Genomic DNA, 57,671 nt, shown 5'->3' on the forward strand with positions numbered 1-57,671 from the left:
CGCGGAAGAAAAAAGCACTCCCTAGCCCCTGTCACAAAGCGGCCACACCGCACGTCATCCCCGAGCCACCACACCGTCATTCCCGAGTGGGGTGATCGGGAATCCACCTTGTCCTGCAGCAGCCCGAAACCCCAGCCCAACATGGATTCCTGCTAAGGGCCTGCGGGAATGACGAGGGCGGCGCGGAGAAGTGCATAGAACTTCCTTAAAGCAACCGTTTTAATAAATTAAATAACAAGGAGTTACTGGTCCGTGGTGGCGTAAGTGCTGCCTAGCAACTAGTATGAGCGAGTACCTATCATTCAAGCAGCATCTCAGGAGGAGAAGCGATATGAGTACCCCGTTGATGAAGAAGCTTGCAGTTGCGCTACTGATGGCCATGATGATGGGTGGCCTAGCTGCCTGTGATAATCAGGGGCCTGCTGAAGAAGCCGGTGAAAACATTGATGAGAGCATGGAAGATGCGGGCGAAAGCCTAGAAGAGATGGGCGAGAATATTGAAGAGTCTGCTGAGGAGTAAACGAGCGCCTCTTCACCGCGTATCGGTAGCGTATCGTTACGTTACCGATACAAAAACAGCCGCTAAAAAGCGGCTGTTTTGCGTTCTAAGGCAGTTATGCTACTGATCAGATGCGTACATACTGGCTGCCTTTAATGGCTATGAGCTTGGGTTTTGCTCAATACCTTGTAGGTACCAGGGCGCTTGGTCGCGCAGACTACGCGTTAGGTGCCATGTTTCGTTGAACTCAGTTTGCTCACTGTTCTCTTCCAAAATACCGTGGAAAATAACGCTGACTTCGGCATGGTCATCGTACTCTTTGATATCACCTAGTTCAGCAAACAGACGCACCATCTCGGTACGGTTGTTGGCAGGCTGCTCAGCACGCTCCTGGCGCAGTAGATTATAGAGTTCCGGCGTGACGTACTCTTGGATTTGGCTAAAGTCGTTATTATCCCAAGCGCGCTGGAGCTGCATGAAGTGCTCTTTGGCACTGCCCAAAAAACGCTCTTTATCGAACCAGGCCGGCGTGCTTTGTAAGCTGCTCGCCAAACTGCCAGGTGCTGCGGTAAAGCTGCTCGGTGTGTGCTGAGTCTCCTGGCGTTCACGTTGATAGCCTGACGCCGTGGCTGATGCTGGCCGTCGCTGTTGCATAAAGGCGCGGAAAGCGAAGATTGCTAAGGCAACAATTCCAGCCATTAGCAGTATGTCCATAAGGCGCAGCTCATCAAACGCGCCGCCGAAGAAGAGGGCGGCCAGCAAGCCACCGGCGAGTAAGCCTCCCATCATTCCGCCCATGCCGCCACGACGAGGAGTGGTCGCCGCGCCTGCGCTCTGTTGCTGGGTGCCCTGTGTCTGCTGTTGTGTTGGAGTGCTGGCGGGCTTATCCGCCGAGCGAGAAACACTACCCATACTGCTACCGCCGCCTAAGCGTCGCGCTTCGGCATAGTCAACGGCGGCACTTATGCCCATCACGCTGACCAGGAACATAGCAAACAACTGTCGTAACATTTTGATTCTCCATGAGAGATGCAGAAAGTAAGGTGATCCACCTCGGGAGAGGCGTATCGGGAATAAGCAGTGATAAGTTTACCGTGTAAGTGGGGAAACGGGTTAAGGTGTTGTTGTGTATAAAGACAAAAAGAGGTTAAGAAAGTGCGCTTACATCAAGCTCAAAGTTTGTTACTCATTGTCGACTTTCAAGCGGGGCTCTTGCCCGTGATTGATGGAGGTCAATCAGCGATTGAAGAAGCTGCTTGGTTGGCTAGTGTTGCTAATGCAGTAAACGTCCCTGTTTGGCTAACTGAGCAGTATCCAGAGAGGCTCGGTGGTACTGCTCCAGCGTTATTAAATGCACTCGGCGATCATCGCATTTGGCAAAAGCATCATTTCAGCGCAATGGAAGAGGCTGCGTTTGCTGAAGCACTTGCCGAACATGGGGCTAAACAAGTGATTCTTTGCGGCACGGAAGCTCATATCTGCGTTTTGCAAAGTGCGCTTGGCTTGTTAGAAGCGGGGTATCAAGTGTTTTGGCTGAGCGAAGCGACGGCGAGCCGTCGCAGTGATGAGGCCCGCCTTGCTCGGGAGCGCGCTTGTGCTAACGGAGCGGTGGCGGTGACAGCAGACATGGTGGCCTATGAATGGCTATATCGCTGTGATACGCCACTGTTCAAAGATGTCCATCAACGCTTTCTAAAGCCGCGCTCGGCGCGCGCTGTGACTTTCTTCTAATGAGTGCGTTTATTGACGAGCATTTTCGTTACGGGTGAACACTAAGGTGTCACCTTGAGAGGCCGTAGGATCAAACCGATACCCAGCCACGTCAAAAGCAGTGAGTTGCTCGGGATCGTTGATTTGTTGTTGGATAATCCATGCGCTCATCAAGCCGCGGGCTTTTTTTGCATAAAAACTAATGATTTTGAACGAGCCGTTTTTCTCGTCTTTGAAAACGGGGGTGATGATCCGAGCGGCTAGCTTTTTCGTATCGATCGCCTTGAAGTATTCGTTAGAGGCAAGGTTGACCAGTACGTTTGAGCCACTTTCTGCAATGGCGCTATTAAGCGCTTGCGTTAACGTTGGCTTCCAGTAAGCGTAAAGGTCCTTGCCAGCGTCGTTGGGCAGTTTGGTGCCCATCTCCAGCCGATAGGCCTGGATTAGGTCCAGTGGACGCAGCAAGCCGTATAGCCCCGATAGAATGCGTAGGTGTTGCTGAGCAAAAAGGTTGTCGTCATCGCTAAAGGTGTTGGCTTCTAACCCTGTGTAGACATCTCCTTGGAAAGCCTGAACCGCTGGCTTGGCATTATCCAAGGTGAACGGCGGTTGCCAGTCAGCGAAGCGTGCAGCGTTAAGGCCCGCCAATTTATCGCTGATGCCCATTAAATCGCTGAGTTGTTGTGGTGAATAATCGCGCAGAATCTCAATTAATGGTTGGCTATGGTCGAGAAAGTCGGGCTGGGTGACCTTATCGGTTGTTGAGGGTGTCTCAAAGTCTAGCGTTTTGGCGGGGGAAATAACGCTCAGCATGGCGTGCTCCTTATGCCGTGACAGAAAAGAGGAAGAAGTGACTGATACGATTATACCAAGCCTCGGCGATGGCCGAGGCTATCGGTTTGATAGTGAAAACGTGATTAGGGGCAGGGGTTAGGCATCCGACGATGGATGTCGTCGATCGCGGTGAGCACTTCTTCATCCAGCTTAAGGCTCTCGCTGTCGAGGTTGCTTTCAAGCTGATCCATCGTGGTGGCGCCAATAATATTGCTGGTCAGGAAATGGCGAGAGTTTACAAATGCCAGCGCCATTTGGGCAGGATCCAAGTCATGCGCCCTGGCCAGTTGAACGTAGGCCTGCGTTGCCGCTTCTGCTTCTGGCGAGGTATAGCGTTTAAACCGCTCATAAAGCGTCAAGCGCCCTTTCGGTGGCTGTGCACCATCAAGGTACTTACCCGACAGCACACCAAAGCCCAGCGGCGAGTAAGCGAGTAAGCCCACGTCTTCACGGTGAGCGATTTCAGCGAGACCGACTTCAAACGAACGGTTAAGTAAGTTATAGGGGTTTTGAATAGATGCGACCCGCGGCAGCCCCAACTGCTCAGATAACTGCAGCATGCGCATAACTCCCCATGGCGTTTCATTAGAAAGGCCAATGGCGCGGACTTTTCCGGCATCAACAAGTTCTTTTAGTGCTGACAGTGTTTCTTCTAGCGGCGTTGCGTCTTCTTGCTCTTCATGGGTATAACCCAGCTGGCCAAAAAAGTTGGTTTTTCGGTCTGGCCAGTGCAATTGATAGAGATCGATATAGTCAGTGTTGAGACGTGCAAGGCTGGTTTCAACAGCTTGATGTAGATGGTCGCGAGTCATTCTTGGACCACCACGAATATGGTCTAAGCCAGGGCCAGCGGCTTTGGTAGCAATAATGACATCGTCTCTGGCACTGCGGGCTTTCAGCCAACTGCCAATATAAGACTCTGTAAGCCCTTGCGTTTCAGCCTTTGGTGGAACCGGGTACATTTCAGCGGTATCAATAAAATTGATGCCAAAAGCGACTGCGCGATCAAGCTGCTCGTGGGCTTCTGATTCACTATTTTGTTCGCCGAAGGTCATGGTGCCTAAGCAAAGTCGGCTGACCTCCATCCCGGTTCTACCCAGTGGGCGCGTTTGCATTATCGTCTCCTCAATGAAGCGAAATTGCCTCAGGATATTCGGTGATAAACGCCGTAAATAACGGCGCGTGACAGGCATGTTAGCGAGGCGCTACAAAAGCAGCAAATCAATAGGGTTGAGTAAGCGCAAAGGCAGGCGTATGCTTGCCAGCCCATCGACCAGCCTAGCGCTGGTTAATCGTATGGTTAGCGGTCAGATCGTAGCAGTGATGGCTAGCCGAGGATCTCAACAGATAGGCAGGGTGGTTTGCCATGCCGCAGGCATCAACTTTGTTTACCCGGTTAGAGTTTCGCCTAGCCGAACAGCTGTTTCATACTCGCTGGTTATTGCCGCGTTCACCGCGCACCCAGCGGTTGACGATGCGCTTGTTTAAACGCTGTGCAGAAGCGGGGCATCCGGACGCACAGTCGATCTACGGCCACATGCTGTTTCATCGCAGCTTGTCGCCGCAGGATAAGGCGCGTGGCGCACGTTATGTGCTAGAAGCGGCTCAGGCTGGCGATATAAGATCACAGTATCAAGCAGCGCAAATTCATGAGCATGGGTGTGTTCAGTATCCGCGGCGCGAGGATTACGCGGTAACGTGGTATGCCCGAGCTGCTCAGTCAGGCCATTATTTGGCCGCAGAGCGATTAGCGCGCGCCTATCGGCTAGGTGAGCTAGGCTTGGCTGTAGACGGCGAGCAAGCGGCCTACTGGCAACGCTTGGCTGATCGTCAGTCAACGACGGAAATGGCGGCCGCCTAGAAGAAAGTCAGTGGTTTGGCCGCTGAGATCAGTGAATGAGGAAATCAGTGTCCGAGACGCTACCGACAGTGCTAGATATTGAAGCGTCCGGATTTGGGCGCGGCAGCTATCCTATTGAAGTTGGCATTGCGCGTGCCGACGGTAGCTGCTGCGCGTTTCTCATTCAGCCGTTGGCGGAGTGGACGCATTGGGACTCCAAAGCTGAACTTTTACACGGAATCTCCCGAGCTCGGTTACAGCGAGAAGGCTACCCTGTACGCCAAGTGGCGCAGTGGCTAAACGACGAACTGCGTGAGATAGGCAAGGCTTATAGTGATAGCTGGGGATACGATAACACCTGGTTGTCGCTGCTGTTTCACCATGCGGGAATGCTGCCGCGTTTCCGTTTAGAAGCATTGCGGATTTTGCTCAGCGAAGAGCAGCAAGCTCTGTGGAGTAACACAAAGGAAGCGGTTATCGCCGAGCGTGGTATACACCGTCACCGCGCGGGCGAGGATGCTCGTCTGTTACAGCTCACTTATCAGCGTACCTATCTACTAGCTGAAGGCACTAAACGCTGATACCGGGAGTGTTCTTAGGACGGAGCATCAGTGCTGGTTGTAAACGCTACTCTTAATGACTGCCCTTAATCACTCTATCTCTTTAACACTATCGGCTTACGCTGAGCCAAGCTGTGTTTCTAATGCAGCCAGTAGTTGGTTGGGCGTGGGCGCATCCATCAACATATCGCGTGTTGTTTGGGCTAAAAAACCGTGGCTGACGGTACTATCCAAAAAGGTAAGCAGTGGGGCATAAAAGCCATCGGTATCGAGTAGGCCCATGGGCTTTTCGTGAAGTCCTAAATAGCCCCAGGTCCAGATTTCAAACAGCTCTTCAAAGGTGCCTATGCCGCCAGGTAGGGCAATAAAGGCATCAGCATTGGCGGCCATGGTCGCTTTGCGCTCATGCATATTTGGCACGCGTATCAGCTCAGTCAAGCCAAAGTGTGCCTGCTCGCGATCAACAAGGTGATCGGGCATCACGCCGATCACTTTACCGCCTGCCTCTAGCGCCGCATTGGCGAGCGCCCCCATCAAACCAATACGGGCACCGCCATAAACAAGCGTGTGTCCGTGGTCGGCAATGGCGGTGCCAAGTGCGTTGGCGGCCTGGCGAAAAGCGGGGGTATTCCCTTCACGCGAGCCGAGATATACACAAATTCGTGCCATGGTAAGCGTCCTTATGACAGGTCAGCTGCTGATAAATGGGCGGTGAGTTATCAAGCCATGAATGTGCCCGTTAGCGTAGGCAGCGCTGAACGTTGTAGTGCTCATCCATCCATTGCCCGATCACGTTATTACCGCATAAATGGTGGGCATACTGAGTGTGCAAGCAGCGTACCTGTTGCCAGTTGCTAATGCCGCCCACACCTCGTTCGGTGAGAACATCGCTATAGCCAAGCTTAGCGACTTCATCGCGTTGGGCATCGCTCATATACGCCCAACGTGCCTTAACGTAATCGTGATGGCTTTGTTGGTAAGCATCCAGAAACTCAGGCTCTTCCTGAAGGCGCTGCTCCAGCGACTTAATGACACCTACGGCTTCAATTCGTGAGATCTCAATTTTGAGTAGGTCGGAGCATAGCCAGTAAAGGGTGGGAAACGGTTTGCCATCGACAATTGGCGCCATACGCAGCACCAGCGGAGTGCCGTGGGCATCGGTAGCCGCAACGGCTTCAATACCGCGAGGAGCACGCCCGAGCTGTTGCGTGATAATAGCTAGCTGGCGCTCATCGGGCGCTTGGTCGGTACGGATTACCATTGCGTTGATGTCTCACTTTCGGTCATCTTGAATAAACTTATTTGAGCGACCAACGGCGCGGAAGAAACAGCGATTAAGCTGTTCAGGTGTGGCGACATAGCACCACTTCTCTTCGCAATATTCTGCGGCTCGCGCCATTAATACATCGTAAAGTCGATTGAACGGGGCATCATAATCGTACGGGTCTGCGCCGAACAAGCGGATATGCGGGTAGTCAGCAAAGCGCTCCATAAAATAGCGCTCAAGGTCGGCTTCAACGGCGCGATGCTGCGCCGTATTATCCGGATCGATCCAGAGATTATAACGGATTGCCATGGGAATTTCCCTGGGCCCCACCGAGCGGAGGGGAGTGAGTTAAGCTGGCGTTGGCGCGCTGTGTAAGTGTGCGGATAGCGCATCACGCAAGTCACCTTCAATAGGTACCGCACGTTTTTCTTGATGGTCGTATTGCACCAGTACGGTATGCCCCACATTAGTCAGCGTGCCATCTTGGCGCGCCTCCTGAGTCACTGTAAACGAGCTGGTACCTAAACGTGTCAAATAGGTACGTAATTCGATGTCGTGGCCGTAGAACAGTTCAGCACGGTAATCAACTTCCATTCGCGCCATAATCAAACGCCACTGTTTAGGGTTGAGGTCTGGCGTAAACAGCCTGAATAAATCGTTACGTGCTAGCTCAAACCAAGCTGGCAGACGGGTATTATTAATATGGCCTAGTGCATCGGTATCGTAAAAAGCCGGCTCAATCATACGGGTGAACATCAGGAGATCCTTATTGGTTGTCAGCAATTCAGGCTAACCAGAATTACCCCTAGCGAGCGCTTGGTCAAGTGGCGCGACGTTGATACCAGGCGGTGAACTGCATCCAGCCAAGTAGCCACAGTGTGGCGGTTGCAAACCCCGCTAATGTTCCCCAGAAAAGGCCTAACGTGCTGTAAGTTAAAGAAACGCACAGCGTATAGCTCAGCAATGAGCCAAGCCCCATGGGGTAGTGTTTGATCACGGTTGCTGCTGGCGCGAACCCATAGTTTAAATGCAGGATGAGCAGAAAAGGCAGCATGGTGACTGGAAAAGCTGCTAGCGTACCCGCCCAGGCGGGGGGCAACCAATGAGCAAGCCAGGTAATCACAAAAACGATGGCGGTAGCCAAGCATGCTCGCGCGGCAAGTGCGGTAAGCGAAAAGGCACGACTGGCGGGGCTTTTTACATCAGGAATACTGCGAAATAATAGGCTAAATACAACGATAGCGCCGAGTGTGAGCAGCGTACCGCTAAGTCGCGTAAAATTGAACTGGGCAAGCACAGTGCTAACCGCGAACCATGCAATAAAGCCGCCTGCTAAGCCACCCGCGATGCCTTTGAATCCTGGCTGACGACCTGACACTACATAGCCTGCGACGAAAGCCATTGTGGCGGTGAAGCCTGCCAGTGTATGTACCGCGCTTTGAGTTGCAAAAAGCGGGGAGATTTCTAAGCCAATAAAAAACAGCGCTAACGCGGTGCCTAGTGGGTAACCCGCCAGTAGCCCCGCTATACGGGGGCTGGCACGCACCGCAACGGCGCCAAGCCCGAGCACCATGCCAATTGAGAGGCCTAGTTTTGCCAGTTGCCAAGTGAGAGGAACCTCTATCATGCGGTGTTTTCCTTGTTGTTATCAAATCACAAAGTCGCGGGTGCGCAAACGCCGTTAGTTACACACCTCGTTAGTAGAAATGTTCGCTAGCTATACCAGACGGAGGCCCTGTTGATCGCGCCAAGCGGCCTCTAAGGCATTTTCGAGCGGCACTTTTAAGTGGGGCGGCAATGCATCATGAGCGGCTTGCAGCGAATCAAATGAGCGGTTGCGCAGCCAGCAGTAAGCCCAGGCGCAGGCCTCCGCATCACTTTGTGGAGTGGGGCGGGCGGGCATTTGGTTGAGTAAAAATACCGCGGTGCGAGGGGCCCAGAGTGGTATTTCACCATGTTCTTCATGGCTCCACTGCTCAAGTGTGGCGCCACTTGGTGTCTCATCGGGTGTGCCCAGTTTTGCAACCCGCGCTGTTTCAGCCAAAATGAGTGCCAGTTGATCCGTATCGGCTTGGCCAAGTGAACGCCACTGCCGCAACAACGCCGATAGTCCCGCGCGCATCTTGGTATAAAAGTCATCTTGCGGCATGCTCAATAGTTACTCCCAAGAACATAAGTGAGATTAATTATGGCGTTTGATTTTGTCACGCCCGTCGAACGACGCTCTCCCGAAGGGGGGTACGCCTCACAAAAATGGCATCGCTATGATGCAAATGTACTGCCGTTGTGGGTGGCAGATATGGATTTTTGCTCACCGCCCGCCGTGATTGAGGCGCTACGTGCCCGGGTGGAGCACGGTGTCTATGGCTATGGCGAGGTGCCCGATACGTTAACCGAAGCCCTCTGCCAGTGGAGCGCCCATCATTACGATTGGTCGATTCAGCCTGATTGGCAGCAGTGGTTGCCTGGGGTTGTGCCCGCGTTGCATTTTGCGGCGATGGCGCTCACCAAGCCCGGTGACGGGGTGCTTACAATTGCCCCTATTTATCCACCTTTCCTGGCCGTTGCAGAGCGCACAGGACGGCTGGCCCAGCAGGCGATGTTAGCTGAGCCAGCGTCCCCTGGCGAGCCTTGGCAGTTGGATATTGACGCGCTAGAAGCCGCGATAACACCGCAAACCCGCCTACTGCTGTGGTGCCACCCGCACAATCCAACAGGGCGTGTATGGAGTGACCGGGAGCTTACCAAGTTGGCCGCCGTCGTTGAGCGGCATGATTTATGGGTGGTCTCTGATGAGTTGCACTGTGATCTACTGCTAGACGAGGGAGCGCAACATCGCCCCTTGGCTGCTATGATCCCGGCACTGGCTAAACGCACGATCACGCTATGGGCGCCGTCAAAAACGTTCAACCTTGCGGGGCTGACCAGTGCCTGTGCCATTATCCCTGATGCTGAGCTGCGAAAGCGTTTTGCTGAGGCCACAAAAGGCTTTTTACCTGATGGCAATGTGCTGGGGCTGGTTGCTGCTGAAGCGGCTTATCGCGAAGGTGAACCCTGGCGCCAAGCGCTGTTAGCGGTACTGCGTGATCACCGCGCTACGCTGCAGGCACGGGTAGCGTTATGGCCGGGAGTGACCATGAGCGAGCCGGAGTCCACTTATCTTGCGTGGCTGGATATGCGCGAGGCGGGGCTAGGCGATTCGCCCGCCAAGGCATTACTGGAAAGGGCGGGCGTAGCGCTGTCTGATGGGGCTGCGTTTGGCTGCCCTGGGTTTGTGCGGCTTAATTTTGGTACTACCGCTTCGCAATTGGAAGCGGCGTTAGCAAGAATGGATGAGTTGCTGAAAGCCTGATCAGAACTAATTAATACAACAGAGCAAATAGTTTGCGCCGATAGGTAACGGTTAGCGGGTGGTCGGCACCCAAAGCGTCGAATACTTGCAATAAGGTTTTGCGGGCCGCGTCGTCGTTATAGGCGCGGTCATCTTTCATTAAACCAAGCAGCCCCTCAAGGCCTGTTTCGTATTGGCCATCGGCAACATGGCGCAGTGCACGCTGGTAGCGCGCTTCACTGTCGTTGCGATCACCCAGCGCGGCGACGTCTTCGACAGAAAGAGCCTGCTCGCTAAATTCGATACTGGCTCGCACACCGCGGGCAGGTGAGGCATCGCGCTCTTCGGGGGGTAAGTTGTCGAGCACACTGCGAGCTTCATCTCCACGCTTTTCAGCCACCAGTGCCCTTGCAAGGCTGATTTGGTAGGCGTAGTGCTCTGGATACTGGCTAATCAGGGTTTGATAAATTTCGCGTGCGCCTGCTGCATCGCCCGCTGCTAATGCCTCTTCGGCTTGATCTTCTGGACTGGGCGGTGCATCGCCTGGGGCTGGGAAGTAGCGGTTTAGCCACTCGCGCACTTCCTTCTCAGGTAGTACGCCTTGGAAACTATCGACCAAGCCTCCTTGGCTAACGAGCTTAACATCGGGGGTCGAGCGAACACCTAACTGGCTAGCGATTTCCGGGTTAGCTTCAACATCCAGCTTGCCAAGCAGGAAGGCGCCCGCGTACTCAACGGCTAGCTTTTCCAATACCGATAGCAGAGCGTTGCCGCTGGCGTTGGAAGGTGAATGACAGCCCAGTAGCACTGGCACCTGCATCGATGCTTCAAGTACTTGCTGAATATTGCCAGCGTCAAGCTCAATAATAACTTCTTCAGCTGTCACGGAAGGACGAGCTGTGCCCGCTTCTTCGTTGTTGATATTAGCAGGTTCCGCGGTCAACGGATTGCCGGTACGGGGATCAATAATGGACATGGCTAGGCTCTGCATCGCTTGAAGTGGATTACGTTATGATATGCAGGCAATCGGGGAAGGATTCAAGGAAACAGCGGTAAATAAAGTACCTATCACAAAAAGGGCTGCTCAAGAATCGAAATCAGAGTGACTTGTCAGGCGTTTTAAGAACGACCTCTACTGTTGCATTTGCGACGTACCACTTGGTTTGTAAGAGGGTTTTGTCGCTATTCGGCGTATTCGTGCCAAAATGCGACTCATGAGTAATGCCACCCCGGCACGAGTGAGTGTTCACTGCAGTAATGGGAAACTAAGAAACGCCAGCGCCACCTATACTAATAAAAAGAAAAACTGATGATCTAAGGTGACGGAGGGTAAATCGATGACATCAGACAAATCAAAAGACCAGACAGCAAATCTCCATCGTGCGGGTGAACCGCAAACCCTTGGTTTTCTCCTGCTGGATAATTTCACGTTAATTTCCCTAGCTTCAGCCATTGAGCCTTTGCGGATGGCTAATCAATTATCTGGCCGCGAACTATACCGCTGGTACACCCTAACCCAAGACGGTTTGCCGGTGCGTGCCAGTGATGGGTTGCAGGTAACGCCGGATGCTTCTATGCACGCACCCTTATCGCTAGAGTGGGTCGTTGTGTGCGGAGGAGTGGGGCCTCAGCATAGTGTTACTCGTGAGCATGTGCGTTGGCTTCAGTCGCAGTCGCGTCAACTCAAACGTTTAGGTTCGGTATGTACGGGAAGCTGGGCGCTAGGCCAAGCAGGGCTGCTTGATCACTATGAGACCAGCATCCATTGGGAGTGTTTGGCTTCTATGCAGGAAGCTTTTCCGAATGTCATTCTGACGACCTTTCTGTTTTCGATTGACCGGGATCGATTCACCGCGTCTGGCGGCACAGCACCGCTCGATATGATGCTTAACCTGATTGCTCATGACCATGGACGTGAGCTGTCGGCAGGCATCTCCGAGATGTTTATCTATGAGCGTGTGCGTAACGAGCAGGACCAGCAGCGCGTGCCGCTTAAACATGTGCTGGGCACTACCCAGCCCAAGCTGTTGGAGATCGTCGCTTTGATGGAATCCAACCTTGAGGAGCCGATCGAGCTCGACGAGCTCGCTCGTTATGTCAATGTTTCGCGTCGCCAGTTAGAGCGCCTATTCCAACGCTATCTGCTCTGCTCGCCATCGCGTTATTATCTCAAGCTGCGCTTAGTGCGTGCTAGACAATTGCTTAAGCAAACGCCTTTATCGATTATCGAGATTGCTTCCGTTTGTGGCTTCGTTTCTACGCCCCATTTTTCTAAGTGCTACCGTGAATACTTTGGCGTACCGCCAAGAAATGAGCGCCTCGGGGTGCATGATCGGCAAGCAAATAATCACGCCAAGTCGCCACCGCTGATCAAACGGTGGGGGAGCGAGCCCAATGCCAATGAGCCTTTCTCAAGCGCTCAGCAGGCACTTGCATGTGCTCAGGGAGAGCCTACGTTTGCCAGCGTGACGCTGCTGAGCTGATATTGACTACGCAGCCAACGATGAGAACGTGCTACCCAGCGTCGGGTAGCACGTTTTTTTATATTGCTACCACGCTGCTGCAAATATCAAAAGATCCCAAGTAGCTGTCGTGTTCACGACACAATGACGTTTTTGGAATTTCCGTCGTCGTTTCCAAGAGCAGCCCAAGCCAACGTCAGCGCTATGCTCGCTACATAAATCAATGTTGGAGCTTAGCTATGACACCCTCAGAACTGCACGATGACGCTATCGTCATCGATGGCTTGATTATCGCCAAATGGAATCGTGAGCTGCTTGAGGACATGCGTCGCGGTGGTTTGACGGCGGCTAACTGCACTGTTTCGGTGTGGGAAGGGTTTCAGGCCACGGTCGATAATATCGTCAAGTCAAACCAACTGATGGCCGAGTGTAGTGACCTGGTACGCCCGGTACGCACCACCGCTGATATCACGCGTGCGAAAGAAGAGGGCAAAACTGGAATCATCTTTGGTTTCCAGAATGCGCATGCGTTTGAGGATCAGATTGGCTATGTAGAGATCTTCAAGCAGCTGGGCGTGGGCATTGTACAGATGTGCTACAACACCCAGAATCTAGTGGGAACCGGCTGCTACGAGCGTGACGGCGGCCTGTCTGGCTTTGGGCGTGAAATCGTCGCTGAAATGAACCGTGTCGGCATTATGTGTGACCTCTCTCATGTCGGTGCGAAAACCTCTGAAGAGGTGATTCTCGAATCCAAAAAGCCGGTTTGCTACTCCCACTGCCTGCCCTCCGGGCTCAAAGAGCACCCGCGCAACAAATCCGATCAAGAGCTCAAGTTCATTGCTGATCACGGAGGTTTCGTCGGTGTCACCATGTTCGCACCTTTCCTCAAAAAGGGCATCGACTCCACCATCGAAGACTACTGTGAAGCGATCGAGTACGTCATGAATATCGTTGGTGAAGATGCTATCGGCATCGGTACTGATTTCACCCAAGGACACGGTCAAGAGTTCTTCGAGTGGCTGACTCATGACAAGGGCTATGCCCGTCGTTTGACAGACTTTGGCAAGATCATTAATCCCAAAGGCATTCGCACCATCGGAGAGTTCCCTAATCTCACCGAGGCGCTCCTTAAGCGCGGCTTTAGTGAAACTCAGGTCAGGAAGGTCATGGGTGAGAACTGGGTACGCGTCCTCAAGGATGTCTGGGGCGCCTAAACGCTTGCTCCATAAGATTGATAGGAGCGATGGGATAAGCCTGCTCCTTAGCCAAGAATAATGATGTAGAGGATGATACCCGTGACCAAACTGGCCCCCGCACTGCCTATCGAAGTCGATAGTGAAACCGGCGTCTGGACGACTGATGCGCTGCCGATGCTCTATGTACCACGGCACTTTTTTATCAACAACCATGTGGCCGTTGAAGAGGCGCTAGGTGCTGAAAAGTACGCTGAAATCCTCTATCACGCTGGCTATAAGAGTGCCTGGCACTGGTGTGAGAAAGAAGCCGAGTGCCATGGCCTCGAAGGTGAGGCCGTTTTTGAGCACTACATGCTGCGTCTCTCTCAGCGTGGCTGGGGCCACTTCATCACTGAACAGATTGATCTTGACGCTGGCACGGCTCAGGTGCGGCTAGAACATAGCGCCTTCGTTTACCAACTGGGTAAGGTTGGGCGCAAGGTCGAGTACATGTTCACTGGCTGGTTTGCTGGGGCCATGAATCAAATTCTCGCTGCACGGGGTAGTTCGCTGCGCACCGTTGCTGAGCAGACGCAGAGCGCTGCCGAACCCGGCTGTGATGTCGGCGTCTTCGCTGTCAAACCGCTGCCCGATGCTGCCCACTAACCCTGGGTGTGAGGAGAGATAACCATGGCATTTGACGCAATCTTTGAGCCCATCGAGATCGGCAAGCTGACCATTCGCAACCGTGTGGTCAGTACCGCCCATGCCGAGGTGCATGCCACTGACGGTGGTATGACGACTGAGCGCTACGTCAGGTACTACGAAGAAAAATCCAAGGGTGGCTGTGGCCTGTGTATCTGCGGTGGCTCATCAGTGGTGTCCATTGATAGCCCTCAGGGCTGGTGGAGCTCGGTGAACCTTTCTACCGACCGCATCATTCCACACTTTCAGAACCTGGCGGACGCCGTGCACAAGCATGGTGGCAAGATCATGATCCAGATTACCCATATGGGTCGCCGCTCACGCTGGGATGGCTTCGATTGGTCGACGCTGGTATCCCCCTCTGGCATTCGCGAACCGGTACACCGCTCCACTTGCAAGACTATCGAGGTGGAAGAGATTTGGCGGATTATCGGTGACTTCGCCCAGGCCGCGCGACGGGCCAAAGAGGGCGGGCTCGACGGTGTCGAACTGTCCGCCGTGCACCAGCACCTGATCGACCAGTTCTGGAGCCCTAGGGTCAACAAGCGTACCGACGAGTGGGGCGGTAGTTTCGAAAATCGCATGCGCTTCGGCATGGAAGTACTCAAAGCGGTACGTGCCGAAGTGGGCGATGACTTTGTGGTAGGGATGCGCATTTGTGGTGACGAATTCCACCCGGATGGCCTTTCGCATGAAGACATGAAACAGATCGCCGCTTATTACGATGCCACTAAAATGGTCGACTTTTTCGGCGTCATTGGCTCTGGCTGCGACACCCACAACACACTGGCCAACGTTATTCCCAATATGTCTTTTCCACCGGAGCCTTTTCTACATCTGGCGGCGGGGATCAAGGAAGTGGTGAATGTGCCGGTAATCCACGCCCAGAATATTAAAGACCCCAATCAGGCCCAGCGTATTCTCGAAGGGGGCTACGTGGATCTGGTAGGCATGACCCGGGCGCATATTGCTGATCCTCACCTGATTGCCAAGATCAAGATGGGGCAGATCGATCAGATTAAGCAGTGCGTAGGGGCAAACTACTGCATCGACCGCCAATACCAGGGCCTTGACGTACTGTGTATTCAAAACGCTGCCACCTCGCGGGAATACATGGGGCTGCCGCATATCATTGAAAAGACCGAGGGCGCCAAGCGCAAAGTCGTGGTAGTAGGCGGTGGTCCCGGCGGTATGGAGGCGGCTCGGGTTGCCGCTGAGCGTGGTCATGATGTCACTCTGTTTGAGGCCGCTGATGCCCTGGGTGGACAGATCACTATCGCTGCTCAGGCGCCGCAGCGCGACCAAATCGCCGGTATCACTCGTTGGTATCAGTTGGAGCTGGCACGCCTAAAAGTCGATCTGCGACTAGCGACTCGTGCTGATGAGGCAACCTTGCTTGATCTGCGTCCCGATATCGTGGTGCTCGCCACCGGTGGCCAACCCTTCCTTAGCCAGCACCCGGAATGGGGCTATTCGGAGAATGCCGAGGAGAGTCTGGTGGTCAGCACTTGGGATATTCTCTCAGGCAAGGTGGCACCCGGTAAAAACGTGCTGATTTACGACGCCATCTGCGAATTCTCTGGCGTCTCGGCGGCCGACTATCTGGCGGATAAGGGCGCCAAGGTCGAGATCGTTACTGACGATATCAAACCTGGTGCAGCGGTGGGGGGCACCACCTTTCCCACTTATTACCGCAGCCTATACGAGAAAGAAGTGATCATGTCCTCTGACTTGATGCTGCATAAGGTCTACCGCGAGGGCGACGGCCTAGTGGCAGTGCTCGAAAATGAGTATACCGGTGCTTTGGAAGAGCGCGTGGTTGATCAGGTGGTCGTAGAAAACGGCGTGCGTCCTGACGAGGCACTTTATTACGCCCTTAAAGAGCAGTCCCGCAACAAAGGGCAGGTGGATCTTGAAGCGCTCTATGCGATTCAGCCGCAGCCCCGCCTGAGCGAAGAGGGAGATGGCTTCCTGCTATTCCGTCTGGGCGACTGTACAGCTCCGCGTAACACCCACGCGGCCATCTACGACGCCCTGCGAATCTGCAAGGACTTTTGACCTGAGCGAGAGCCGGGACGCCGGTGGAAGACCGTAGTGAGGGTCATTTGCCATGGCCGTAAAACAGCTCCATACGTTTACGGCATTTCCGCCATCCGTGGCGGCTAGATGGCAAAGGTAGCGCCCAGGAATGGGATTGCAGCGCCCTTGCAGCGGTCTGCCGCCGGAGCAGTCCCGCCGCGACAGATGAGGTGAGTACCATGCTCGATACGCTCTTGCCGATACTGATTTTTACTGCCCTGGCGCTGGCAGTCATCGGCGCTGTACGCCGCATACGCCTGTGGCGTCAGGGTCGCCCCTCACAGGTGAACCTGTTCAAGGGGTTAATGGCTCTGCCGCGCCGCTACTTGGTGGATCTGCACCATGTCGTGGGGCGCGACAAAATGATCTCCAATACCCACGTGGCCACCGCCGGGGGATTTGTGGCTGCCGCCGTGCTGATGATTGTGGTGCATGGTCTTGGTATCGCCAATCCATTGCTAGGCGGGTTGCTGTTACTGGCTAGTGCATCCATGTTCGTTGGTAGCCTGTTCGTAGCGCGTCGGCGGCTTAACCCACCTGCACGGCTCTCCAAAGGCCCTTGGATGCGCCTGCCAAAGAGCCTGATGGCGTTTTCGATAAGCGTCTTCCTGATCACACTGCCCACGGTGGGGCTATTGCCCGAAGGCGTAGTCGCAGGTAGCAGTAGCTGGCTTCTGGCGCTGGTATTAGCGGGCGTCGTGGTTTGGGGGCTGGGCGAAATGTTCTTTGGCATGACCTGGGGAGGCCCAATGAAGCACGCCTTCGCTGGCGCCTTACATCTCGCCTTTCACCGTCGTGCGGAGCGCTTTGGTGGTGGCCGGTCAACGGGGCTCAAAGCGCTGAACCTGGAGGATGAGGCAGCGTCTCTGGGCGTAGAAAAGCCTGCTGACTTTACCTGGAATCAACTGCTGGGCTTCGATGCTTGCGTGCAGTGCGGCCGCTGCGAGGCGGTTTGCCCTGCGTTTGCCGCCGGCCAACCGCTCAATCCTAAAAAGCTGATTCAAGACATGGTAGTGGGATTTGCCGGCGGTAGCGATGCTAGCTATGCAGGTTCTCCTTATCCTGGTAAGCCAGTGGGAGAACACCAGGGCGCTCCCCATGCGCCTATCGTCGCGCCGGTTGTCATGAAAGAGGGCAAGGCGTTGGTTGACGCTGAAACCCTCTGGTCGTGCACCACCTGCCGCGCTTGTGTCGAAGAGTGCCCAATGATGATTGAGCACGTGGATGCGATTGTCGATATGCGTCGCCACCTTACCTTGGAGCGGGGCAAGACGCCCAATAAAGGAGCTGAGGTACTCGACAACCTGATTGCCACCGACAATCCTGGCGGCTTCGACCCAGGCTCACGGCTTAACTGGGCGGCAGATCTAAACCTACCGTTAATGGCCGACCTACAGCAGGTTGATGTGCTGTTGTGGTTAGGGGATGGCGCCTTTGATATGCGTAACCAGCGAACCCTACGCGCCCTGGTGAAAGTGCTGCGTGCTGCTGAAGTAGACTTCGCCGTGTTGGGGACTGAAGAGCGCGACAGCGGCGACGTAGCACGGCGCCTGGGCGATGAAGCGACGTTCCAATCCTTGGCTAAGCGCAATATTGCCACCCTGGCCAAGTATCGCTTCCAGCAGATTGTCACCTGTGATCCGCATAGTTTTCATGTGCTGAGCAATGAGTACGGCGACTTTCTTCAAGAAGGGCAAAATGGCAGCGATTCAAAGGCCAACTACGAAGTGCGACACCACAGTACCTTTATTGCTGAATTGTATGACGCCGGGCGGTTGAACTTCGCTCCCTGGAAAGGTGGCAGCGTTACTTATCATGACCCATGTTACTTGGGGCGCTATAACGGTGAATACGAAGCCCCTCGGCGAGTGCTTAAAGCGCTGGGTATCCAAGTTGCCGAGATGGAGCGCTCAGGGTTCCGTTCGCGCTGCTGTGGCGGTGGTGGTGGGGCGCCAATCACGGATATCCCTGGTGAGCGCCGTATTCCTGATATGCGCATGAATGACGTTAAAGAGAGCGGCGCCGAGCTGGTGGCGGTGGGTTGCCCACAGTGCACTGCCATGTTGGAAGGCGTGGTGGATGCTAGCGCCGAAGTGCGTGATATCGCTGAGCTGGTAGCTGATGCTCTGGTAGAGCGTCCTGCTGGCGATGTGTCTGGTGTATCCCGTCGAAACACTGCAGTGACAACTGCTGAAGAGGTGGCCTTATGAGTGAGATTATTCGCCGCGATCCGCGCCGCGAGTGGATCGCCCGGAACCGTCTTCATCCAGACCACGCCAGTGTGCTCGCCGCTCTTGGTGTCAACAGTGAGGGCGGCGGTGCAGCTAGTGAGTGGCTGGGCCCCAACGGTGTGGTGCGTAAAAATCCTCGCGCCATTGGCTTTATCGGCCCCAATGGCGTCAAACGGATTGATCGTAGCGGCCTTCAGCAAGGAGGGCAGGCCTCCGCGACCACCACGGCGGCTCGTGATAGCCGCCGCAGGGTGACCATTGATCAGCCTGCCTTTATGGTCGCCGTGGTACCCGACCTGACCAGTGGGCGCCTTTCAAGCCACGACAAGGATCTGTTGGGGCTAGCCAGACGTGTGGCAGATGCTGATGCCGAACAGCCTGGCGCTGTGGTAGCGATCTTATTCGGCGAGCATAAGGAGGAGGCGCTTGGCGAAGCCGGAATCGATCGCATCGTGCATCTTGATGATGAGCTTTACGCTGGGTTTGCTCCTGAGGCACGGCTAGCGGTGCTAGGTGCCGTCGAACGTGAAATGGCACCGCGCTTCTGGCTGTTGCCGGACTCGCCTCTAGGTGGGGCTGATCTGGGGCGGCGGCTTGCCTTGCGGCTGGGGGAGCGGGCTGCCACGGGGGTATGGCAGGTGGAAGCTGATAATGAGGCCTCTTTGGGGTGGCGCTGTACTGCCCGTGGTGCCGCTGGGAGCCTGGATATCCAGCGTCCTCTGCCGCGAGTTGCCCTGGCACTGGCCGAGTGCGCCGAGCCGGTGGACGAAACGCGCCACGCGGCGGAGCCTGTGAGTCTGGCGGCGCCTATTCCCACCACCCTATCGCGCATTGAAGATCTGGGGCAGGTGGCAGTGGATCCCGCTGGCGTGGCGCTGGCCGAGGCTGAGTTCATCCTCTCGGGTGGCAACGGTGTTAAACAGTGGGACGCCTTCCATCATGCTGCGAAAGTGCTCGGTGCTACCGAAGGAGCCTCGCGTGTCGCGGTGGATGACGGCTTTATGGCGCGTGATCGCCAGGTAGGCGCGACCGGTACTTGGGTGACCGCCCGAGTCTATATGGCGGTGGGTATTTCCGGTGCTATCCAGCACCTACAGGGCATTCAGCGCTGCGATAAGGTGGTGGCAATCAATCTCGACCCGGGGTGCGACATGATCAAACGCGCTGACCTGGCAGTGATAGGCGACAGCACGCAAATTCTTGCTGCGTTAGTGGCGATGGTGGAACAGCAGCGAGGAGGGCAGCGCGATGCGGCCTGAGCAACAGCAAACACAACAAAAAGCAGGTATCAACGTAGCGGTGCTGGTCTCCATCGGTCGTCACCCCACCACCGGTCGTGCTAGGCGCGCCGAGCAGGATGCCCGCGGTCTGGAACTTGCGCTAGCCGTAGCAGCAGAGCTGCCGGGTAGCCAGATTGACCTGCTGCACGCGGGTTCTAAGGATGTCGACAGCGAGGCCGCTCTACGTGGTTACTTAGGGATGGCCACGGGCGTTGGCATGGGGCTTGAGTCCATGACCTTGCTGGAACAGCCTGAAGGCAGCGATGCTATTTTGCCTCTGGTGGAACATTTGGCCGCTACCTCACCTCAGCTAGTGATCACCGGTGCCCGAGCTGAGCGCGGGGAAGGCTCTGGGCTTTTGCCCTATGCATTGGCAGAACACCTCGGTTGGCCGTTAGTAAATAGCTTAGCGTCCATAGAGACGGTGGAAAATGGCGTGGTAACGCTGCTTCAAGCGTTGCCGCGGGGCCAGCGTCGTCGTCTCAAGGTGCGCCTACCCGCTATCATCAGCGTGGATGAAGCAGCGCCGGCGGCGCGTCAGAGCGCTTTCGGCCCAGCTCGTCGAGCCACCTTCTCGCTAGTACCCACTAGCTCTGAAGCCGACGGTGAGTTGGCCCAGTGGCACTTGGGACCCGCACGAAAACGGCCTAAGCGTCTGAAAATCATCAAAGCCGCCTCAGCAAGAGACCGCTTTAAAGCGGCGGCTTCCAAAGCCGAGGGCAAAGGCGGGCAAGTGCTTATCGATGTTAGCCCCGAGCAAGGTGCAGAGGCGATTTACAAGCTGCTCAAGGAAGAGGACGTGCTACGCTGAAGCCTTTTGATCACGGCATGTTTGTAATCTTAAAGCCCGCCCTTTGTGGCGGGTTTCTTATTAGCTATTTTTAATCGCTGAGTCTTTGTTTTATAAATCGTCTTGGTGTTATAAATCTTGATCTGCTAAGGCTTTACGTTCTCTGTCGTTATCTTCTGCAATGCTGTTATGACCTATTTGTCAGCAAAGCCAGGATAAAGCCGCAGGCGCTGCCTTTCTCGCTGTAATCCCATCCAAGCGTGTAGCACTAGCACCGTGATGACGATGGCCCCGCCCAGTAGTGTTGATGCCGTTGGCGTCTCGCCTAATAGCCACCAAACCCATAGTGTGCCCAGTGCGGTTTCCACTAGGTAAAACAGTGCCACCTCGGTAGACGGCAGGTAGCGGGTGGCGCTATTGATCAGTACCGTGGCCAGGGGCATCTGCACTAGTCCCATTAGTGCCAGCACACTATAACGCTCGACATCTAGCGCCAGCGGCGAGGCCATGGGCAGCGCAATTGCTGCTGAGAGCAGCCCGCCACCAGCAATCACCGTCATAGGGTCAATGGCTGGATAGCGGCGTAGTAAGGTCAGGTTACCGCCGATGGCTGCCGCGGCCGTTAAGGCATACAAGTTACCCAATAGCATTCCCATGGCGCCTTCGCCCAAGAACACCAACCCCATCCCCAGCATGCAGACGGCAATGGCTACCAAGGTTCTTAGCGGTACCCGTTCATGTAGGAAAACCCGTGAAAACAGTGCGGCAAACAGTGGTGCTGTGCTTAGTATGACGACCACGTTGGCTACATTGGCGTTCATTACGGCGAGCACGAATAGGCTCGACATTAGACCCAGCAGCAGTGCTGAGGCGAGCGAAGAAAATGGATGGCTTCTCAGTGCCGCTAAGCGATTCCCCGCACAGCACAGGACTCCCAGTACGCAGAACATTAACAAACCGCGCCAGAATACGATGGTCCAGCCATCGGTATTGGCTAGGCGGATCAGCAGGCCATCGAAACTGAGGAACACCACGCCCAGTATCACCATGACCAGGCCGCGCTGGTAAGAGTTTGACTGCATTGTCTTGATTCCCGATCGATAAAAGAGGGCTACCGCCCGCTGGTTGGTCGGGCGGTAGCAGGGAGGTTAGTTGGCGGTTTTGGGTGTCGCGTTAAGTTGTCGCCACTCCTTATTGAGGCCTAAGTAAAGGCTGACGCACATCATTAATAGTACCAGTGTGAAGGGCAGCCCGGTGGCTACTGCGCCGGCCTGAAGCGCACTGAGCGCGGTGCTACCGCCGCCGTAGAGCAGGACGCCAGCAATCACACCTTCAAGTGCTGCCCAGAAAACACGCTGGCCCTTAGGTGCATCGGTTTTGCCACCGGCCGTGATGTTATCGATTACCAACGAGCCGGAGTCTGATGAAGTGATGAAGAAAACCAGCACCAGAACAATGGCTAGTGTTGACGTTATGCTGGTGAGAGGCAACTGTTCCAGCATATGGAACATGGCAAGCGAGACATCGCCAATGCCGTTGGCCAGTTCGCCTATGCCGTGAGTCGCCTGAAAAAGCGCTGTACCGCCGAAGGCACTCATCCAAACCAGCGTGACCAGCGTTGGTACCAGCAGTACGGCAATGAGAAACTCCCGAACGGTGCGTCCACGTGATACGCGAGCGATAAACATGCCGACAAACGGAGACCAGGAGATCCACCACGCCCAGTAAAAGATGGTCCAGCCGTGATACCAAGTGTCATCGTCGCGGCCAATCCAGTTCGACAGCGGCAAAAGGTGGCTTATATAGTCTAATGTTGTGGTGCCAATCCCTGCCAATATCATCAGCGTCGGACCTGCTATCACAACGAATAGCAGCAGTATCGCCGCGATGATCATATTAATGTTTGAGAATAGCTTTACCCCACCGTCGATACCCCGCCATACCGAGAATAGTGCAATCACCGTGACCACTAGGATAATCGCCAACTGAGTACCGATGGTATTGGGAATACCGAACAGGTAGGCGAGTCCACCGGCTGCTTGGGTAGCACCAAAGCCAAGCGAGGTAGCTAGGCCGAAAATGGTGGCGAGTACGGCAAGAATATCGATGATATGACCTGCCCAGCCGCGGGTACGCTCACCTAGCAGTGGATAAAAGGCGGAGCGAAGCGTGAGTGGCAAGCCCTTATTGTAGGCAAAGAACGCCAGCGAGAGTGCGACGACTGCGTAGATTGCCCAGGGGTGTAGCCCCCAATGAAACATGGTCGCCCCCATGGCGGCGCTGGCGCCTTCCGGTGTGCCTGCGGGGGCGTTGAGGGGCGTACCATACCAGTCGGTGTAATAGGCCACGGGCTCAGCAACGCTCCAGAACATTAGGCCGATACCCATACCCGCCGCAAATAGCATGGCGAACCAGGAGGTACGCGAGTACTCCGGCTTGGCATCACTGCCGCCCAAACGAATTCGCCCGAGCGGCAAGCAGATCAGTACAAGGCAGAACACCACAAAGGTATTGCCTGCAATCATAAACAGCCAGTCAAAGTGTTCAATTGACCAGTTCTTGGCAAGCCCTAGGTGCGTATTAGCGGCATCTGGGTAAACCAGTGCGTAAAGAATGAATAGCAGAATGGCGAGAGCAGAGAGTGGGAAGACGGGGTTATGAAAATCTAACCCCATTATCTGAGTGTTGTCCTGTCCGGGCGACAGAACCGGGTCGTCATTGTTCTTCATTGGCTTTCCTTGGTGGTTCTTGTTAGGTGTCGGATATGCGTCACGATCGCCGACGCTAGGAATTGTTGGGTCTGTTTTGGAGAAGGAGTGTCGTGAAAACGACCTTCATCTATTCATCTTGGCTGGCATGTCTTGAATAGATATGTGAGTGCCTTTGTGGGGTAAGTCCTTAGGCACGGAGGGGATAGGGTGGGAAAGCGCAATCCACCATCAAGCGCATAACAATGAACAACAGGAGCTAGCCATGAATGCAGCCAACCGCGGAGTGGTCTATAAAGGGCCGGGTGAAGTCGCCGTCGAATCTATTGCCTACCCTGAGCTCGCCATCGGTAATCGCAAGTGCGATCACGGCGTGATTCTTAAAGTCGTCACCACCAATATCTGTGGTAGCGACCAGCATATGGTGCGCGGCCGCACCACTGCGCCATCCGGTTTGGTGCTGGGTCACGAAATTACGGGTTTGGTGGTCGAGTGTGGTCGCGACGTCGAGTTTATCCGGCCCGGCGATCTCGTCTCTGTGCCGTTCAATATTGCCTGCGGTCGCTGCCGTAACTGTAAAGAAGGCCGTACCGGCATCTGCTTGAACGTGAATCCCTCTCGTCCAGGGGCTGCTTATGGCTATGTCGATATGGGCGGCTGGGTGGGTGGCCAGACCGAATATGTCATGGTGCCCTACGCCGACTTTAATCTGCTGAAGTTCCCGGATGCCGATCAAGCGATGGAGAAGATCAAGGATTTAACGCTACTTTCCGATATCTTCCCCACTGGCTTCCACGGTTGCGTTACGGCTGGAGTTGGCCCTGGCAGTACGGTTTATATTGCTGGTGCTGGCCCTGTGGGCCTGGCAGCGGCAGTTTCTGCTCAACTGCTTGGCGCGGCTTGTGTGATTGTTGGCGATATGGTCGAAGACCGTTTAGCCCAGGCGCGTAGCTTTGGCTGTGAGACCATTGACCTGACTCAAGACGGCGACATGGCCGACAAGATTGAGGTGATTCTCGGTGAGCGTGAAGTCGATGCCTTTGTCGACTGTGTTGGTTTCGAGGCCCACGCCTGCGGCTGCAACCATGGTAAAGAAGCACCTGCGACCGTGCTGAACTCGGCGATGTCGCTAACTCGCGCGGGCGGCCAAATCGGTATTCCTGGTCTGTATGTGACCGAAGACCCCGGTGCTGCTGACGATGCCGCCAAGCAAGGTGCTTTGAGCATGCGCTTTGGCCTCGGCTGGGCCAAATCCCACAGTTTTCATACCGGACAGTGCCCGGTAATGAAGTACCACCGCCCGCTGATGCAGGCGATTCTATTCGGTAAAGTTAAGATCGCCGATGCGGTCAATGTACAGATGATCACCCTGGATCAGGCGCCCCAAGGATATGCCGACTTTGATGGCGGAGCCGCCAAGAAATTTGTCATTGACCCCCACGGCAGCGTGCCTGCATAAGCCGGAAGTACCAGCCCACTCGCCGAGGAGACAGATAGATAGTCAGAAATAGATAATTCGATATAGATAGTTTGGTATAGATGGTCCAGGATAGATAGCAAGACCCTAGACGGCACCCCGCGGGGTGCCGTCTTCGTTTATTCGGCATCACGCCAATCAAAATAATAATGAGTGCCCCATGACCGTCCAGACCGTGCCCCCCAAGCGCCGCTTTCGCGGCAAGCCCCGCGGCCGTGAACTCGATCCCGTCTGTCTTGAGGGATTGCGTGACCTGCTGGGCGATGAACGCAACGACGCCGCATTGCGCCGACGCGATTTATTGATCGAACACCTGCATGCTCTTCAGGATACCCGAGGGCATTTACTGCTGGCAGATCTGCGTGCCCTGGCAACGTATATGAACCTGCCTATGGCAGCGGTCTATGAGACAGCGACCTTTTATGCCCACTTCGATGTTATCCATGATGACCAGGAAGTGCCCCCGGCATTGACCATCCGCGTTTGCGACTCTCTGGCTTGCCAGTTAGCTGGCGCTGAGGCGCTTAAAGCGCAGTTGGAGGCAAATGTCGATATCGAGCAGGTGCGGGTGTTGCGTGCGCCATGCATGGGGCGCTGCGACACTGCGCCCGTTGTGGAGGTCGGCCATCGCCACTTGGGTCGAGCCGACGCGGCTCAAGTTCAGGCAGCTATCGATGGCGACGACACTCACCCCGAACCTATCGATTGGCAACGACTTGATAGCTATCGCAGCAAGGGTGGTTTTGCACTGCTCCAGGCCTGCCGCAACGGGGAAGTAACGGTCGAAGCACTGATGGAAGCGATGCAGCAGGCCAACCTGCGCGGTTTAGGGGGCGCGGGTTTTCCTACTTTTAAGAAATGGCACTTTGTGCGTCAGGAGGTTGGTCCCCGCTACTGTGCCATTAATGCCGACGAGGGCGAACCCGGCACCTTTAAAGATCGTTATTATCTGGAGCGTTCGCCGCACCAGTTTCTTGAAGGAGCCTTGGTCAGTGCTTGGGCGGTCGACGCCGAGGCGCTGTATATCTACCTACGTGATGAGTATCCAGCGTTACATGCCGTGCTGCGCGAGGCGATTGGCGAGCTTGAGGCCGCTGGTCTAGTGACGCCGGGATATATCGTGCTGCGCCGCGGAGCGGGTGCCTACATCTGCGGCGAAGAGTCGGCGATGATTGAGTCCCTGGAAGGCAAGCCTGGCAAGCCCCGTCATCGTCCTCCGTTTGTGGCTCAGAAAGGGCTCTTTGACCGCCCAACGCTGGTCAATAACGTCGAGACCGTCTACTGGATTCCGATGATCTGGCAGCGCGGCGCTGAGTCTTTCTCCAGTCAAGGGCGCCATGGCCGCGTGGGGCTGCGCAGTTTCTCGGTGTCGGGGCGAGTTAAGCATCCTGGCGTTTATCTGGCGCCTGCTGGCATCACGCTAAGCGAATTAATTGACGAGTACTGTGGCGGCATGGCGGAAGGTCACCGTTTGGCGGCTTATCTGCCTGGTGGCGCCTCTGGCGGAATTCTGCCCGCCACTAAAGCTAATATTCCTCTCGACTTCGATACCCTCCAGGAGCACGGCTGTTTTATCGGCTCGGCCGCAGTAATCGTGCTTTCTGATCAGGATGATTTACGCCGTGTTGCGACCAACTTGCTGGCTTTTTTTGCCGATGAGTCCTGTGGCCAATGCACGCCGTGCCGAGTGGGAACAGAGAAAATGCTGACGCTGCTTGAGCGTAACGAATGGGACGCAGGGCTTCTGACGCAACTCTCCCAAGTGATGATAGATGCGTCTATTTGCGGGCTTGGCCAAGCGGCACCCAACCCAGTACTGGGGCTGCTCAAAGACTTTCGTAGCGAGCTTGCTGCCCAGAGCGTCATCATTAAGGGATAAAGGAGATCAGCATGAGCGAGCAGAGTTCACACAAGCGCTTTACCCTGACCCTGGACGGCGTTGATGTCAGCGCTTACCCCGGTGAAACCCTCTGGCAAGTCGCCAAGCGTGCAGGCGAGACCATTCCGCATCTGTGTTTCAAGGATGCCAGCGGCTATCGCGCCGACGGCAACTGCCGTGCTTGTATGGTGGAAATCGAGGGCGAGCGCACCTTGGCCGCAAGCTGTCTGCGCGAAGCGGCGCCCGGCATGGTGGTTAATAGTACCAATTCCGAACGCGCGCACATGGCCCGCAAGATGGTTATGGAAATGCTGCTGGTCGACCAGCCCGAGCGCGAAGAGAGCCCCGACCGCTCAAGCCATTTCTGGGCCATGGCTGATCAGCTGGCCATTGATGCCACCGCGGTGCGCCGCAAATTGCCCAAGCGCGAAGAGCGTAAGACGGCTACCGTGCATCATGTGACGCCTAGGGCAGGTCGCCTGGAGCAAGACAGCAGCCACTCAGCCATGCGCGTTAATCTAGATGCCTGCATTGAGTGCAATCTATGTGTGCGCGCCTGTCGTGAAGTGCAGGTCAACGATGTTATCGGTCTGGCGCATCGAGGTGCGGCAGCCAAGATCGTATTTGATTTCGACGACCCCATGGGAGACAGCACCTGTGTTGCTTGTGGCGAGTGTGTTCAAGCCTGCCCCACGGGAGCTTTAATGCCAGCCACCCTGGTGGATGAGCAAGGGCACGGAGACTCTGCTGTGGCTGAGCGTAAGGTTGACTCAGTGTGTCCCTACTGCGGCGTTGGCTGTCAGCTGACCTACCATATCAAGGACGATAGGATCCTCTATGTGGAGGGTCGCGACGGTCCTTCAAACGAGAACCGACTCTGTGTTAAAGGTCGCTTCGGCTATGACTATCCACGCCATCCATCTCGGCTTGTTACCCCGCTGATTCGTCGCGAGGGTGTCGCAAAGGGAATCGATCCAGACTTCGACCCCGCCAAGCCACTAACGCACTTCCGCGAGGCGAGCTGGGACGAAGCCCTTGAGGTGGCTGCCAGCGGGCTTGTGAACCTTAAACTGAATCACGGCCCTGATGCCTTGGCGGGGTTTGGCAGTGCCAAGTGCTCCAACGAAGAAGCGTGGCTATTCCAGAAGCTGGTGCGTACCGGCTTTGGCTCCAACCATGTGGATCACTGTACCCGCTTGTGTCACGCCAGCTCGGTGGCAGCGCTAATGGAGTGTATTGGCTCAGGTTCAGTGACGGCTTCTTTTATGCAGGCCAGTCAAGCCGATGTAGTAATTCTTACCGGCTGTAATCCCGCGGTAAATCACCCGGTGGCGGCCACCTTCTTTAAACAGGCTGCCAAGCGCGGTACCAAAATAGTGATACTCGACCCCCGTGGTCAGGCGTTGGATGCCTACGCTTATCTCAGCGTTCGCTTTTCATTGGGTGCTGATGTGGCGCTGTTTAACGCCATGCTCAATGTGATTATCAGCGAAGAACTTTATGACACGGCCTATATCGCCGAGCATACCGAAGGCTTTGAAGCACTGAAAACGCATACAGTGGATATGACCCCCGAAGCGATGAGCGGCCTGTGCGGTGTTGAACCAGAGACCATTCGCGAAGTGGCCAGGCTGTATGCGAATGCCGAGCGGGCAATGATTTTCTGGGGTATGGGTATTTCCCAGCATACTCATGGGACCGACAACGCCCGCTGTTTGATCTCGCTGGCGCTGGCTTGCGGCCAGACCGGTCGCCCTGGAACTGGTCTGCATCCCCTGCGTGGACAAAACAACGTTCAAGGGGCATCTGATGCTGGCCTGATTCCCATGGTAATGCCGGACTACCAGCCGGTCAGCGATACCCAGGTACGCAGTGCTTTCGAAGAGCTGTGGAATACCAAGCTGGATCCCGCGCCGGGGCTCACCGTGGTGGAAATTATGGACGCTATCGCTGCGGGCATCATTCGCGGTATGTATATTCTGGGGGAAAACCCGGCGATGTCCGACCCGGATCTGGCCCATGCACGGGCGGCGTTGGCCAAGCTGGAACACCTAGTGGTACAGGATCTTTTTGTCACTGAGACCGCCCAGTTCGCCGATGTTATCTTGCCGGCCTCTGCCTGGCCTGAGAAAGATGGCACCGTCACCAACACCAATCGACAAGTACAGATGGGGCGTGCGGCCTTGCCGCTGCCGGGCCAGACCAAGCCGGACTGGTGGATTATCCAGGAGATGGCCAAGCGCTTCGGCTTGAACTGGAACTATCAGCATCCGCAGGATGTTTTCGCCGAGATGAAACAAGGTATGGCCTCTCTCGACCACATTTCCTGGGAGCGTTTGGAGCGCGAGCAGTCGGTAACCTACCCTTGTCCAGCGGAGGATGTACCGGGACAAGACGTAGTCTTCAGCGAGGCCTTCCCAACCGTCAGTGGTCGGGCGAAGTTTGCGCCTACGCGCCCGCTGCCACCGGATGAGCCAGTCGATAACGACTATCCGACGGTGCTGACCACTGGCCGCCAGTTAGAACACTGGCATACCGGATCAATGACCCGCCGTGCCAAAGTGCTCGATGACCTGGAGCCGGAAGCCGTGGCGAGCTTGGCGCCCGCTGAGCTTATCCGGCTGGGATTGACGCCAGGCGATGACCTTACGATCACCACCCGGCGAGGGGCCATCACCCTCAAGGTCAGGACGGATCCGGGCATGCCTGAGGGGATGGTTTTCGTGCCTTTCTGCTACGAGGAAGCGGCGGCGAATCTACTTACCAATCCGGCGCTGGATCCGTATGGAAAGATTCCAGAGTTCAAGTACGCTGCTTGCCGGTTGAGCCGCCCGGAAACCCATATAAAGCGAGTTAGCTAGTCAGCTTTTACTGAAGGCAGTAGCGATTGATCAGACGCTCAATAAAGGGCGTCTATCAACCAGCGACTCGAAATGATCGGTTGGGCCAGGTTGTAGCGTTGTTTGCCTCGAAATTTTAGAGCCAGTAAAGGTCTACGAGCGCTTAAATATGGTGTGAAAAGCCATTGTTATGACGGTTAGATCAGCTTCAATAGTGGAAAGGGATGCCGTCTTAGTTGACGGTCTCTTTTTATAATATCGTCATAGTTAGTATGTCAGAAGGGTGGAGATAAACTGTCTGGAGTATCAATGTCATAGCATACGCCAGGATCATTGAGTGAGATTTTTACAATATGATCACTATACCGCTGGAGAATAGCGGATGCGCCGCTGGGATGACGTAAATCAGCGATATGTTTCCAAAATTGTCTACCAAAAATAACCGGGTGGCCAGGAACCTGTAGGTGTGTTGGTTGAACGATATTTTCTGCGCTAGACATGTCTGCTAATAACTTACACGTTTTTTGAGTCACCCAAGGGAGATCGGCAAGCCAAACCGCCGCGGATCGGTAATGATTAAATTTTTCGTCTGAACATAGATATTTGAAAGCATCGCTAATGCTGTATCCAAGCCCTAAATGACTGCGCTGGCTAACCAACGTTGGGGTGATTGGAGAAAGATCGAGTGATTGAGCCTTATCACCTTCTTTAAGCACAACGGTAATGTTTGGAAAGTGTTGCTGAATGGTTAACAACGTGGAGGTCAGTAGTGTCTTTCCATTGCTTAATTGAGCAATTCTTTTATCGCTACCAAAACGACGAGACTGGCCGGCTGCCATGACAATCACGATGATATCACTACAGCTCATGACGTGTTTTTCCACGATAAATACGATGAATATCGGCCATGACGGCTAACGCAATTTCAGCCGGTGTTTTGCTGCCTAAATTAAGCCCAATGGGCATGTTAATGCGTGCTACTTGGGCACTTGTTAAGCCGCCAGAACGCAGCAGTCGCGCTGCGCGCTGCTGTGAGGTCTGATGAGAGCCCATGACCCCAATGTAAAATGCATTCGTACGGACGGCTTCGATCATGGCCAAATCATCAATACGTGGGTCATGGGTCAAGGCAACAATGGCGGTATTGGCATGGCAGCCACCTGATGAAATAAACACCGAAGGTAGAACTGCCTGTACTTCCACTCCCGCGACCGCAAAATTTCGCCTAGCCTCGTCTCTGGGGTCACAGACAATCACCTCAAACCCCAGCGTTTGGGCAAACAGCGCGCAGGGCGCAGAGACGGAGGAGATCCCCGCGATAATCAGCCGTAGCGCAGGGCCTATACGAATATTGACGCTAGTGGTATCAACAATAACGGTGGGCTCGGTGTTTTTCGAGGGGTTAAAGCGTTTGCCGCTGCCATCCAGTTTGATACAGCGGGTTAGCGGTTGGCGACCCAGTAGCGTGGCATGCACCACTTCTAAGTGAGTGAGGTTTGCGGTGTTGGGCGCTAGCCGTTCAACCAGCACTTCAAGGCTACCACCGCAGGGTAAACGAATATTCGCTGAACCAGCGTCACCGCCACCGCCATAACGAACCCGTTGAACCGGCTCGTTAAACTCTCCCTTTTGAAGCCTTGCGATAAACTCATCTTCGACACAGCCACCCGACAGTGAGCCCAGATAGTCGCCTGTCGAACATGCTACTAGCATGGCACCTGGCTCTCGGGGGGCCGAGCCAAAGGTTTTTAGCACCGTACACAACCAAATAGTTCGCCCCTGGTTGGCCCATTTCAGCGCGCGTTCGATAACCTGTAGATCAAGGTGTTGCATTAACTAGCCGCCTCCATGGGGAGTCGATGGGTGGCCTTCAGTGAGTCGCGAATGGTGTCAGGGGTAAAAGGGGGATGGGTAAAGCGTACCCCCGTGGCATCAAAAAGCGCATTGGCAATCGCAGGAGCGCCGGGTAGTGAGGCAGACTCTCCAACGCCGAGTGGGGGCAGTTCAGGGCGATCAAGCAGCATGACGTTGATGGGAGGAAGCTCCGAGAAACGCAGAATAGGGTAGCCGCCCCACTCTTTGCTGGTTGGTAAACCATCCTCAAAGGTCACCCGCTCCTTTAACGTGCGGCTGAGCATCTGGATCACATTGCCATGCACCTGATGGCGAACGCCAGCGGGGTTGACCATTAAGCCCGCATCCTGACCTACATATAAATTCTCGACGACAATCCGTCCACTCTTCACATTGACTTTAAGCTCAATTACCCAGGCGGCGAGCGCGGCGCCAAAGCCGGGAAATTTGCTATGCACGTACTGGGCGTAAGCGAAGCCTCGGCCGTAGCGCCACTCACCCTCGCTTTTTGGGTTGGTGTTAGCGACGCAGGGCTTCCAGTTCGTACGTTCGGCTAACGCTTCGACAAGTTCGCAAGCGCGATTATCGGCTAAATAGCGCAGCCGGTAGGTGATCGGATCTTCATTTGCCAAATAGGCAAGCTCATCAATATAGCTTTCATGGGCAAAGGTGCTGGGCAATGCTGAGACACCACGTAGCCAGGAGGCGCGAACCAGAGTCGGCACGTCGTCGCAGACTATTTGGCGATGAGGGTAGCGGTAGGGCGGCACCGACGTTCGATCTCCCATCTCAAAGGGGATATCAATTGGTGAGGCAGCACCGGTTAGCAGTAGTGCCAGGGTAGGCGCACTGTTAGAGGGGTAGCGCGTATTAAAGCGATAGCCTGCCGGGCTGCCATCTGCATTTAAGCCGCCCTGGATCGCCATATACTGAGCAGCCCCTTTGGGCTCCCAGGTGTGCTCCTGCTCGCGGGTGAGTTGCACACGGACGGGGCGGCCAACCGCCTGAGAGAGTAGTACGGCATCCGCGCCAACGTCGTCGGCGCAATTGCGACCATAGCAACCCGAGGTTTCCATGCGGGTAATGGTGATTACGCCTTCATCCAAACCGGTAAGGCGGGCGAGATCGGCGCGCAGGCTATGTGGATTTTGGGTGCCCGACCATACGTGAAGACCACTTTCATTGGCATCGGCAACGGAGCACGAAGGGCCAATGGAGCCGTGTAGCTGGAAAGGCCACACATAGTGACGATTGAGCGGATATTGCGCGGCGGCCAGCGCATTGTCGAGGTCGCCTTCATCGAGGAGTATGCGCTGCTTGCTGGGTAGGTCGAGCAGTGCTTGCTCTATGTTGTCCAACTGAGGCAAGTCTTCGATGGGTCGCCACTGGACCTTTAGCTGTCTGGCTGCGGCAGCAGCCTGCTCTTCACGCTCGGCCACCACACCAACAAAGTCACCGACCACCACGACGCTTACCACGCCCGGCAAATGTGCCACAGAGCTTTCATCAACCGCGATTAAACTGTTACCAATAAAGTCGCCGTTATCATGGCCTACATAAGGCGGGCGAATCACTCGCCCATGCAGCATATCGGGCAGGCGTAGGTCGTGGATAAAGGTCAATTGCCCGGTGGCCTTGGCGGGTATATCCACGCGAGAGGTCGATTGGCCGACCAGGGTATAGTGGCTGACCGGCTTAAGCGGTACCTCATCGGCAAGCTTTAATGCATGACGGGTGCCCCGCAGCAACGCTCCAAAGCTCACGGATGAGTGGTTATCATCACTGGGCGTAATAGCGCCGTTTTGGCAGCTAAGTAGTGAGCGCTCAGTGTCAAAGTGCTTTGCTGCCAGTGCTAATAGATACTCCCGCGCTTGAGCCGCCGCACGGCGTAGAGGTTCGGCAGTGATTTGAATCGACGCACTGGCAATGGTGGGGCCTTGGTTGGGAGCTTCAACAGAGTTGCCCAGTACCATGGTAACGCTGTCGAACGCGACGCAAAGCTCTTCCGCAACAATTTGAGCGAGCGCCGTGCGTATCCCTGTGCCCAAGTCTACGTGGCCGTTGAAAGCCACGATGCGGCTATCGCTCAGCACGGCAATGAATATCTCAGGCTCATGGGGAGTGAAGTTTGAGTGTGTACCTGGCTGTCCGGGCGCGGGCTTAGGGGGTGTAACTGGGTCGCGATAGATCACCAGAACATCAGACCCATACAGCAGTGACTCTCTTGTATAGTCTGATTTATCGGCCATGCTTGCCTCCCACGCTAGCGTTTTAAGTAATCAATGCAGATGAATTTGAGGTGATCAACGAGCAATAATTAAGGTAAAATTATAGCGTGTACGCCATAAAAGCATGGTGAATTGATCCAGCGCAAGCAGTATTTAATACGTTGATGCATCATTTTGTTAACCAGTGGCATACTCGATACACGTCGTCGCTAATGATTAAGGAGATGGAATGACAACGGATAGTGCGCTCAAACACTCGTCTTCCGGCGAGCACCCCACGCCTTCAGAGCAGGGGTATGATTTTTCTGAGCAAGTAGGCCATCTACTGCGTAAAGCCTACCAGCGGCACACGGCTATTTTTCAGCGTTACAGCAGCGATAAACAGCTTACGGCCATTCAGTTTGTCACGCTGTGCACGGTGATGGAGCGAGGTCCCAGTTCGTTAACTGATATCGTTAACGTCACGGCGATTGATCCAGCCACCATCCGTGGTGTTATTAAACGCCTTAAAGCACGTGAGTGGATCTCGCTTACCACCGATCCTAATGATCAGCGTAAAGTTATGGTGGTGATCACTGAGTCTGGTGCGGCATTGGTTGAGGGCATGGTGCCCAGTGCCAAGCAGATCAGTGATCAGACCATGAAAAATCTCAACCCGGCAGAGCGGATCGCTTTGATGCATCTGCTGAAAAAAATGAACGCGGACGAATGACACACCAGCGGTGCCCATTTCAGCTGCGTTTTTGGGCACTCTTAACGTTTCATTAAGTACCCCAGTGCTTCGTCCAGTCCAATCACATCCCCATATTTGCTATTGATATCAAACAGGTTAGCTTCATGGGGCGCGGGGTGGCGGTCGCCCACGCAGTCACGTACTACCATCACCCGAAAGCCGTGCTGTAGGCCATCCACTGCGGTAGCGCGAATGCAGCCGCTGGTGGAACAGCCGGTAATGATTAGCGTATCGACGCCCATGGCGACCAGCGTGGAAGCAAGCGAAGTACCAAAGAACGCGCTGGCATACTGCTTGGTCATTACCAGTTCATCGTCGTTAGGCGTCACCTCGGGGCAGAAGTCAGCGTAGGGATTACCTGCCACCATGGCTCGCATAACCGGCGCTTTCTTAACCCAAATGCCGCCATCGATTTGATCCGGGGCGTGATAAAGGATGTTGGTGTGGATAACGGGTGTGCCCGTACGCCGCGCGGTATTGAGCAGCGGTGGCATATTGGCCACCGCATCCACCACGCCCTGGGCAAATAGTGGCGAGCCTGGGGTGGTGTAGCCTTGCATAAAATCAACCACCAGTAGCGCGGGCCTTTTACCAAAGCCAATGCGTCCATCCCACACGCCCTTGTAGTTGTCCGAGGCCGTATTATCAGTATTGTGCTGCGACATGCTTGTCTCCTTAATCAGCACTCTAAATCGTTAATCAGCACCTGATCTCGTTAGTAAGCTCCCGACAAGAGAGCGCCCGCGCCCGGTACGATGGGTTCTAGGTCGAGTGCCTTGAGCATGGCGTAGGTGGTCGCGATAGCTGCGGTCACCACCGGCTTACCGGTCAGGGCTTCAACCTTGGCGACGGCCGGTAGCGAGGGCATTTGCACACAGGCTGATAAGACGATCACGTCCACGTTACTTAAATCAAGACTGGCAACGATTTCGGGGAGATTGGCGGGATCGTGGCGAGCGACATCCAGGTTGTTGGGGATCTCAAGCGCCCGGTAGTCGAGCACCTCAATGCCTTCCTGGCGGATGTAGTCGACCACCATTTCGGTTAGCGGCTTCATGTAAGGCGCCACTACCACCACTCGTTTGGCTTTCATCACACCCAGGGCATCGACCAGCGCACCGGCGCTGGTGACCACCGGTGTGTCGCAGCCATTCTCTTCGGTGCGGCTGCGCAAACGCTTTTGCGACGCTCGGTGGTAGCCGGGCCCCATCGCCATAATGGCTACCAGGCAGGCATACCCCATCACATCTACCGCTGCATCGGAGAGCTCTAAGGCACAGCGGTCAGACTCCCCATCCATCGCGGCCAGCTCTTCCTTGCTGACGTTCTTCATGCGCATGCGGCTGGAGTGAAAGGTAAAGCGTTCCGGACGAATCAACTGCCGTGCAGTGAGCATGGCAGGTATCTCGGTCTCCATGGTGATATTGGAACTGGGGACGATCTGGCCGATACGGTATGTTTTGGTGCTCTGGGTCATGATTATTGGCCTTGGTTAGAGTTGTGTGCCCAGGAAGTCTTCAAACGCGGCGAAAAAACCGTCGAAGTCATCCCAAGGAATCATATGGCCCGCCTGTGCCGCGGTTGTGATGCGAATGGTCGGCAGCAGGTCGAGAATCTCAGCGCGATCTTCATCCTGGATAACCCCGCCCTTGCCTGCACACATCAGCAGCGTGGGCACTTTGATAGCGGGGAAATCCTGGTGGATATCGACGCTGTGAAACTCTTCAAATGCCTGAACAATGGCGGGCTCAAAGCAAGTGTGTAACCACTCGGCGCGTAACCGCAGCTGCTCGTCGCTCCAGGTGGGGCAGTAGTGGCGCATGGTCTCGATGTCTGCGCCCTGGGTGCAGTCGCGAATCGAGTCCACGTACCAGGGCAACTTGCTGGGGTACTCTCGGCGCCCTGGTCCTGAAACCGGCGGGTCGATAAGTACCAGTTTATCGATGTCCTTGGCGCCGCGATTCATGGCGCGCAGCGCAAAGCGCGCGCCCATGGAGTGGCCCGCCAGAATGACATTGCTTAGACCGAGCGCATCGATAAAGGCGATCACGTCGTCGGCGCAGGTGTCGGTGTCATAGGCAAGCTCAGGCCCGGAGGACGACAAACCGCGCCCTCGGACATCCAGCACATAAGTGTCGAAGTGCTGACCCAAGCGCTCGGCCACAAAGCTCCAGGTGATCGCCGGGCTGGTGATGCCGGGGATTAGCACCAGCGGCTGGCGCGAGGTCTCTACGCTGTCACCAAAGCGTAGGTAGTGCTGACGAATGCCATTGGCGTGTACGTTGGCGCCATAGAGATAGGTGCTGCTCATGCTGGGCTCCCTTGGCTGGTGGGTTGCTTCAGCGGTACTTCAAAAGGGTCGTAGGCGAATACCCAGGCCGGGTCTTCGTCTTCACGTAACCAGGTATTGTCGTGAGAGACCTGCTGAACCCGCGAAGCGCGTTCAAAACGGTTGGTGCGGTAAAGCTCGAAGGCCTGTTGGTAGTGCTCGGCGCCTACTTCTTCCAGGCAGCGTACCAGCATGGCGGCGTCCTCGATGGCCATGGCTGCTCCCTGGGCCATATGGGGCTTCATCGGGTGGCAGGCATCGCCCAGCAGCACCAGTCGATTTTCATGCCACAGTGGCAGCGGGTTGCGCTCCAGCAAGGGCCATTTGGTGACGGTTTCGGTACAGTCAATCAGTGCTTGTACGGTGGGGTGGTAACCTTCGAATGCTTTGCGCATTTCTTCCCGGGAGCTGTCGACGAAGGACGTGCCGTGGTTCCAATCGGGCTCCGGCACACCGGTCACGTAGTAATACTCTTTCTCGTCGCCGGTCACGAAGTACACCATCATGTGTCGGTCTTCTGACCACCACTTCACGCAGGCTTCGAAATCCAGATCGTATGCCTTGAGTTTTTCGGCAGAGATGATGGCTCGGTGAGCGACCCAGCCGCTATAGATCGGCGCCTCTGGGCCCAGCAGTTTCTCGCGCAGCCGCGAATTGACCCCGTCGGCGCCGATCACTAAGTCGGCCGCTTCCGTGGTGCCGTCAGCGAAGGCCATGACGACCTTGTCGCCGCTGTCGTCGACATCGACCAGGCGCTTATCGAAGTAGAGGTTGTCCTGGTCGAGCGTGCTGACCATCAATTCGTGCAGATCGCCACGGTGTACGGTGATATAGGCTGCGCCATAGTTTTCGCGCGCAAACTCGCCTAGCGGGATACGAGACTGGTACTCGCCGGTCATGCCGTTGCGACTGAACCAGTAATCGGGGTGTGAACCCATGGTATTGAGCTGCTCTTCAATGCCAATGCGGCGCATTACTTTCATCACGTTGGGGCCAAGGTGAATGCCTGCCCCAAGGCGCGCAAACGCGGGTGCCTGTTCGTACACCTTGGTGGGGTAGCCCGCTTTCTGTAGTAGCGCGCCTGCAGCGGCGCCGCCAAGACCCGCGCCAATAACGGCTATGGTGGGTTTATTGTTCATATTCTGGTTTCCTCGCTGTTTTATTCGCCTATCACTCGTTTCTTCACCCAACACCTGTTTTCACGCAACGCCTCAGAGGGCTGACATGGTTGACTTCCTTGGAAGGTGTTTTTGAATGCTATAAAACAACGTATACACCATTTATTTTTTGGTCAAGAATTAGTTTTGAAATTATTTTTCAACGTAAATAGGGTGGTGTTTTTACTTAAATGTATGAATTTAATGTGTTAATGGCTGTTTTTTTGATTTTTTATCAAAACTTGAAAAGCGCATGCATTGAGTGCTATACGTTTATTAGGCTTGTTTTTGTGGTGTATGCACCTTTAATGCTCGATGGGTGTTCGCTCTGCATTCGGTTGGTGCAAGTCGATTGGCCGTATGTGAATGGGAGCTGAAAATAGGCTGGTTGAAGACGCTACGAAGCGTGTTTGGCAGGCAGTATTTATTAGTAGTATCTAAGTCATACCCAAGCCCTATTCAGAGCAAGAGGGCGGGCTTAACAATAACGATGATGACCCCCTATGACGCTAAAGCTAACTATCAATGGGCACGAACACGAGTTGGCCGTGCCGCCACAGACACCATTGCTCAATGTGTTGCGTAACGACTTGGCGCTCAATGGACCTAAGTATGGCTGTGGTTTGGGTGAGTGTGGGGCATGCAGTGTATTGATTGATGGCATGGCCGCACGCACCTGCGTGCTGCCCGTGTCTGCTGCTGTTGGTCATGAGGTAACCACCCTTGATGGTCTTTCCCATGGCGAAGAGCTTGACCCTGTTCAGCAAGCCTTTATCGATGCTCAGGCAGCCCAGTGTGGCTACTGTTTGAACGGCATGATCATCACTATTCGAGCGTTGCTAAATCATAATGCCCAACCCTCTGCACATCAGATTCGCACCGCTTTAGAGCATAACCTCTGCCGATGTGGCACCCATGTTGAAATTCTCCAGGCAGCGGAGCGTGCCGTAGTTATTAACGCGGCCGCGTTGCAGGAGGCTTCTCATGAGTGAAGGGGCGATGCGCCATGGCCAGCAAAAGCAGACCGACATCCCCGCGCTGCTAGCGAAGGCGCGTTTTGGTGTCGTGGTGCGTCCACCTTACTATCGGTGGAATGGCGAGCGTTTTGAGAGTGATCGCTTAGTTGGCGTCGATCACAATAGCATTGCCTCACTCTCTGGCTCTATTGAAGTCGTGGTGGATGGGAATTTTGTGGCGGTGGTTGCCGATAGTTTGGCCTTGGCGACCGATGCCGCGAAACAGTTGAAGATTGAGTGGCAGGCCGTTCAACAAGCATCCGGAAAAGTGCCTGAAAGAGGTCAAGAGCCCTCTGAGTCGCCTCTTGTAAAGCCTAGCCATTCGGACATGCATTCGAACCATGAGTATGGCTGGCCGAGTCGCATGCGCTGGGGCAATCACCCCAGTTGGGTAATTGCCGATTGTCGCGACCAACAATTGAGTGTGTGGGGGCAAACCGTCACCCCAGCGGCGCTTAAACAGGACCTAAGCCGGTTAACCGCGCTGGATATTAGCCAGATTGAGCTTTACAGCGCTGATGATAAGCACGCATCAAACCAGGCCTCAGGGCTGGGCCGCCATTGCGGTGACGATGCCGCCGTGGATGCGGCGTTGATGTCGCGGACGGTGGGTGGCCCGGTAGCCGTTTGGCTCGATGCCCACTACGCCAAGGATGCTCAGGCATTAGGCCAAGCGCAGCGAATTAGCCTAAACGCAGACATTGCCAGTAGTGGTGAGATAGCCCGTTATCACTATCAGCAGGCCAACCTCACGGGTGAGGTGGCTGGCGTAGGGTTGCTGTTAAGCGGTAGGGCCGCGATAGCCACCGCTAGCGCTGAGGCCACCACCGGTGAGCAAGACACAACGCCATTTTCGCCCTATATATTTCGCGACCAATATCTTGCCGCACGCTGCCAGCCAGCGTCACTCTCCACGAATGCCACCTTGATGGGGATACAGCAGACGTTTGCGCGGGAGTCTTTTTTAGATGAGGTTGCCCGCGAGAGTGACCAAGACCCTGTCGCGCTGCGGCTTCGCCATCTTGACGATGCACGTGGCATAGAGTTGATAGAGTCCGTGGCTAAACGGGCCGAATGGCCAAGGGCATCCGATCCATCCGCGGACGCTTTATCCCAGGATCTACTGCGCGGGCGGGGCTTTGCCTACTCGCAGTTGCCCGATCGGAATCAGCGCGTGGAATCGGGAGTGCGCTCGGCCTGGATTGCCGACGTGGAGGTCAATCTTGTCACCGGCGATGTTCAGCTTACCCGTTTGGTGGTGGGGCAGGATGCTGGCCCTGACGTGGATACTGATCGCCTGCAGCAAACGCTACAGGCCCGAGTATTGGGCGAAGCGCGTCCCCTTTTGGGGCAAGCGCCCAGTTTCGACGAGTGGGGTGACGGCAGTCGTACGCTAGCGACAAGTGACTATTCAGCGGGCTTACCAGCCGGTGCTTCTTCGTTAAGCCCTGCTGAGGAGGGCGTTAATCATAGCGTCAGCGAAGATGTGTTAAGCGGTGCGGAGCTATCGCCAGGTGTTGCGGTAATCGCCAATGCACTTTTTGATGCCACCGGCCTACGTTTTCGCCAACCACCGTTTACCGCCAAACGCGTTCGTCAGGCACTTGAAGCCTCTTCTACAGAAGAAACTAGACTCCCAATTAAAAAATTTAAACAGTCGCGATCCCCGAAGCGTCGATGGTTAGCCGCGGCAGCGTTCACCACTATTGCGGGCACTGCAGCCATGGCCTGGCCGTGGAAAGGCGCCATTGCGCCTGTTTCTCGGCCAGCCGCCAACCTCTATTCCGCCGAAACCATTGAGCGCGGGCGGCTCGTCGCAGCGGCAGGCGACTGCGCGGCATGTCATACCACAGAGGGTGGCGTGACCAATGCCGGTGGACGCGAATTTGAAACTCCTTTCGGGACGCTCTACAGCACTAACATTACCCCGGATGAGGCGACGGGGATTGGTCGGTGGTCTTACGCAGCCTTTGAACGCGCTATGCGCCATGGCATTAGCCGTGATGGCAGCCACCTGTATCCCGCGTTCCCCTATACGGCATTTGCCAAGACCAGTGATGCCGATTTACAGGCGCTTTACGCCTACTTAATGGCTCAGCCTCCTGTCGCGGCTGAAAAAAACGCCAATGCGCTCGCGTTCCCCTTCAGCGTGCGTAGCTTAATGGCAGGCTGGAATACGCTTTATCACGATGCCACTCCTTTCCAGCCTGATCCCATGCAAAGCGAGCTGTATAACCGGGGAGCCTATCTCGCCGAAGGGTTGGGCCACTGCAGCGCCTGTCATAGCCCCCGTAATGCCATGGGGGCTGAGAAAAACGGCGAGGCGTATTTTGCCGGTGCCTTTGTAGATGGTTGGGAAGCACCACCGCTTAATAGGCTGTCGCGTGCGCCCATCCCATGGAGTGAAACATCGCTTTACGACTATCTGCGCCACGGTGAATCTGAGCTTCACGGCGTTGCCTCTGGCCCTATGGCCCCGGTGGTAGCGGGGTTGGCGGAGCTACCTGAATACGATGTGCGGGCGATTGCTCACTATGTGGCCGCCCAAATGCAGGCACCAACCGGGAATAGCGATGCGGCGGTGGCGGACGCTACGCAGCGCGTGGCCAGTGCGGCCGTTAGCTCAACAGGGCTAGAGGCAGGAGAGCGGCTCTTCGAGGGTGCTTGTGCGGCGTGCCATGTCGACTCTGGCGTTCCTAGCTTTTCGAGGGCGAGCACTAATCTGGCGCTGAATACCAACTTGCACAGCGACCATCCCGATAACGTTATTCAGTCAATTTTGGGCGGTGTTCACGCCGAACACGTTCCCGGTATCGGCAGCATGCCAGGCTTTGCCGACAGCTTTAGTAATACCCAGGTCGCTGATTTGACGGCCTATCTCCGAGCGCGCTTTGCTCCAGAGAAAGCACCTTGGCAACAAGCAAAACAACGCATCACAGAGTTACGCCAGCCTCACTACAACAACACTCACTCTACTCCCTGACGTAATAAAACGAGGTGGATTATGAAACGCAGTAAATGGATATGGCTAGTATGGGCAGTTGTCCTGCTGAGCTACCTAGTGCCTTACACCCTTCTAAGCGGAGTCGCGTTCTGGTACGGCAGCTTCCTGTTTTGGATGTTGGCAGGGCTGATCATCATTGCGCTGAATGTGTTTATCACTAAAGATTTTGAGGAGCACAGCAATGACTGAGTCACTCATCTGGTGGTCGATTGCCATCTACTTATTGATCGCTATTGGCATTGCGATTATGTCTCGCCAAGGTCCTTCCGAAAGTATGTCGGGATACTTTCTGGGTAACCGACAAATGAACGGCTTTGTCTCGGCGCTGAGTTACAGTGCCACTACCTACAGTGCTTTTATGATGGTGGGCTTGGCAGGTCTTACCTATGCCGGTGGCGTGGGAGCGCTCGGTTTTGAAATTATCTATTTCGCCGGTGTGTCGCTTGTGGCTATCTTCGGGCCAAAATTCTGGGCGGTGGGCAAGAAGTTTGGTTTTGTAACCCCCAGCGAGATGTTAGGACACCGCTACAACAGCAAACATGTGGCCATGGCTGTCTCGATTGCCAGTTGTGTCTTCCTGATTCCCTATTCAGCCGTTCAGCTCGCAGGTGTCGGTTACCTGTTACAGGGGATTACTGATGGCGCGATTACCTTTACGACTGGGGTGGTGCTGGCCACTGCCATTGCCATCTTCTTCTCCTATATCGCGGGTATTCGTTCGGTGATGTGGACCGACTCGCTCCAGGCCATCATGATGATTGTTGCCTCAACCCTGGTGGCCTTCTTGGTGATCCAAGGCCTGGGTGGTTTCGGCGCACTATTCGATACGCTGGCAACGGAACATCCACAGTCGCTGACGGTGCCCGGCCCTGGCTTGTTCAGCTTTGTCACTTTCCTGGGGCTAACTATTCCCTGGTTCTTCTTTAGTATTTCCAACCCGCAGGTCAGTCAACGCCTGTTTATGCCTTCCTCGCTGCGCTCCATGCGCCACATGCTGATTGGCTTCCTGGTATTTGGTTTTATCTACACTATGGTCTCTGTGCTTTGGGGCTTCTCTGCTTTAGCCGCTTTCCCAAGTCTTGCAAGTGCAGATTTAGCTACGCCCACGCTGCTGGCCTCGGAGTTTGTGCCGCCAGTACTTGGCGTCATCGTCATGATCGGCATCATGGCCGCCGCCGTCTCCACCATCGATTCGATCATGCTGACGCTGGCATCTATGGTCTCCCGCGACGTCTATGCGAACGTTAAACCGAACGTCAGTGAAAAGCGCCAACTGCTGGTAGGTAAGTTCGTGGTGCCGGTAATCGCACTGATGGCGCTGGCCTTTGCCGAGCTCCAGCTTGACCTGATTGCAGTGCTGTCGGTAGCTGCTTCCTCCGGTCTGGTAGCCATGGTGCCGGCACTTATCGGTGCCTTCTATTGGAAGCGCGGTACTGGCGTCGGTGCGCTGGTAAGCGTAGTGGGCACCAGCGCCTTTGTGCTGTTGATGTATGCCACTGGCAATTCGCTGTTGGGTCTGCCCGCTGGCGTTTGGGGAATTGTGGTCGCTAGTGTGCTGTTTGTTGGCGTTAGCCTTATGACTAAGCCTCATCAAGCCTCTTCGGACGCTTTCTTTACCGCCATCGCGGAAGAGCTGGGTAAAAAGCGCCGTACTACCACCGATCAAGCGACGAAAGAAGCGGCTGCCTAATTGACGTTCAGCTTTGAACCGATAACACCATAGAGCGCTTGGTGTGCACAAAGGTGAGCACGAGCGCTCTCAGTTAACACTTCCCGGTACACAGCATAGCGGTGCTTCCGTTTGGGGAGTTAGGAGACTTTATGGATCACTCAAGCTTTGTCGAAATTTGCCTCCACCAGCTAAAAATGTCCGGCGTACATGAAGGCGAAAAACTCGTTGTACTGACCCAAGGAAGCGAACGCCTTAATTATGCGGATGCCTTTATGGCGGCGGGGCAGCGTTTAGGTGCCAATATGTACCACATGCGGTTACCCGCGCCGTTACCTACAGGGGGCTGGGCTGTGGGAGCGACGGGGCTTGCTGGTATGCCCGATGCGGTAGAAGCGCTTAAGAACTGCGACATGTTGATCGACTGTATTTTCCTGCTGTTCTCTCCCGAGCAAATGGCGATCCAAGCTGCGGGTACGCGCATATTGACGGCGGTTGAACCGCCCGAACTACTGGCCAGAATGCTGCCTACCAAGGGGCTAAGGGAAAAGGTTGAGCTAGCCGCCGCGCTGCTGGAAAAAGCCAAAGTGATGCGCATCACCTCGCACCATGGCACTGATGTCACCTACCAGCTGAATACTTATGAGACGGTTGCTGAGTATGCCTGTACCGACGAACCGGGGCGTTGGGATCACTGGCCCTCTGGCTTTGTGTTTACCGGAGGGGATGACGATGGCGTTGATGGCACTATTGTGGTGGCGCCGGGCGATATTTTGCTACCTCAGAACATGTATGTCAGAGAGCCGATTACCTACACCATTGAAAAGGGCTGGATTACCGATATACGCGGTGGGCTCGATGCGGAGCTAGTGAAATCCTACATGGATAGCTTTAACGACCCGCGCGGCATGGGCATGAGTCATGTGGGCTGGGGCATGAACCCTAATGCCAAGTGGCACCGCATGGTGCCGGGAGAGTTCCCGGGTGGCATGGGGATGGAACCGCGCAGTTTTTATGGCAACGTGATGTTCTCCACCGGCCCGAACAGCGAGCTAGGTGGCACAAATGATACCGCCTGCCACTTGGATATCCCGATGCGTAATTGCTCACTGTTTCTTGATGATAACCCCATCGTGATTGATGGTGATATTGTCGTAAAAGAGCTGCAGATGGACAGAAACTGACAGGCAAGCAATACATAGTGCAAAGAATAGGCAAAGAATAGTGCGAAGATGAACGCAACGATGTCATTGTGTGTTTAAGTATGCCGCTTGCCGCTCGAATATGACCTAACCGATAGCGCCGCTCCTGTCCATGGGGGAATCCTCCATGGGCATTGCCGTGTCTCGATGCTAGAAAACATCTCCCCCCCGTAGTTGACTTTGCTATGCCTGTGACAGGTTGATTTTCAACGCTAATTGTCCCCCCAGAAATTGTAATGCGCCACAGACTCACCTTATGGTCATTAATAAGTATTAGGAAAAAATATAAACCAATAGGGAGCCTGGGGATGTGTGGAGGCATGTGTTGAATCATGCACTTACCTTTGCGCAACAGAGCTTTTAACGGGGAATGTGCATGAATGAGACCCTTGCAGGTGCTGGGGGGACGACGGCGGCAGAAGTGCCGTCGAGTTTTGCTCGCTTCGTCAATGTCCAAAAGAGCTATGACGGTGTTGAGCTGGTCGTCAAAGATTTCAATCTTGATATCCGCAAGGGCGAATTCGTCACCCTGCTGGGCCCTTCGGGCTCTGGAAAGACCACCTGTCTGATGATGATGGCAGGCTTCGAAACCCCCACCCATGGTGAGATTCTGCTGAACGACAAGCCAATTAGCGGCTTGCCGCCGCACAAGCGTGGCATTGGCATGGTCTTTCAGAACTATGCGTTATTCCCGCACATGACGGTGGCCGAGAATCTAGCTTTTCCGCTTGAGGTACGTCATCTCAGCAAAGCGGAGATTAAGCAGAAAGTGGCTAAAGCACTGGCCATGGTGCGCCTGGAAGAGTTTGGTGATCGCCGCCCGGCGCAGCTCTCTGGCGGCCAGCAGCAGCGGGTGGCATTGGCCCGCGCGCTGGTCTTTGAGCCTGATCTGGTGCTGATGGACGAACCGCTGGGCGCGCTGGACAAGAATCTTCGCGAAGAGATGCAGTACGAGATCAAGCGCATTCACGCCCGTCTTGGGGTAACCATGATCTACGTCACCCACGACCAGACCGAAGCACTGACTATGTCTGACCGCATTGCGGTCTTCAACGATGGCATTGTGCAGCAGTTAGCCTCTCCGGACGAACTCTACGAACGGCCGGAAAATGCCTTTGTGGCGTATTTCATCGGCGAGAACAACCGCTTGGTGGGTGACGTTATCGAGCACCTCGGTAGTGACTGCAAGGTGCGCCTGGATAGCGGCGATATGGTGATTGCCAAAGCGGTGGCGGTGGGCGACGTAGGCTCGCGTACAACGCTGTCCCTGAGACCCGAGCGGGTCAGCATCCTGCCGGATGATACCGACGGCGCGCAGTTCGACAACCAGTTCAGCGCAACGGTGCAAGAGGTTATCTACCTTGGCGACCATCTACGCACGCGGGTGTCGGTGTGCGGTAATGATGACTTTATTTTGAAAACGCCCAATGCCCAAGGGGGTGGGGTGATGCGCCCCGGCCAACACATTCAGGTTGGCTGGTCGAGTGCCGATTGCCGCGCGTTGGATGCATGAGCCGGACGGCAGTCAAGTACGCCGTTTCTCGGTATCCGATGGTGCCGGCGGCGATGACAACAGCAAACGGAGAGTCTCTATGAAAATCAGCAATCGCGTTGCTAAGACAAGTATCGCTGCCGTGGGGATATCGGCACTTGCCGTGGCGGTTAGTGCCCATGCCCAGCAGACGCTGAATATTGTTTCTTGGGGCGGTGCTTACAGCATGAGCCAGCACGAGGCTTACGATAAGCCGTGGATAGAGAAGACTGGCGACGAGATTGTCAATATCGACCGCAGTGGTAACGCTTTGGCCGGTCTGCGCGCTCAATCTCAGGCTGGCAACGTGACCTGGGATTTAGTCGACATGCTGCCCGCCGATGCCATGATTGCCTGCGACGAAGGGCTTATCGAGCCTCTCGACCACGATGAACTGCTGGCCGACGCCCCGGATGGTACACCGCCAAGCGAGGATTTCGTCGAAGGGGGCTTGGGTGACTGCTTTGTGGCGTCCATCGTCTACTCCAATATTGTCGCCTTCAATAGCGAGATGTTCCCAGAGGACGCTCAGCCCAGCACCATTGAGGATGTCTTCGACCTGGAAAACTACCCCGGCAAGCGAGCTCTGCTGCGCAAGCCGATTAACAATATGGAATGGGCCTTGATCGCCGATGGTGTCGATCGTGATGACGTTTACGCCATGCTTGAGACTGAAGAGGGCGTGCAGCGAGCCTTCGACAAGCTAGATACCATCAAAGATGAGGTTATCTGGTGGGAAGAGGGCGCCCAGCCACCTCAGCTGTTGGCCGATCAGGAAGTCGCCTTTGCCTCCGCCTACAATGGTCGGATCTTTAATGCCATGGTCACTGAAGACCAACCTTTCGAAATTATTTGGGATGCGCAGGTGTTCGAACTGGATGGCTGGGTGGTGCCCACCGGCAAGCTCGACAAGGTGAAGGATTATCTCTACTTCGCTACCGACACCCAGCGACTCGCCGATCAGGCTCAGTACATTTCCTATGGCCCAGCACGCCTTTCTTCTTCTGAGCTAGTCTCCACCCACGCCGAAACTGGCATCGATATGACGCCGCACATGCCAACCCACGAGCCGAACTTTGCAACGGCGCTGCAAAAAGATGATCTGTTTTGGGCGGACTACAACGATGAGCTGACTCAGCGCTTCAACGCCTGGCTAGCCCAGTAAGGCATTGCCGCCGTCCGTTGACAGTCGGGCGGCGGCATGCCGATAGCTGATCGTTGCTGATCACTTCTTTTGCCTGATGGAGAGATCTACGTGTCCGAACCGTCTGCAGCTCCTCTGACAACGGCCGATGGCGTGCCGCTCAAGGTTAGCCTGCGTCGCACCGTGCGACGCTCTAAAATCAAGGCGCTGTTGCTGGTGGCGCCGCTACTGGCATTTCTGTTGATCGCCTTTCTGATGCCCTTGTTCGAAATGCTGTGGCGTAGTGTCGATAATCCTGAAGTGTCTACCCATCTATCACGAACCGTTGCGGCGCTGGAAGACTGGAATGGGCAGTCATTACCCGATGAAGCCGCCTTTGCCGCCTTGGCTGAGGACCTTCGCGTCGGTCAGCAGGAACGCAACCTGGGGCTGTTGTCCAGTCGACTGAACTATGAAAAGTCGGGCATGCGTTCGACCATTAGCCGAACGGCACGCCGCGTTGGTGGGTTGGAGCCGCCGTATCGCGAGTCGCTGATCGAGGTTAACGATACCTGGGGAGAGCTTGATACCTGGAAGCTGATCCAGCGCGAAGCGTCTCCTTATACGATGTCGTATTATCTGGCGGCGGTAGATCGCCAGTTGAGCCCCGACGGCGACATCGTCAAAGTGCCGGAACATATGCAGATCCATGCCACTCTGTTTTGGCGAACGCTATGGATGAGCGCTGTCATCACGGGGCTGACGCTAGCGCTCGGTTTTCCGGTGGCCTTTTTGCTGGCGAATCTGCCGATGCGTCACTCTAACCTGCTGATGATCCTGGTTCTGCTGCCGTTCTGGACCTCGTTGCTGGTACGCACCACTACCTGGATTGCTATCCTGCAGTCACAGGGGGTGCTCAATGATGTGATGGTGGCCCTCGGCGTGATCGCCGATGAGGCGCGGTGGCAGATGATCCACAACAAGATGGGCACGATCATCGCCATGACGCATATCCTGCTGCCTTTTATGATTCTCCCGCTTTACTCGGTGATGAAAACCATTCCACCCAGCTATATGCGCGCCGCGCGCTCGTTGGGAGGCAAGCCATTTCTCAGTTTTCGTCGGGTCTATTTTCCGTTGACGATCCCTGGCATCGCCGCTGGTGGCATCTTGGTATTCATACTATCGATTGGCTACTACATCACACCGGCGTTGGTGGGTGGGCAGTCGGGTCGCTTTATCACTAATTACATCGCCTACCACATGCAGACCTCGCTCAACTGGGGACTGGCGGCTGCGATTGCCTCCATTCTACTGTTCGTAGTGATTGTCTGTTATCTGGTATTCAATCGTCTGATCGGCGTCGACAAGGTCAAGCTGGGGTAAACGATGGCTATTCCTTCCTATGCCACCCGTGGCGAGCGCATTTGGCATTACATCTTTCTGGCTATATGTGGACTGGTGTTCCTGTTTCTGATCGGGCCGCTATTGGTGATAATACCGTTGTCATTCAATGCGCAACCTTACTTCACCTTCAGCAAGGAAATGCTGACGCTCGACCCGGCCGGTTATTCGTTGCGCTGGTATCAGGATTTTTTCACATCGAGCGAGTGGCTCAATGCCATCAAAAACAGCTTTATCATCGGTATTGCCTCCACGCTGCTAGCTACAGTGCTAGGGACGGTAGCGGCGCTAGGGTTATCGAGTCGGCATATGCCTGCGCGTGGCGCGATCATGGCGCTGTTGATCTCGCCGATGATCGTACCGTTGATCATCTCTGCGGCGGCGATGTTCTTCTTCTTTTCCAAGGTCAATCTCGCCCAGACCTACGTTGGCGTCATCCTCGCGCATACGGCGCTCGGCATTCCCTTTGTGGTCATCACCGTGACCGCTACGCTATCGAGCTTCGATACTACGCTGATCCGCGCGGCGCATAGTCTCGGCGCTAACCCGACACGAACCTTCTTTAAGGTGGTACTGCCTCTGGTGACACCGGGAGTGGTATCAGGAGCGCTGTTTGCTTTCATTACGTCCTTCGACGAGGTAGTGGTGGTGCTATTCATTGCAGGGCCCGAGCAACGTACCATGCCGATTCAAATGTGGTCGGGCATTCGCGAGCAGATTAGCCCGACAATCCTTGCGGTTGCGACCCTGCTGGTGCTGCTCTCGATGCTGCTGCTTACCACGCTTGAGCTGCTACGTCGGCGTAGTGAGCGTCTACGGGGACTCTCTCCCGACTGAGTCCAAGCAGAGCTGATGCTGTGTTGGTTCTCATCAGGAACGGTGAGGATCAGCACTTTATATGGCAGATTTTTGGCTAACCTGAGTGCGTCATAGAGGGTTGCGTGGGTGTTACGCGACTCGACGGCATCGGCTTACTATTCTGCTACATATCCATGGCGGGCATGGAAGCGTTGCAGTTCCCTGACGCCAGGAGGCTGGCCGGTGAATATTTCGACATAGGCGGGGATGCGCTGCATGCGCACTTTGAGCGGCTCTTGAGTCTTCATCGAGATATAACCGATCTGGGTTAGGTAGATCGTGCGGCCACGGACGTTAGCTGCCAATGAATCATAACCGTAGCGCTGGAACATGCGTGTAAGGGCTTCGATGCGTGTGGCATCGGCAGCCTCGATTTCACTTACCACCGGCGCCGATTGTAGCGCCCAACTGCGCATGGCGAACTCTAGCGGAGAGTCGAATAAGTCAGGGTTCAACCAGCAGTCAAAGACATTAAGCATCGCCTCGACGATGTTCTCGGCATAAGCTTCCGTCTGATGCACCAGCCCTTGGGTGTTCTTTTCACGCCAGCGCGCGATCAGTGCTTCGAGCAGTGACTCACGGTCTTTAAAGAACCAGTAGAAACTGGTCCGAGAAAGCTTTAGACGCTTGGCCAGAGGCTGAATACGTACGCTATCGATGCCTGATTCTAGTAGCGTCTCAAACGCCGCATCAAGCCAGACGTCTTGGGAGCCTTTGGTGGTGGACGTATGAGAGGAGGGCATTAGGCTAACCTTTAGGAGAGTTGCGATATAGTGTACACATGTGTCTTTTGCCTGTACACATGGTTAGCGCTTATGGCTGGATTCTAGTGACGGTTGATGATCAATGTTCCTATGCGTGCCGCCTAAACAAGCCTGGCCCGCATCAGCGGGCCAGTGAATTGCGTGTCTTGTGTTGAATGACGTCGCTAGCCTTGAGCTAGCTGTAACGTGGGAGCCTCGTGGCCTAGATTCTCAAGCATGCGAGCAGCGTACCAATTGACAAAATCGATAACACCGAACTCATAGGTTTCAGAATAAGGTCCAGGCTGATAAGCCTTTGAGTTGATACCGCGCTGGTTCTCTTCGGCGAGCTGGCGATCCTGGTCGTTGGTGGCATCCCATACTCGGCGAAGCTGTTCTGGGTCGTAGTCGACTCCCTCCACGGCATCCTTGTGGACAAGCCACTTAGTGGTTACCACGGTTTGCTGCGGACCAATTGGCAATACGCGAAATACCACCGCGTGATCGCCCATGAAATGGTTCCATGAGTTGGGCAGATGAAGGATGCGTAGTGAGCCCATATCGGGGCTTGATAAACGTCCCATCAGTTTCTTGCTGCCGGGCTTACCATCCATTGTCATGGAGACAATGCCATCCAGTAGCGGCGTACGCGTCAGGCGGTTGCGTTTACCAAACCGTTTCAACTGGTAAGGCACCTGCTCTGCGTCCCAGTCTGCTTGTTTACGTGCTACCAGCGCTTTGTAGGCGGGGGTTGCGCGGGGGTCGTCGGTATCATCAAACTCTTGCAATGAATTAAGCAGTTCAGGGTGCGCGCCGTTACAGTGGTAGCACTCGCGATTATTTTCGATCACAAGCTTCCAGTTGGCTTGCTCAACGATACTGGATTCGGTGGCAACCTTGACGTTATCCATTTGGTATGGCTCAAGATAATGCTCAAGCGTTGTCAGAAAATCGTCAATGGCAGGTGGCTCTTCGCTCAGGTTGATAAAGATGAAGCCGCCAGCGGTTTGGACGTTGACTGGCTTGAGGCCAAACTGGTTGAGGTCGAAGTCAGTGCCCATATCGCTACCGGCAAACAGCAAGCGGCCATCAAGCTCGTATGTCCACTGGTGATACGGGCAGACAAGTTTCGCCACTTTGCCCTTATCTTTTACGCACAGACGCGAACCACGGTGGCGGCACACATTGTGAAACGCATGAATAACGCCTTCACTACCGCGCACAATAACGATGGGGTTGTCACCAATATCCAAGGTGATGAAGTTACCCTTGGTGGGGATCTCGCAGGTCATACCTGCGAACAACCACTCTTTTTCAAAAATCTCTTGCATATCAAGAGCAAACAGACGGGCATCGTTATAAAACGGCTGCGGAAGTGAAAAGGTACGTGCCCTTTCTTGCAGCATCTGGGCCGTTGATTCACGAGCCGCAGCGAGTGGGTCGTCCATCCAATTAGAAACGCTTTTTTCCATACCAGTATCCTCGTAAACCTCCGCTTTCCCCTCAAGGGCTGCGTGGCGGCCGTTGGTCAAGATTGCTTATCTTGTTGTTCTGTTGCGTAACCTGGCGTTGTAGTCGAGTGGAGCCTGATGACATTGTCTGATTGTGTTTCAGGCTAACGCCTACCAATTATCTGCCCGCGACATCAGGTGGCGTAACGGCGACTAAAGAAGAGGTTTCTAAGCAATTAAGAGTGGCACGAGGTAAGTGCGCGTCGTTGTCAGGTAAGTCGGCTAAGAGGAGCGTCCCCAAAATGCATACCAACGGTGCTGGGCTATAGCCAATATAGTTCGGTAATGCATAGCGATGAAGGCTGGTCAGGCAGAGGCGATAATGACAACTAATTTCTTTAACCCGGTCACGACCCAAACCTGGACTAACGGCCGCCACCAAGTACGTTGCGTTAAGGTGATCCAAGAAACCCAGGATGTACGCACGTTCTGTTTTATGGCGGAGCAACCGGTACTGTTCTTCTTCAAGCCTGGCCAGTTTGTGACCCTAGAGCTTGAGATCGATAATCAGCCGATCATGCGATCCTATACAATCTCTAGTTCACCCTCTATTCCTTACAGTTTTTCGATTACTGTTAAGCAGGTGCCGGGGGGCGTTGTGTCCAATTGGCTGCATGCCAATTTAAAGGTGGGCGATGAGCTGGTGGTACATGGGCCGGTCGGGAACTTTAACTCGATCGATTTTCCTGCCGAGAAAGTGCTGTTTCTTTCTGGCGGCGTTGGTATTACCCCTTTAATGTCTATGACACGCTGGCTTTTCGATACTAATGCCGCTGTTGATGTTGAATTTATACATAGCGCTCGAGCACCCCGCGATGTCATTTATCATCGTGAATTGGTGCATATGTTTTCGCGTATCCCCGAATTCAAACTGCATATTATCTGTGAGAGCAAGGAAGATATTGGTGAGGCATGGGCTGGCTACCGTGGTTATCTCACCGAGCCGCTGTTTGAGTTAATGGTGCCGGACTTTATGGAGAGAGAAATCTTTTGTTGCGGCCCTACTCCCTATATGAACGCCATTAAACGTATTTTGCGGCACCATAACTTTGATATGAGCCATTATCACGAAGAGTCGTTTGGTGCCACGCCTGTCGACGTTCGTGATGATGTACGTGAGCTGGCCGAGCAAGCAGAAGTCGAAGCTGAAAATATTGATAGCAAGGACTTGCACAGTATCGAGTTCGCCTCAACCGGCAAAAGTGTGCGCATTCAGCCTGGCGAAACGGTGCATGCAGCAGCGGCGAAGTTGGGTCTGCATATCCCCAAAGCATGCGGTATGGGCATATGCGGAACTTGCCGCGTAGAGCTCAAGTCGGGGGAGGTGGATATGGAGCATAACGGGGGCATTACGGATGAGGATGTCGCAGATGGCTACATTCTATCTTGCTGCAGTCGCCCTAAAGGGGATCTCATCGTCGATTTTTAACCCCTCTGTTTAATACTTTCAGTAAAGCGCCCCTTAAGGTTTTCTGCCGTTTGGGGCGCTTTTTTATGGGTAATCAATGATCGTCTATCTGCGCAGCTAGGCTAATTGATGTCGATGTCGCAAATGCATCGAGTGGTGACGTCAACAAGTATCTTGGGCCAGGAAACCAACGATAGTATCGCGGTAAGAAAGCGTTGGCAGGAATTTTGGTTGATAACAACTCTGGTTGATAGCAACTCTGGTTGATAAAAGCCTTGGTTTGCCAGCGTTAAAGAGAGCGTCCAGCACTTAATAAAAAAGTCACTCATCAGGAGGCGACAATGCTTCAAAGTAATTTTTCCCCCAAAGCACGTTTGGCCAGTTACGACAGTTTGCTTGCAGAAGCAATTGCTGAAGAAACGGTACGCCAAGAAGCGCATATTGAGCTAATCGCCTCCGAAAATTACACCAGCCAGCTTGTCATGGAAGCGCAGGGCACCCAACTGACTAACAAGTATGCGGAAGGCTATCCAGGTCGTCGCTACTACGGCGGTTGTGAGTTCGTCGACAAGGTTGAGGCCTTAGCCATTGAACGTGCTTGTAACTTATTTAGTGCCAATTATGCCAATGTGCAGCCGCATTCCGGTGCTCAGGCCAATGCCGCAGTGTTTATGGCGCTGGTCAAACCTGGCGATACGATTCTAGGTATGAGCCTTGCCCACGGCGGCCACTTAACCCACGGTGCCGCCCCTAACTTCTCGGGCAAGCACTACAACGCCGTTCAGTACGGTCTCAAGCCGGAAACGGGTGAGATCGATTACGAAGAAGTTGAGCGTTTGGCTCGCGAGCATCAGCCAAAAATGATCATTGCCGGTTTCTCTGCCTACTCTCGCGTGGTGGATTGGCGCCGTTTCCGCACGATCGCTGATGAAGTGGGTGCTTACTTAATGGTCGACATGGCTCACGTTGCAGGCTTGGTGGCAGCTAACCTTTATCCGAGCCCGTTGCCTCATGCCCACGTCGTCACCACGACTACCCACAAAACATTGCGTGGCCCCCGCGGCGGCCTGATTCTGTCTGCGGATGGCGACGAGGCGCTTTATAAAAAGCTTAATGGTGCAGTCTTCCCAGGCCAGCAAGGTGGCCCATTAATGCATGTTATCGCGGCGAAGGCGGTGGCGTTCAAGGAGGCCATGAGCCAGGAGTTTGTGCGTTACCAGCAGCAGGTGATCGATAACGCCCAAGCCATGGCCAGCGTCTTCATGGAGCGCGGCTATGATGTCGTGTCGGGTGGTACCGAAGATCATCTTTTCTTGGTCTCGCTTATCCAGCAGGGCGTCACGGGTAAGGATGCGGATGCTGCACTGGGCCGCGCGCACATTACTGTTAACAAGAACACGGTGCCCAACGACCCCCAGAGCCCCTTTGTGACATCGGGCCTACGTATTGGTACTCCAGCGGTCACCACGCGTGGCTTCAATGCCCAAGAGTGTGGCGAATTAGCTGGCTGGATTTGTGACATCCTCGATGTATTAGCTGCTGGACGTGACACCGCTGCCATTGAGGCCGAGGTGCTGGCTAAAGTGAGTGACGTGTGTGCCCGGCACCCTGTCTATGCTGAAGCTGTCGCTGAAGCCGTCGAATCTATTGCTTGAATCGGCTTGCCGGCAAGGCCCGGCGCGGCTGAACTAAGGAGACCACTATGCAACGCTATTCCGGCTTCGGCCTGGTCAAGCACGCGCTGAGCCACCATGAAAACTGGGAGCGCCAATGGCGCAATCCCACGCCTAAAAAGCAGTACGATGTGATCATCGTCGGTGGTGGTGGCCACGGTTTGGCCACGGCTTACTACTTGGCCAAAGAGTTCGGTGTCAAGAATGTCGCGGTGATCGAGAAGGGCTGGTTGGGCGGTGGTAATACCGCCCGTAATACGACCATCGTGCGTTCGAACTACTTATGGGACGAGTCGGCTGCCCTTTACGAACATGCTATGAAGCTGTGGGAAGGGCTTTCCCAAGATCTTAACTACAACGTCATGTTCTCTCAGCGTGGGGTGCTCAATCTGGGGCATACCCTGCAGGATATGCGCGATATTCAGCGTCGGGTCAACGCGAACCGCCTAAACGGCATTGATGGCGAAGTGCTGGACACCAAGGGTGTGCAGGCGCTGGTGCCGATCATGGACTGCTCTAAGAACGCTCGCTACCCGGTGATGGGCGCTTCCTGGCAGCCGCGCGCTGGGGTAGCGCGGCACGATGCTGTGGCCTGGGGCTATGCGCGCGGTGCTGATGCTCACGGGGTGGATATCCTCCAGCAGACCGAAGTTACCGGCTTCAAGATCCGAGACGGTAGGATCTACGGTGTGCACACCAACCGTGGCGATATCGAGGCCAAGACAGTGGGCTGTGTCACCGCTGGTAATTCTGGCGTGTTGGCTAACATGGGCGGCTTTAAGTTGCCCCTAGAGTCCCATCCGCTACAGGCCCTGGTCTCCGAGCCGATCAAACCGATTCTCGATACCGTGGTGATGTCTAATCACGTGCATGGCTATATCAGCCAGTCTGATAAAGGTGACCTCGTCATTGGCGCCGGCATTGATGGCTATAACGGCTATGGCCAGCGCGGTAGCTATCCCACTGTAGAGCATACCCTTCAGGCGATCGTCGAGATGTTCCCGATCTTCTCCCGGGTGCGTATGAATCGTCAGTGGGGCGGTATTGTCGACACCTGTCCGGATGCCTGTCCGATTATCTCTAAAACACCGGTGAAGGGGTTGTTCTTCAACTGTGGTTGGGGCACAGGTGGCTTCAAAGCTACTCCTGGATCGGGCCACGTGTTTGCCGCTAGCTTGGCTAAGTGTGAGATGCACCCCATTGCTGAGCCGTTCTCCATGTTCCGCTTCCATAGCGGTGCGCTGATTGATGAGCACGGCGCCGCCGGCGTGGCCCACTAGGGTTCATACGAGAGGAGTATCCGACATGTTTTATATCTATTGCCCCTACTGCGGCGAGCACCGTGAGGAAGAGGAGTTCCACCCCAAGGGCCAAGCGCATATTGAGCGACCCAAAGAGCCCGAGGCGTGTAGCGATGAAGAGTGGGGTGACTACCTTTTCTTCCGCAATAACCCCAGAGGGGTGCATCACGAAATGTGGGTGCATGCGGTAGGTTGCCGCAAGTTCTTCAACGTGACCCGCCACACGGTGAGCTACGAGATTCTCGAAACCTACAAAATGGGCGAGCAGCCGACGATAACTGCCGACAGCCAAAAGCAGCCACGCGAAGCGGCAGCGGTAAGCCATCCAGAAGGAGTGCGGGCATGAGCCAGTCTAAGCAACAAGTGTTCCGCCTAACGACTGGCGGCCGAATCGATCGCTCTCGTACGTTGAGCTTTACCTTTAACGGTCAGCGTTATCAAGGGCACCCTGGAGATACTCTGGCTTCGGCGCTGCTGGCTAACGGCGTGGATATCGTTAACCGCAGCTTTAAGTACTCGCGCCCCAGAGGCATCGTCGCCGCAGGCGCGGAAGAGCCCAATGCCATTGTGCAATTAGGCAGTACCGAAGCAGCACAGGTGCCCAATGTTCGTGCTACCCAGCAAGCGCTGTTTGATGGATTAGCCGCCTGTAGCACCAACGGTTGGCCTAATGTACAGCGCGACTTGATGGGCTTGGTAGGCAAGTTAGGTGGGCAATTTATGCCGCCGGGCTTCTACTACAAGACGTTTATGGCACCGGCATCGATGTGGCTGACCTACGAAAAGTACATTCGTAAGGCGGCAGGTTTGGGCCGCAGCCCGATGGAAGCCGATCCAGACAGCTATGACCACCTTCATCAACACTGCGATGTGCTGGTCGTTGGCGCTGGCGCTGCCGGTTTGTCTGCAGCATTGGCTGCTGCCCGTGGCGGTGCGCGGGTGATCGTTGCTGATGAGCAAGAAGAAATGGGCGGTTCACTGTTGGGTAGCCGCGAAACGCTGGATGGCAAGCCAGCAGACCAGTGGGTTGCTCGAGTGCTTGAAGAGCTAGCTGAATGTGACAACGTCACGTTGCTATCGCGCACCACGGCTAACGGTTATCACGACCACAATTTTGTGACGCTGCACGAACGGCGTACTGAGCATCTGGGCGAAACAGCGCCTGTCGTCAATGGCCACCGCCTGGTACGTTCCCGTATGCATCGAGTTCGTGCTGGCCAGGTGATCCTAGCCACAGGCGCTCACGAACGGCCATTG

General features: G+C 55.0%; 51 protein-coding genes (1 of these 51 running past the window's edge). 30 read left to right on the plus strand and 21 right to left on the minus strand.

Going from position 1 to position 57,671, the window contains the following annotated elements:
• The first annotated feature begins 331 nt into the window (after positions 1 to 331).
• Positions 332 to 520 (plus strand): hypothetical protein, encoded by a 189-nt coding sequence (locus HVE01_RS10515; RefSeq protein ID WP_120385864.1) that lies wholly within the window; start codon positions 332 to 334, stop codon positions 518 to 520.
• 138 nt (positions 521 to 658) lie between these two features.
• Here the strand turns inward: HVE01_RS10515 and HVE01_RS10520 are convergent, their stop codons facing one another.
• On the minus strand, positions 659 to 1,510 hold the full coding sequence (locus HVE01_RS10520; protein ID WP_146944015.1) for a Tim44 domain-containing protein: 852 nt from the start codon (positions 1,508 to 1,510) through the stop codon (positions 659 to 661).
• Between the two features lie 144 nt (positions 1,511 to 1,654).
• On the opposite strand from HVE01_RS10520, the gene HVE01_RS10525 reads away from it, so the two are divergent.
• Entirely contained in the window at positions 1,655 to 2,230 is a 576-nt protein-coding gene (locus HVE01_RS10525; RefSeq protein ID WP_146944017.1) for an isochorismatase family protein, read from the plus strand.
• Positions 2,231 to 2,239: 9 nt separating this feature from the next.
• On the opposite strand, the gene yaaA is transcribed toward HVE01_RS10525, so the two are convergent.
• Together yaaA and HVE01_RS10535 are read right to left on the minus strand one after the other, a co-directional pair.
• Complete coding sequence (gene yaaA, locus HVE01_RS10530) at positions 2,240 to 3,022, minus strand: peroxide stress protein YaaA (protein ID WP_146944019.1); 783 nt, start codon at positions 3,020 to 3,022, stop codon at positions 2,240 to 2,242.
• Between the two features lie 104 nt (positions 3,023 to 3,126).
• Complete coding sequence (locus HVE01_RS10535) at positions 3,127 to 4,158, minus strand: NADP(H)-dependent aldo-keto reductase (protein WP_125745209.1); 1,032 nt, start codon at positions 4,156 to 4,158, stop codon at positions 3,127 to 3,129.
• A 251-nt stretch (positions 4,159 to 4,409) separates the two neighbouring features.
• On the opposite strand from HVE01_RS10535, the gene HVE01_RS10540 reads away from it, so the two are divergent.
• Together HVE01_RS10540 and HVE01_RS10545 are read left to right on the plus strand one after the other, a co-directional pair.
• The gene (locus tag HVE01_RS10540) at positions 4,410 to 4,904 is read left to right on the plus strand and encodes a tetratricopeptide repeat protein (protein WP_038480797.1); all 495 of its coding nucleotides are present in this window, start codon (positions 4,410 to 4,412) and stop codon (positions 4,902 to 4,904) included.
• A 47-nt stretch (positions 4,905 to 4,951) separates the two neighbouring features.
• Positions 4,952 to 5,464, plus strand: a complete 513-nt coding sequence (locus HVE01_RS10545; RefSeq protein WP_125745211.1) for a hypothetical protein — start codon at positions 4,952 to 4,954, stop codon at positions 5,462 to 5,464.
• Between the two features lie 96 nt (positions 5,465 to 5,560).
• Here the strand turns inward: HVE01_RS10545 and HVE01_RS10550 are convergent, their stop codons facing one another.
• The 6 genes from HVE01_RS10550 to HVE01_RS10575 form a co-directional block, all read right to left on the minus strand.
• Positions 5,561 to 6,112 carry an LOG family protein gene (locus HVE01_RS10550; protein WP_146944021.1) on the minus strand — a complete coding sequence of 184 codons (552 nt, stop codon included), beginning with the start codon at positions 6,110 to 6,112 and terminating at the stop codon, positions 5,561 to 5,563.
• A gap of 70 nt (positions 6,113 to 6,182) precedes the next feature.
• A complete protein-coding gene (locus HVE01_RS10555; protein WP_125745215.1) occupies positions 6,183 to 6,704 on the minus strand; it encodes a DUF501 domain-containing protein in 522 nt (173 codons plus the stop codon).
• Positions 6,705 to 6,716: 12 nt separating this feature from the next.
• Positions 6,717 to 7,019 (minus strand): hypothetical protein, encoded by a 303-nt coding sequence (locus HVE01_RS10560; RefSeq protein WP_125745217.1) that lies wholly within the window; start codon positions 7,017 to 7,019, stop codon positions 6,717 to 6,719.
• A gap of 39 nt (positions 7,020 to 7,058) precedes the next feature.
• Positions 7,059 to 7,466, minus strand: a complete 408-nt coding sequence (locus HVE01_RS10565; protein WP_125745219.1) for an acyl-CoA thioesterase — start codon at positions 7,464 to 7,466, stop codon at positions 7,059 to 7,061.
• A 64-nt stretch (positions 7,467 to 7,530) separates the two neighbouring features.
• A complete protein-coding gene (locus tag HVE01_RS10570; protein WP_125745221.1) occupies positions 7,531 to 8,337 on the minus strand; it encodes a hypothetical protein in 807 nt (268 codons plus the stop codon).
• A gap of 90 nt (positions 8,338 to 8,427) precedes the next feature.
• Positions 8,428 to 8,859 (minus strand): hypothetical protein, encoded by a 432-nt coding sequence (locus tag HVE01_RS10575; protein WP_083000801.1) that lies wholly within the window; start codon positions 8,857 to 8,859, stop codon positions 8,428 to 8,430.
• A gap of 39 nt (positions 8,860 to 8,898) precedes the next feature.
• Between HVE01_RS10575 and HVE01_RS10580 the strand changes: the two genes are divergently transcribed.
• Positions 8,899 to 10,062 carry a MalY/PatB family protein gene (locus HVE01_RS10580; protein WP_146944023.1) on the plus strand — a complete coding sequence of 388 codons (1,164 nt, stop codon included), beginning with the start codon at positions 8,899 to 8,901 and terminating at the stop codon, positions 10,060 to 10,062.
• Between the two features lie 10 nt (positions 10,063 to 10,072).
• Here the strand turns inward: HVE01_RS10580 and HVE01_RS10585 are convergent, their stop codons facing one another.
• Positions 10,073 to 11,017, minus strand: coding sequence for a co-chaperone YbbN (locus HVE01_RS10585; protein ID WP_146944025.1), 945 nt, complete (start codon positions 11,015 to 11,017; stop codon positions 10,073 to 10,075).
• A 361-nt stretch (positions 11,018 to 11,378) separates the two neighbouring features.
• Between HVE01_RS10585 and gbdR the strand changes: the two genes are divergently transcribed.
• The 7 genes from gbdR (at position 11,379) to etfB (ending at position 20,787) form a co-directional block, all read left to right on the plus strand.
• Positions 11,379 to 12,524, plus strand: a complete 1,146-nt coding sequence (gene gbdR, locus HVE01_RS10590) for a choline metabolism transcriptional regulator GbdR (protein WP_146944027.1) — start codon at positions 11,379 to 11,381, stop codon at positions 12,522 to 12,524.
• 218 nt (positions 12,525 to 12,742) lie between these two features.
• Positions 12,743 to 13,720 (plus strand): dipeptidase, encoded by a 978-nt coding sequence (locus HVE01_RS10595; protein ID WP_089039341.1) that lies wholly within the window; start codon positions 12,743 to 12,745, stop codon positions 13,718 to 13,720.
• An 81-nt stretch (positions 13,721 to 13,801) separates the two neighbouring features.
• Entirely contained in the window at positions 13,802 to 14,347 is a 546-nt protein-coding gene (locus tag HVE01_RS10600; RefSeq protein ID WP_089040921.1) for a 4-vinyl reductase, read from the plus strand.
• A gap of 24 nt (positions 14,348 to 14,371) precedes the next feature.
• Positions 14,372 to 16,444, plus strand: a complete 2,073-nt coding sequence (dgcA, locus tag HVE01_RS10605; RefSeq protein ID WP_146944029.1) for a dimethylglycine demethylation protein DgcA — start codon at positions 14,372 to 14,374, stop codon at positions 16,442 to 16,444.
• A 200-nt stretch (positions 16,445 to 16,644) separates the two neighbouring features.
• The gene (locus tag HVE01_RS10610) at positions 16,645 to 18,675 is read left to right on the plus strand and encodes a (Fe-S)-binding protein (protein WP_146944031.1); all 2,031 of its coding nucleotides are present in this window, start codon (positions 16,645 to 16,647) and stop codon (positions 18,673 to 18,675) included.
• Complete coding sequence (etfA, locus tag HVE01_RS10615) at positions 18,672 to 19,955, plus strand: electron transfer flavoprotein subunit alpha (RefSeq protein WP_146944033.1); 1,284 nt, start codon at positions 18,672 to 18,674, stop codon at positions 19,953 to 19,955. The genes HVE01_RS10610 and etfA overlap by 4 nt, the downstream gene beginning before the upstream one ends.
• Positions 19,945 to 20,787 (plus strand): electron transfer flavoprotein subunit beta, encoded by an 843-nt coding sequence (gene etfB, locus HVE01_RS10620; RefSeq protein WP_146944035.1) that lies wholly within the window; start codon positions 19,945 to 19,947, stop codon positions 20,785 to 20,787. Before etfA ends, etfB begins: the two co-directional genes overlap by 11 nt.
• Before the next feature lie 173 nt (positions 20,788 to 20,960).
• Here etfB and HVE01_RS10625 read toward each other — a convergent pair whose 3' ends face one another.
• Together HVE01_RS10625 and HVE01_RS10630 are read right to left on the minus strand one after the other, a co-directional pair.
• On the minus strand, positions 20,961 to 21,848 hold the full coding sequence (locus HVE01_RS10625) for a DMT family transporter (RefSeq protein WP_125745237.1): 888 nt from the start codon (positions 21,846 to 21,848) through the stop codon (positions 20,961 to 20,963).
• Positions 21,849 to 21,914: 66 nt separating this feature from the next.
• Complete coding sequence (locus tag HVE01_RS10630; RefSeq protein ID WP_125745239.1) at positions 21,915 to 23,495, minus strand: BCCT family transporter; 1,581 nt, start codon at positions 23,493 to 23,495, stop codon at positions 21,915 to 21,917.
• 244 nt (positions 23,496 to 23,739) lie between these two features.
• Between HVE01_RS10630 and fdhA the strand changes: the two genes are divergently transcribed.
• The 3 genes from fdhA to fdhF all read left to right on the plus strand — a co-directional run bounded on the left by fdhA (position 23,740) and on the right by fdhF (position 29,691).
• Positions 23,740 to 24,933, plus strand: coding sequence for a formaldehyde dehydrogenase, glutathione-independent (gene fdhA / locus HVE01_RS10635; RefSeq protein ID WP_146944037.1), 1,194 nt, complete (start codon positions 23,740 to 23,742; stop codon positions 24,931 to 24,933).
• 178 nt (positions 24,934 to 25,111) lie between these two features.
• On the plus strand, positions 25,112 to 26,830 hold the full coding sequence (locus HVE01_RS10640; RefSeq protein WP_146944039.1) for an NADH-ubiquinone oxidoreductase-F iron-sulfur binding region domain-containing protein: 1,719 nt from the start codon (positions 25,112 to 25,114) through the stop codon (positions 26,828 to 26,830).
• An 11-nt stretch (positions 26,831 to 26,841) separates the two neighbouring features.
• Positions 26,842 to 29,691, plus strand: a complete 2,850-nt coding sequence (fdhF, locus tag HVE01_RS10645) for a formate dehydrogenase subunit alpha (RefSeq protein WP_146944041.1) — start codon at positions 26,842 to 26,844, stop codon at positions 29,689 to 29,691.
• A gap of 254 nt (positions 29,692 to 29,945) precedes the next feature.
• Here the strand turns inward: fdhF and HVE01_RS10650 are convergent, their stop codons facing one another.
• Genes HVE01_RS10650 through HVE01_RS10660 form a run of 3 tightly spaced genes read right to left on the minus strand, consistent with a single transcriptional unit; the run spans position 29,946 to position 33,773 of the window.
• Positions 29,946 to 30,539, minus strand: coding sequence for a nucleotidyltransferase family protein (locus HVE01_RS10650; RefSeq protein ID WP_146944043.1), 594 nt, complete (start codon positions 30,537 to 30,539; stop codon positions 29,946 to 29,948).
• A complete protein-coding gene (locus HVE01_RS10655) occupies positions 30,529 to 31,503 on the minus strand; it encodes an XdhC family protein (protein WP_146944045.1) in 975 nt (324 codons plus the stop codon). The genes HVE01_RS10650 and HVE01_RS10655 overlap by 11 nt, the downstream gene beginning before the upstream one ends.
• Positions 31,503 to 33,773 (minus strand): xanthine dehydrogenase family protein molybdopterin-binding subunit, encoded by a 2,271-nt coding sequence (locus HVE01_RS10660; protein WP_146944047.1) that lies wholly within the window; start codon positions 33,771 to 33,773, stop codon positions 31,503 to 31,505. The genes HVE01_RS10655 and HVE01_RS10660 overlap by 1 nt, the downstream gene beginning before the upstream one ends.
• Before the next feature lie 208 nt (positions 33,774 to 33,981).
• Between HVE01_RS10660 and HVE01_RS10665 the strand changes: the two genes are divergently transcribed.
• On the plus strand, positions 33,982 to 34,464 hold the full coding sequence (locus HVE01_RS10665; protein ID WP_125745253.1) for a MarR family winged helix-turn-helix transcriptional regulator: 483 nt from the start codon (positions 33,982 to 33,984) through the stop codon (positions 34,462 to 34,464).
• 41 nt (positions 34,465 to 34,505) lie between these two features.
• On the opposite strand, the gene HVE01_RS10670 is transcribed toward HVE01_RS10665, so the two are convergent.
• The 4 genes from HVE01_RS10670 to HVE01_RS10685 are packed head-to-tail and all read right to left on the minus strand — an operon-like array spanning position 34,506 to position 37,953.
• Complete coding sequence (locus HVE01_RS10670) at positions 34,506 to 35,150, minus strand: N-carbamoylsarcosine amidohydrolase (protein WP_125745255.1); 645 nt, start codon at positions 35,148 to 35,150, stop codon at positions 34,506 to 34,508.
• A 50-nt stretch (positions 35,151 to 35,200) separates the two neighbouring features.
• A complete protein-coding gene (locus tag HVE01_RS10675; RefSeq protein ID WP_146944049.1) occupies positions 35,201 to 35,962 on the minus strand; it encodes a maleate cis-trans isomerase family protein in 762 nt (253 codons plus the stop codon).
• Positions 35,963 to 35,977: 15 nt separating this feature from the next.
• Positions 35,978 to 36,796, minus strand: a complete 819-nt coding sequence (locus HVE01_RS10680) for an alpha/beta fold hydrolase (protein WP_146944051.1) — start codon at positions 36,794 to 36,796, stop codon at positions 35,978 to 35,980.
• On the minus strand, positions 36,793 to 37,953 hold the full coding sequence (locus HVE01_RS10685; protein ID WP_146944053.1) for an FAD-dependent monooxygenase: 1,161 nt from the start codon (positions 37,951 to 37,953) through the stop codon (positions 36,793 to 36,795). The genes HVE01_RS10680 and HVE01_RS10685 overlap by 4 nt, the downstream gene beginning before the upstream one ends.
• 521 nt (positions 37,954 to 38,474) lie before the next feature.
• Between HVE01_RS10685 and HVE01_RS10690 the strand changes: the two genes are divergently transcribed.
• The 9 genes from HVE01_RS10690 to HVE01_RS10730 all read left to right on the plus strand — a co-directional run bounded on the left by HVE01_RS10690 (position 38,475) and on the right by HVE01_RS10730 (position 49,757).
• Positions 38,475 to 38,963: a (2Fe-2S)-binding protein gene (locus HVE01_RS10690; protein WP_146944055.1), complete on the plus strand. Its 489-nt coding sequence runs from the start codon at positions 38,475 to 38,477 to the stop codon at positions 38,961 to 38,963.
• Complete coding sequence (locus tag HVE01_RS10695; protein ID WP_244973772.1) at positions 38,956 to 41,970, plus strand: c-type cytochrome; 3,015 nt, start codon at positions 38,956 to 38,958, stop codon at positions 41,968 to 41,970. Before HVE01_RS10690 ends, HVE01_RS10695 begins: the two co-directional genes overlap by 8 nt.
• Before the next feature lie 21 nt (positions 41,971 to 41,991).
• Positions 41,992 to 42,180, plus strand: a complete 189-nt coding sequence (locus HVE01_RS10700; protein WP_089039321.1) for a hypothetical protein — start codon at positions 41,992 to 41,994, stop codon at positions 42,178 to 42,180.
• On the plus strand, positions 42,173 to 43,681 hold the full coding sequence (locus HVE01_RS10705) for a sodium:solute symporter family protein (RefSeq protein WP_146944057.1): 1,509 nt from the start codon (positions 42,173 to 42,175) through the stop codon (positions 43,679 to 43,681). Before HVE01_RS10700 ends, HVE01_RS10705 begins: the two co-directional genes overlap by 8 nt.
• 131 nt (positions 43,682 to 43,812) lie before the next feature.
• Positions 43,813 to 44,844 (plus strand): 2,5-dihydroxypyridine 5,6-dioxygenase NicX family protein, encoded by a 1,032-nt coding sequence (locus HVE01_RS10710; protein ID WP_146944059.1) that lies wholly within the window; start codon positions 43,813 to 43,815, stop codon positions 44,842 to 44,844.
• A 394-nt stretch (positions 44,845 to 45,238) separates the two neighbouring features.
• Positions 45,239 to 46,375, plus strand: a complete 1,137-nt coding sequence (locus HVE01_RS10715; RefSeq protein WP_125745268.1) for an ABC transporter ATP-binding protein — start codon at positions 45,239 to 45,241, stop codon at positions 46,373 to 46,375.
• Positions 46,376 to 46,454: 79 nt separating this feature from the next.
• A complete protein-coding gene (locus tag HVE01_RS10720; RefSeq protein ID WP_125745270.1) occupies positions 46,455 to 47,558 on the plus strand; it encodes an extracellular solute-binding protein in 1,104 nt (367 codons plus the stop codon).
• Positions 47,559 to 47,648: 90 nt separating this feature from the next.
• On the plus strand, positions 47,649 to 48,902 hold the full coding sequence (locus tag HVE01_RS10725; protein WP_125745272.1) for an ABC transporter permease: 1,254 nt from the start codon (positions 47,649 to 47,651) through the stop codon (positions 48,900 to 48,902).
• A 3-nt stretch (positions 48,903 to 48,905) separates the two neighbouring features.
• A complete protein-coding gene (locus tag HVE01_RS10730) occupies positions 48,906 to 49,757 on the plus strand; it encodes an ABC transporter permease (RefSeq protein ID WP_125745275.1) in 852 nt (283 codons plus the stop codon).
• Between the two features lie 137 nt (positions 49,758 to 49,894).
• Here HVE01_RS10730 and HVE01_RS10735 read toward each other — a convergent pair whose 3' ends face one another.
• Together HVE01_RS10735 and HVE01_RS10740 are read right to left on the minus strand one after the other, a co-directional pair.
• Complete coding sequence (locus tag HVE01_RS10735; protein ID WP_125745277.1) at positions 49,895 to 50,521, minus strand: TetR/AcrR family transcriptional regulator; 627 nt, start codon at positions 50,519 to 50,521, stop codon at positions 49,895 to 49,897.
• Between the two features lie 185 nt (positions 50,522 to 50,706).
• A complete protein-coding gene (locus tag HVE01_RS10740) occupies positions 50,707 to 51,993 on the minus strand; it encodes an aromatic ring-hydroxylating oxygenase subunit alpha (protein ID WP_146944061.1) in 1,287 nt (428 codons plus the stop codon).
• 361 nt (positions 51,994 to 52,354) lie between these two features.
• Here HVE01_RS10740 and HVE01_RS10745 point away from each other — a divergent pair, with 361 nt between their 5' ends.
• The 5 genes from HVE01_RS10745 to HVE01_RS10765 form a co-directional block, all read left to right on the plus strand.
• Positions 52,355 to 53,461, plus strand: coding sequence for an FAD-binding oxidoreductase (locus tag HVE01_RS10745; RefSeq protein WP_146944063.1), 1,107 nt, complete (start codon positions 52,355 to 52,357; stop codon positions 53,459 to 53,461).
• A 320-nt stretch (positions 53,462 to 53,781) separates the two neighbouring features.
• Positions 53,782 to 55,095 carry a serine hydroxymethyltransferase gene (gene glyA, locus HVE01_RS10750; RefSeq protein ID WP_125745283.1) on the plus strand — a complete coding sequence of 438 codons (1,314 nt, stop codon included), beginning with the start codon at positions 53,782 to 53,784 and terminating at the stop codon, positions 55,093 to 55,095.
• A gap of 47 nt (positions 55,096 to 55,142) precedes the next feature.
• A complete protein-coding gene (locus HVE01_RS10755; RefSeq protein ID WP_146944065.1) occupies positions 55,143 to 56,393 on the plus strand; it encodes a sarcosine oxidase subunit beta family protein in 1,251 nt (416 codons plus the stop codon).
• A gap of 25 nt (positions 56,394 to 56,418) precedes the next feature.
• Positions 56,419 to 56,760, plus strand: a complete 342-nt coding sequence (locus tag HVE01_RS10760; RefSeq protein ID WP_125745287.1) for a sarcosine oxidase subunit delta — start codon at positions 56,419 to 56,421, stop codon at positions 56,758 to 56,760.
• On the plus strand, positions 56,757 to 57,671 hold the 5' end (the start) of the coding sequence (locus tag HVE01_RS10765) for a sarcosine oxidase subunit alpha family protein (protein WP_146944067.1). It continues 2,136 nt past the right edge of the window; only the first 915 of its 3,051 coding nucleotides appear in the window; its start codon is at positions 56,757 to 56,759; its stop codon lies beyond the right edge, outside the window. The genes HVE01_RS10760 and HVE01_RS10765 overlap by 4 nt, the downstream gene beginning before the upstream one ends.

Origin of the sequence: Vreelandella venusta (assembly GCF_007989605.1) — a bacterium.
In the GTDB taxonomy this organism is placed as follows: Bacteria; Pseudomonadota; Gammaproteobacteria; order Pseudomonadales; family Halomonadaceae; genus Vreelandella; species Vreelandella venusta.

Bases quoted from the DNA above. Each gene is read 5' to 3' on its own strand.
- HVE01_RS10515 (WP_120385864.1), top strand. From the start codon at position 332: ATGAGTACCCCGTTGATGAAGAAGCTTGCAGTTGCGCTACTGATGGCC.
- HVE01_RS10520 (WP_146944015.1), bottom strand. From the start codon at position 1,510: ATGTTACGACAGTTGTTTGCTATGTTCCTGGTCAGCGTGATGGGCATA.
- yaaA (WP_146944019.1), bottom strand. From the start codon at position 3,022: ATGCTGAGCGTTATTTCCCCCGCCAAAACGCTAGACTTTGAGACACCC.
- HVE01_RS10535 (WP_125745209.1), bottom strand. From the start codon at position 4,158: ATGCAAACGCGCCCACTGGGTAGAACCGGGATGGAGGTCAGCCGACTT.
- HVE01_RS10540 (WP_038480797.1), top strand. From the start codon at position 4,410: ATGCCGCAGGCATCAACTTTGTTTACCCGGTTAGAGTTTCGCCTAGCC.
- HVE01_RS10550 (WP_146944021.1), bottom strand. From the start codon at position 6,112: ATGGCACGAATTTGTGTATATCTCGGCTCGCGTGAAGGGAATACCCCC.
- HVE01_RS10555 (WP_125745215.1), bottom strand. From the start codon at position 6,704: ATGGTAATCCGTACCGACCAAGCGCCCGATGAGCGCCAGCTAGCTATT.
- HVE01_RS10560 (WP_125745217.1), bottom strand. From the start codon at position 7,019: ATGGCAATCCGTTATAATCTCTGGATCGATCCGGATAATACGGCGCAG.
- HVE01_RS10565 (WP_125745219.1), bottom strand. From the start codon at position 7,466: ATGTTCACCCGTATGATTGAGCCGGCTTTTTACGATACCGATGCACTA.
- HVE01_RS10570 (WP_125745221.1), bottom strand. From the start codon at position 8,337: ATGATAGAGGTTCCTCTCACTTGGCAACTGGCAAAACTAGGCCTCTCA.
- HVE01_RS10575 (WP_083000801.1), bottom strand. From the start codon at position 8,859: ATGCCGCAAGATGACTTTTATACCAAGATGCGCGCGGGACTATCGGCG.
- HVE01_RS10580 (WP_146944023.1), top strand. From the start codon at position 8,899: ATGGCGTTTGATTTTGTCACGCCCGTCGAACGACGCTCTCCCGAAGGG.
- HVE01_RS10585 (WP_146944025.1), bottom strand. From the start codon at position 11,017: ATGTCCATTATTGATCCCCGTACCGGCAATCCGTTGACCGCGGAACCT.
- gbdR (WP_146944027.1), top strand. From the start codon at position 11,379: ATGACATCAGACAAATCAAAAGACCAGACAGCAAATCTCCATCGTGCG.
- HVE01_RS10595 (WP_089039341.1), top strand. From the start codon at position 12,743: ATGACACCCTCAGAACTGCACGATGACGCTATCGTCATCGATGGCTTG.
- dgcA (WP_146944029.1), top strand. From the start codon at position 14,372: ATGGCATTTGACGCAATCTTTGAGCCCATCGAGATCGGCAAGCTGACC.
- HVE01_RS10610 (WP_146944031.1), top strand. From the start codon at position 16,645: ATGCTCGATACGCTCTTGCCGATACTGATTTTTACTGCCCTGGCGCTG.
- etfA (WP_146944033.1), top strand. From the start codon at position 18,672: ATGAGTGAGATTATTCGCCGCGATCCGCGCCGCGAGTGGATCGCCCGG.
- etfB (WP_146944035.1), top strand. From the start codon at position 19,945: ATGCGGCCTGAGCAACAGCAAACACAACAAAAAGCAGGTATCAACGTA.
- HVE01_RS10625 (WP_125745237.1), bottom strand. From the start codon at position 21,848: ATGCAGTCAAACTCTTACCAGCGCGGCCTGGTCATGGTGATACTGGGC.
- HVE01_RS10630 (WP_125745239.1), bottom strand. From the start codon at position 23,495: ATGAAGAACAATGACGACCCGGTTCTGTCGCCCGGACAGGACAACACT.
- fdhA (WP_146944037.1), top strand. From the start codon at position 23,740: ATGAATGCAGCCAACCGCGGAGTGGTCTATAAAGGGCCGGGTGAAGTC.
- HVE01_RS10640 (WP_146944039.1), top strand. From the start codon at position 25,112: ATGACCGTCCAGACCGTGCCCCCCAAGCGCCGCTTTCGCGGCAAGCCC.
- fdhF (WP_146944041.1), top strand. From the start codon at position 26,842: ATGAGCGAGCAGAGTTCACACAAGCGCTTTACCCTGACCCTGGACGGC.
- HVE01_RS10650 (WP_146944043.1), bottom strand. From the start codon at position 30,539: ATGAGCTGTAGTGATATCATCGTGATTGTCATGGCAGCCGGCCAGTCT.
- HVE01_RS10655 (WP_146944045.1), bottom strand. From the start codon at position 31,503: ATGCAACACCTTGATCTACAGGTTATCGAACGCGCGCTGAAATGGGCC.
- HVE01_RS10660 (WP_146944047.1), bottom strand. From the start codon at position 33,773: ATGGCCGATAAATCAGACTATACAAGAGAGTCACTGCTGTATGGGTCT.
- HVE01_RS10665 (WP_125745253.1), top strand. From the start codon at position 33,982: ATGACAACGGATAGTGCGCTCAAACACTCGTCTTCCGGCGAGCACCCC.
- HVE01_RS10670 (WP_125745255.1), bottom strand. From the start codon at position 35,150: ATGTCGCAGCACAATACTGATAATACGGCCTCGGACAACTACAAGGGC.
- HVE01_RS10675 (WP_146944049.1), bottom strand. From the start codon at position 35,962: ATGACCCAGAGCACCAAAACATACCGTATCGGCCAGATCGTCCCCAGT.
- HVE01_RS10680 (WP_146944051.1), bottom strand. From the start codon at position 36,796: ATGAGCAGCACCTATCTCTATGGCGCCAACGTACACGCCAATGGCATT.
- HVE01_RS10685 (WP_146944053.1), bottom strand. From the start codon at position 37,953: ATGAACAATAAACCCACCATAGCCGTTATTGGCGCGGGTCTTGGCGGC.
- HVE01_RS10690 (WP_146944055.1), top strand. From the start codon at position 38,475: ATGACGCTAAAGCTAACTATCAATGGGCACGAACACGAGTTGGCCGTG.
- HVE01_RS10695 (WP_244973772.1), top strand. From the start codon at position 38,956: ATGAGTGAAGGGGCGATGCGCCATGGCCAGCAAAAGCAGACCGACATC.
- HVE01_RS10700 (WP_089039321.1), top strand. From the start codon at position 41,992: ATGAAACGCAGTAAATGGATATGGCTAGTATGGGCAGTTGTCCTGCTG.
- HVE01_RS10705 (WP_146944057.1), top strand. From the start codon at position 42,173: ATGACTGAGTCACTCATCTGGTGGTCGATTGCCATCTACTTATTGATC.
- HVE01_RS10710 (WP_146944059.1), top strand. From the start codon at position 43,813: ATGGATCACTCAAGCTTTGTCGAAATTTGCCTCCACCAGCTAAAAATG.
- HVE01_RS10715 (WP_125745268.1), top strand. From the start codon at position 45,239: ATGAATGAGACCCTTGCAGGTGCTGGGGGGACGACGGCGGCAGAAGTG.
- HVE01_RS10720 (WP_125745270.1), top strand. From the start codon at position 46,455: ATGAAAATCAGCAATCGCGTTGCTAAGACAAGTATCGCTGCCGTGGGG.
- HVE01_RS10730 (WP_125745275.1), top strand. From the start codon at position 48,906: ATGGCTATTCCTTCCTATGCCACCCGTGGCGAGCGCATTTGGCATTAC.
- HVE01_RS10735 (WP_125745277.1), bottom strand. From the start codon at position 50,521: ATGCCCTCCTCTCATACGTCCACCACCAAAGGCTCCCAAGACGTCTGG.
- HVE01_RS10740 (WP_146944061.1), bottom strand. From the start codon at position 51,993: ATGGAAAAAAGCGTTTCTAATTGGATGGACGACCCACTCGCTGCGGCT.
- HVE01_RS10745 (WP_146944063.1), top strand. From the start codon at position 52,355: ATGACAACTAATTTCTTTAACCCGGTCACGACCCAAACCTGGACTAAC.
- glyA (WP_125745283.1), top strand. From the start codon at position 53,782: ATGCTTCAAAGTAATTTTTCCCCCAAAGCACGTTTGGCCAGTTACGAC.
- HVE01_RS10755 (WP_146944065.1), top strand. From the start codon at position 55,143: ATGCAACGCTATTCCGGCTTCGGCCTGGTCAAGCACGCGCTGAGCCAC.
- HVE01_RS10760 (WP_125745287.1), top strand. From the start codon at position 56,419: ATGTTTTATATCTATTGCCCCTACTGCGGCGAGCACCGTGAGGAAGAG.